At 67.3% G+C, this 57,671-nt stretch carries 46 protein-coding genes and 1 tRNA gene (1 of these 47 running past the window's edge); 16 read left to right on the forward strand and 31 right to left on the reverse strand.

Features of this window, described 5'->3' with window-relative positions; all coding sequences use genetic code 11:
• The 6 genes from QU663_RS08910 to QU663_RS08935 all read right to left on the reverse strand — a co-directional run.
• On the reverse strand, positions 1-528 hold the 5' end (the start) of the coding sequence (locus tag QU663_RS08910) for an ATP-binding protein (RefSeq protein WP_034480196.1). Its footprint begins 726 nt before the window's first position; the window shows 528 of its 1,254 coding nt (coding positions 1-528); it begins with the start codon at positions 526-528; its stop codon lies off the left edge, out of view.
• Positions 529-823: 295 nt separating this feature from the next.
• Complete coding sequence (gene panD, locus QU663_RS08915; protein ID WP_021610820.1) at positions 824-1,258, reverse strand: aspartate 1-decarboxylase; 435 nt, start codon at positions 1,256-1,258, stop codon at positions 824-826.
• Positions 1,255-2,208 (reverse strand): pantoate--beta-alanine ligase, encoded by a 954-nt coding sequence (panC, locus tag QU663_RS08920; RefSeq protein ID WP_021610821.1) that lies wholly within the window; start codon positions 2,206-2,208, stop codon positions 1,255-1,257. Before panC ends, panD begins: the two co-directional genes overlap by 4 nt.
• Before the next feature lie 107 nt (positions 2,209-2,315).
• Positions 2,316-3,203, reverse strand: a complete 888-nt coding sequence (locus tag QU663_RS08925) for a Rossmann-like and DUF2520 domain-containing protein (protein WP_304990556.1) — start codon at positions 3,201-3,203, stop codon at positions 2,316-2,318.
• Positions 3,204-3,228: 25 nt separating this feature from the next.
• Complete coding sequence (locus QU663_RS08930; protein WP_021612746.1) at positions 3,229-4,791, reverse strand: PH domain-containing protein; 1,563 nt, start codon at positions 4,789-4,791, stop codon at positions 3,229-3,231.
• Positions 4,788-5,288 carry a PH domain-containing protein gene (locus QU663_RS08935; protein ID WP_021612747.1) on the reverse strand — a complete coding sequence of 167 codons (501 nt, stop codon included), beginning with the start codon at positions 5,286-5,288 and terminating at the stop codon, positions 4,788-4,790. The genes QU663_RS08930 and QU663_RS08935 overlap by 4 nt, the downstream gene beginning before the upstream one ends.
• A gap of 129 nt (positions 5,289-5,417) precedes the next feature.
• On the opposite strand from QU663_RS08935, the gene QU663_RS08940 reads away from it, so the two are divergent.
• The 4 genes from QU663_RS08940 to QU663_RS08955 all read left to right on the forward strand — a co-directional run bounded on the left by QU663_RS08940 (position 5,418) and on the right by QU663_RS08955 (position 9,345).
• Positions 5,418-6,140, forward strand: a complete 723-nt coding sequence (locus QU663_RS08940) for a response regulator transcription factor (RefSeq protein ID WP_009055118.1) — start codon at positions 5,418-5,420, stop codon at positions 6,138-6,140.
• A 1-nt stretch (position 6,141) separates the two neighbouring features.
• The gene (locus QU663_RS08945; RefSeq protein WP_021612749.1) at positions 6,142-7,608 is read left to right on the forward strand and encodes a HAMP domain-containing sensor histidine kinase; all 1,467 of its coding nucleotides are present in this window, start codon (positions 6,142-6,144) and stop codon (positions 7,606-7,608) included.
• 174 nt (positions 7,609-7,782) lie between these two features.
• On the forward strand, positions 7,783-8,745 hold the full coding sequence (locus tag QU663_RS08950; RefSeq protein ID WP_021612750.1) for a hypothetical protein: 963 nt from the start codon (positions 7,783-7,785) through the stop codon (positions 8,743-8,745).
• A gap of 306 nt (positions 8,746-9,051) precedes the next feature.
• The gene (locus tag QU663_RS08955) at positions 9,052-9,345 is read left to right on the forward strand and encodes a WXG100 family type VII secretion target (protein WP_009054976.1); all 294 of its coding nucleotides are present in this window, start codon (positions 9,052-9,054) and stop codon (positions 9,343-9,345) included.
• 128 nt (positions 9,346-9,473) lie between these two features.
• Here the strand turns inward: QU663_RS08955 and groL are convergent, their stop codons facing one another.
• Both groL and QU663_RS08965 read right to left on the reverse strand, forming a co-directional pair.
• A complete protein-coding gene (gene groL, locus QU663_RS08960; RefSeq protein ID WP_021611844.1) occupies positions 9,474-11,102 on the reverse strand; it encodes a chaperonin GroEL in 1,629 nt (542 codons plus the stop codon).
• Between the two features lie 264 nt (positions 11,103-11,366).
• Positions 11,367-11,909 carry a LytR C-terminal domain-containing protein gene (locus QU663_RS08965; protein WP_021611843.1) on the reverse strand — a complete coding sequence of 181 codons (543 nt, stop codon included), beginning with the start codon at positions 11,907-11,909 and terminating at the stop codon, positions 11,367-11,369.
• A 134-nt stretch (positions 11,910-12,043) separates the two neighbouring features.
• On the opposite strand from QU663_RS08965, the gene QU663_RS08970 reads away from it, so the two are divergent.
• The gene (locus QU663_RS08970; RefSeq protein WP_021611841.1) at positions 12,044-12,748 is read left to right on the forward strand and encodes a uracil-DNA glycosylase; all 705 of its coding nucleotides are present in this window, start codon (positions 12,044-12,046) and stop codon (positions 12,746-12,748) included.
• 1,658 nt (positions 12,749-14,406) lie between these two features.
• Here QU663_RS08970 and QU663_RS08975 read toward each other — a convergent pair.
• The 3 genes from QU663_RS08975 to QU663_RS08985 form a co-directional block, all read right to left on the reverse strand.
• Positions 14,407-14,482 (reverse strand) — tRNA-Thr (locus QU663_RS08975).
• Between the two features lie 123 nt (positions 14,483-14,605).
• Positions 14,606-15,541, reverse strand: coding sequence for a DsbA family protein (locus QU663_RS08980; protein ID WP_021611081.1), 936 nt, complete (start codon positions 15,539-15,541; stop codon positions 14,606-14,608).
• 59 nt (positions 15,542-15,600) lie between these two features.
• The gene (locus QU663_RS08985; RefSeq protein ID WP_034480472.1) at positions 15,601-17,562 is read right to left on the reverse strand and encodes a serine/threonine-protein kinase; all 1,962 of its coding nucleotides are present in this window, start codon (positions 17,560-17,562) and stop codon (positions 15,601-15,603) included.
• Between the two features lie 272 nt (positions 17,563-17,834).
• Between QU663_RS08985 and QU663_RS08990 the strand changes: the two genes are divergently transcribed.
• The 3 genes from QU663_RS08990 to QU663_RS09000 all read left to right on the forward strand — a co-directional run bounded on the left by QU663_RS08990 (position 17,835) and on the right by QU663_RS09000 (position 21,183).
• Positions 17,835-18,965: an ABC transporter ATP-binding protein gene (locus QU663_RS08990; RefSeq protein WP_021611079.1), complete on the forward strand. Its 1,131-nt coding sequence runs from the start codon at positions 17,835-17,837 to the stop codon at positions 18,963-18,965.
• 171 nt (positions 18,966-19,136) lie between these two features.
• Positions 19,137-20,399, forward strand: coding sequence for a DUF4032 domain-containing protein (locus tag QU663_RS08995; RefSeq protein ID WP_021611078.1), 1,263 nt, complete (start codon positions 19,137-19,139; stop codon positions 20,397-20,399).
• Between the two features lie 40 nt (positions 20,400-20,439).
• The gene (locus tag QU663_RS09000; RefSeq protein WP_021611077.1) at positions 20,440-21,183 is read left to right on the forward strand and encodes a glycerophosphoryl diester phosphodiesterase; all 744 of its coding nucleotides are present in this window, start codon (positions 20,440-20,442) and stop codon (positions 21,181-21,183) included.
• A 99-nt stretch (positions 21,184-21,282) separates the two neighbouring features.
• Here the strand turns inward: QU663_RS09000 and QU663_RS09005 are convergent, their stop codons facing one another.
• Together QU663_RS09005 and QU663_RS09010 are read right to left on the reverse strand one after the other, a co-directional pair.
• On the reverse strand, positions 21,283-22,488 hold the full coding sequence (locus QU663_RS09005; RefSeq protein WP_021611076.1) for a hypothetical protein: 1,206 nt from the start codon (positions 22,486-22,488) through the stop codon (positions 21,283-21,285).
• A gap of 89 nt (positions 22,489-22,577) precedes the next feature.
• Positions 22,578-23,276: a hypothetical protein gene (locus tag QU663_RS09010; RefSeq protein WP_021611075.1), complete on the reverse strand. Its 699-nt coding sequence runs from the start codon at positions 23,274-23,276 to the stop codon at positions 22,578-22,580.
• A gap of 262 nt (positions 23,277-23,538) precedes the next feature.
• Here QU663_RS09010 and QU663_RS09015 point away from each other — a divergent pair, with 262 nt between their 5' ends.
• Both QU663_RS09015 and QU663_RS09020 read left to right on the forward strand, forming a co-directional pair.
• On the forward strand, positions 23,539-25,002 hold the full coding sequence (locus QU663_RS09015; RefSeq protein ID WP_021611074.1) for a flotillin family protein: 1,464 nt from the start codon (positions 23,539-23,541) through the stop codon (positions 25,000-25,002).
• Positions 25,003-25,568: 566 nt separating this feature from the next.
• Complete coding sequence (locus QU663_RS09020; RefSeq protein ID WP_034480469.1) at positions 25,569-25,961, forward strand: hypothetical protein; 393 nt, start codon at positions 25,569-25,571, stop codon at positions 25,959-25,961.
• Positions 25,962-26,522: 561 nt separating this feature from the next.
• Here QU663_RS09020 and fbaA read toward each other — a convergent pair.
• Positions 26,523-27,548, reverse strand: a complete 1,026-nt coding sequence (gene fbaA / locus QU663_RS09025; protein ID WP_034481312.1) for a class II fructose-bisphosphate aldolase — start codon at positions 27,546-27,548, stop codon at positions 26,523-26,525.
• A 225-nt stretch (positions 27,549-27,773) separates the two neighbouring features.
• Positions 27,774-28,517, reverse strand: a complete 744-nt coding sequence (locus QU663_RS09030) for a TrmH family RNA methyltransferase (protein WP_034481309.1) — start codon at positions 28,515-28,517, stop codon at positions 27,774-27,776.
• Between the two features lie 10 nt (positions 28,518-28,527).
• Between QU663_RS09030 and QU663_RS09035 the strand changes: the two genes are divergently transcribed.
• Both QU663_RS09035 and pyrE read left to right on the forward strand, forming a co-directional pair.
• A complete protein-coding gene (locus QU663_RS09035) occupies positions 28,528-29,337 on the forward strand; it encodes an HAD-IIA family hydrolase (RefSeq protein ID WP_370465163.1) in 810 nt (269 codons plus the stop codon).
• 23 nt (positions 29,338-29,360) lie between these two features.
• Positions 29,361-29,930 carry an orotate phosphoribosyltransferase gene (pyrE, locus tag QU663_RS09040; protein WP_021611859.1) on the forward strand — a complete coding sequence of 190 codons (570 nt, stop codon included), beginning with the start codon at positions 29,361-29,363 and terminating at the stop codon, positions 29,928-29,930.
• Between the two features lie 78 nt (positions 29,931-30,008).
• On the opposite strand, the gene QU663_RS09045 is transcribed toward pyrE, so the two are convergent.
• Positions 30,009-30,797, reverse strand: a complete 789-nt coding sequence (locus QU663_RS09045; protein ID WP_021611858.1) for an SDR family oxidoreductase — start codon at positions 30,795-30,797, stop codon at positions 30,009-30,011.
• An 88-nt stretch (positions 30,798-30,885) separates the two neighbouring features.
• Positions 30,886-33,849: a choice-of-anchor M domain-containing protein gene (locus QU663_RS09050; RefSeq protein WP_304990557.1), complete on the reverse strand. Its 2,964-nt coding sequence runs from the start codon at positions 33,847-33,849 to the stop codon at positions 30,886-30,888.
• 139 nt (positions 33,850-33,988) lie between these two features.
• On the opposite strand from QU663_RS09050, the gene QU663_RS09055 reads away from it, so the two are divergent.
• The gene (locus tag QU663_RS09055) at positions 33,989-34,804 is read left to right on the forward strand and encodes an exodeoxyribonuclease III (RefSeq protein ID WP_021612769.1); all 816 of its coding nucleotides are present in this window, start codon (positions 33,989-33,991) and stop codon (positions 34,802-34,804) included.
• Between the two features lie 78 nt (positions 34,805-34,882).
• Here the strand turns inward: QU663_RS09055 and QU663_RS09060 are convergent, their stop codons facing one another.
• The 13 genes from QU663_RS09060 to dnaK form a co-directional block, all read right to left on the reverse strand.
• Complete coding sequence (locus QU663_RS09060; protein WP_021612768.1) at positions 34,883-35,686, reverse strand: serine hydrolase; 804 nt, start codon at positions 35,684-35,686, stop codon at positions 34,883-34,885.
• Entirely contained in the window at positions 35,683-36,465 is a 783-nt protein-coding gene (locus QU663_RS09065) for a TetR/AcrR family transcriptional regulator (protein WP_034482383.1), read from the reverse strand. The genes QU663_RS09060 and QU663_RS09065 overlap by 4 nt, the downstream gene beginning before the upstream one ends.
• A 75-nt stretch (positions 36,466-36,540) precedes the next feature.
• On the reverse strand, positions 36,541-39,153 hold the full coding sequence (clpB, locus tag QU663_RS09070) for an ATP-dependent chaperone ClpB (RefSeq protein WP_021612766.1): 2,613 nt from the start codon (positions 39,151-39,153) through the stop codon (positions 36,541-36,543).
• A gap of 124 nt (positions 39,154-39,277) precedes the next feature.
• Entirely contained in the window at positions 39,278-39,940 is a 663-nt protein-coding gene (locus QU663_RS09075) for a YbjN domain-containing protein (protein ID WP_051267791.1), read from the reverse strand.
• A gap of 349 nt (positions 39,941-40,289) precedes the next feature.
• Complete coding sequence (locus QU663_RS09080) at positions 40,290-41,993, reverse strand: DUF418 domain-containing protein (protein WP_304990558.1); 1,704 nt, start codon at positions 41,991-41,993, stop codon at positions 40,290-40,292.
• A gap of 96 nt (positions 41,994-42,089) precedes the next feature.
• Positions 42,090-42,815: a hypothetical protein gene (locus tag QU663_RS09085; protein WP_021612379.1), complete on the reverse strand. Its 726-nt coding sequence runs from the start codon at positions 42,813-42,815 to the stop codon at positions 42,090-42,092.
• 200 nt (positions 42,816-43,015) lie between these two features.
• On the reverse strand, positions 43,016-43,669 hold the full coding sequence (locus tag QU663_RS09090; protein ID WP_084437438.1) for a hypothetical protein: 654 nt from the start codon (positions 43,667-43,669) through the stop codon (positions 43,016-43,018).
• Between the two features lie 151 nt (positions 43,670-43,820).
• The gene (locus tag QU663_RS09095) at positions 43,821-44,561 is read right to left on the reverse strand and encodes a type 1 glutamine amidotransferase (protein ID WP_034481842.1); all 741 of its coding nucleotides are present in this window, start codon (positions 44,559-44,561) and stop codon (positions 43,821-43,823) included.
• Complete coding sequence (locus QU663_RS09100) at positions 44,558-45,868, reverse strand: MurT ligase domain-containing protein (protein ID WP_198010230.1); 1,311 nt, start codon at positions 45,866-45,868, stop codon at positions 44,558-44,560. The genes QU663_RS09095 and QU663_RS09100 overlap by 4 nt, the downstream gene beginning before the upstream one ends.
• Before the next feature lie 2,778 nt (positions 45,869-48,646).
• The gene (locus QU663_RS09105; RefSeq protein ID WP_084437388.1) at positions 48,647-49,255 is read right to left on the reverse strand and encodes a heat shock protein transcriptional repressor HspR; all 609 of its coding nucleotides are present in this window, start codon (positions 49,253-49,255) and stop codon (positions 48,647-48,649) included.
• A 3-nt stretch (positions 49,256-49,258) separates the two neighbouring features.
• Positions 49,259-50,308, reverse strand: coding sequence for a DnaJ C-terminal domain-containing protein (locus QU663_RS09110; protein WP_021611239.1), 1,050 nt, complete (start codon positions 50,306-50,308; stop codon positions 49,259-49,261).
• 39 nt (positions 50,309-50,347) lie between these two features.
• The gene (locus QU663_RS09115; protein WP_021611238.1) at positions 50,348-51,004 is read right to left on the reverse strand and encodes a nucleotide exchange factor GrpE; all 657 of its coding nucleotides are present in this window, start codon (positions 51,002-51,004) and stop codon (positions 50,348-50,350) included.
• Entirely contained in the window at positions 51,001-52,836 is a 1,836-nt protein-coding gene (dnaK, locus tag QU663_RS09120; RefSeq protein WP_021611237.1) for a molecular chaperone DnaK, read from the reverse strand. Before dnaK ends, QU663_RS09115 begins: the two co-directional genes overlap by 4 nt.
• Positions 52,837-53,306: 470 nt before the next feature.
• Here dnaK and QU663_RS09125 point away from each other — a divergent pair, with 470 nt between their 5' ends.
• Positions 53,307-55,673 (forward strand): alpha-L-fucosidase, encoded by a 2,367-nt coding sequence (locus tag QU663_RS09125; RefSeq protein ID WP_304990559.1) that lies wholly within the window; start codon positions 53,307-53,309, stop codon positions 55,671-55,673.
• A gap of 79 nt (positions 55,674-55,752) precedes the next feature.
• The gene (locus tag QU663_RS09130) at positions 55,753-56,916 is read left to right on the forward strand and encodes a methyltransferase domain-containing protein (protein WP_021610714.1); all 1,164 of its coding nucleotides are present in this window, start codon (positions 55,753-55,755) and stop codon (positions 56,914-56,916) included.
• A gap of 52 nt (positions 56,917-56,968) precedes the next feature.
• On the opposite strand, the gene QU663_RS09135 is transcribed toward QU663_RS09130, so the two are convergent.
• Positions 56,969-57,097: a hypothetical protein gene (locus QU663_RS09135; protein WP_021610715.1), complete on the reverse strand. Its 129-nt coding sequence runs from the start codon at positions 57,095-57,097 to the stop codon at positions 56,969-56,971.
• Between the two features lie 105 nt (positions 57,098-57,202).
• On the opposite strand from QU663_RS09135, the gene QU663_RS09140 reads away from it, so the two are divergent.
• The gene (locus tag QU663_RS09140; protein WP_021610716.1) at positions 57,203-57,658 is read left to right on the forward strand and encodes a GNAT family N-acetyltransferase; all 456 of its coding nucleotides are present in this window, start codon (positions 57,203-57,205) and stop codon (positions 57,656-57,658) included.
• Positions 57,659-57,671: the final 13 nt, after the last annotated feature.

Below are 57,671 nucleotides of genomic sequence, written 5' to 3' on the forward strand. Positions count from 1 at the left end.
AAGGTCTGCGGGCCACCCTCCATGCACAAGGGCAGAGAGCATTGTGGGAACATCCATCGGCGAGGTGAGAGCAGGGGTTGGCAGATCACCGTCAAAGAGTCCCTCGAGCGAGACGGTTCCAACTCCTAGCCCACGCTCTTCGAGAGTCATAGGGCGCATCCGCAGACGCACGAATCTATGTGCACCAGAGTGTCGCATCGCATCCTGAGCGGGAACCGATGACCCGGTGAAGATGAACTGCCCCTTCGTACCACGCCGATCGATCTCATGCCTGGCCGTATTCCATAGCTCGGGCGCCAGCTGCCACTCATCAACGAGGCGCGGAGTCTCGCCCTCGAGCAGCAAACGCGGGTCCACCTGGAGCGCAGCTGCAACACTAGGCGAGCCACCATCGAGGATCACGACCGATGCGGCGTGGTGGCGCCCCGTCTGTGTCTTGCCGGACGCGCGGACACCATCGATCAGCACACCACCCGAGGTTCGCAATGCAGATTCGACGCTGCGATCAAGAATGCGCGGACGGTACATTTTCCCTCTCTTTCAAGTAAAAAGTAGCACATTTAGCTAATGTAGCGCATGTTTTGGACGACAATTAGCGCATGTTTTGGACGCATTTCAGCGCGCGTTTCGGACGGAAAATTGCACCCGTTACGCCTGCCTCGGCTCTGGCGTCACCTCTTCACGGCAGCTGGACCCCACTGGTGGCAACGCAGGCAGGGCACCCACACTGCCACCACGGGGTTAACGCGCGCATGAAAGGGCCCGAGATACGCGAAGCGCCCACTGTCACCAGTGGGTGCTTCCCCGTGCTGTCACGCGTTGCTTAAACGCCGGAGCTCTTCAAGCCGAGCTCGCGGGCACGCGCGGAGTCCTCTGGCACGGAGCCCGCGTGGTTGCCGGCGCTGACGATGCGGTTGGAGCCATCGACGAAAACGACGGACGGCTTGACCTGACGCACGAGGGACTCGGGCACCTGGGCATAGGCCATGATGATAACCAGGTCGCCGACACTCACCTTGTGGGCGGCGGCGCCGTTGAGCTGGATCGTGCCGCTGCCTCGCTCGCCGGCGATCGTGTAGGTCGAGAGGCGCTCGCCGTTGTTGACGTCGACGATGTCGACCTTCTGGCCGGGGACGATATTCGCGGCATCCAGCAGATCCTCGTCCACGGTGATCGAACCGACGTAGTGCAGGTCGGCGCCGGTGACGACGCCGCGGTGGATCTTGCCGATCGCCATCTCGCGCATCATTTCCATCATGCGAGCTCCCCCGAGCGCTCGGCGAAACGGCCGGCGGGACCGGAGGTGTCGCGCAGCGGCACCTCCATGTTGTCGATGAGGCGGGTCGTGCCCACCTTGGCGGCGACGAGGAGGCGCCCCTCGCGCGAGCCGTCGGACAGGATGGTGGGCGCGGCTGCGCCCTCGCCGACGGGCACAGACTCGGTGCCGGCGAGGATCTCGAAGGTCCCAGCGTCCACGAGAGCAATGTAGTCCAGGTCGATGCCGCCCTCGGCGTCGATGACCGCTCGGCACTGCGCCACGATGTCCGCGGGAGCGGCCCCGGCCTCGGCGACCTCGGCGCCGCGGCGAAGCGCGCGCGAGAGGGCACGGGCGCGGATGCGCTCGTCGTCGCTCAGGTACTGGTTGCGGCTGGACAGAGCGACGCCGTCCTCGGCGCGCACGATCGGCACGGCGTGGACGCGCACGGGGATGTCGAGCTGGGTAAAGACGGTGCGCAGGACGGCCAGCTGCTGGGCGTCCTTCTGGCCGTACAGGGCCACGTCGGGGCGCACGAGGTTGACGACCTTGGTGCACACGAGGGCGACGCCCGCGAAGTGCGTGGGGCGCGTCTTGCCCTCGAGGACGCGCGCGATGGGACCCGGGTCGATGGTGACGGTCGCGGGCGTGGGGTACACATCCTGGGGCGCGGGCGCCCACACGAGGTCCGCGCCGACCGTCTCGAGGGCATCCATGTCCGCATCCAGGGTGCGCGGGTATGCGTCGTAGTCCTCGCCGGGCGCGAATTGCGTGGGGTTGACGAAGATTGTGACGATCACGTGGTCGGCGAGCTGCCGGGCTTCGCGCACGAGCTGCAGGTGCCCGTTGTGCAGGGCGCCCATGGTCATGACGAGCGCCTTCGTGCCGGGCAGCTTCGCCAGCGCCTCGGCCAGCTGGGCGCGCGTGTGGGTCAGGATGGGACGGTGGGTCATGTTTCTATTCTTGCAAATGTTGATCCCCGGGCGCGAAAGAGAGTCGCTATCCTCACGCCTCGCTCTGTGGGGGACGAGGTCTGGGCGCGGCCGGCGGATGCCCGGGGTCAGGCGCCGGGGTCGAGGAGGGCGGCCTCGACGGCGGTCGCGGCTCGCTCGTCGAGGAGCCGGGCCTCGCGCAGGAGCCGTGTGAGGGCGCGTGTCATGTCCGCGTAGGTGTCGCGCTCCCCCGCGAGTTCCTCGCGCGAGCCGAGGCAGCGGGCGTGGGCCGCGATGGTGCCCGCGTCCCCGCGGGCGGCGGGTCCGGAGATGCCCGCGACGCCCTCGGTGAGAGCCCGGTCGAGGGCGGCCTCAAGGAGGGGGCGCACGTACAGGGCGGGGTTGTCGATGCCGGCCGCGGCGAGGATGCGCGTCGTCTGGACGGTGATGCCGGCGATGAAGTTGGCGCCGTGGGCGAGGCCCGCGTGGTAAAGGGGGCGGTCGTCCTCGGCGACGACGACGGGTTCGCCACCCATTTCGACGACGAGAGCCTGGGCGATCGGCAGGAAGGGCACCGCCGCCGTCACCGCGAAGGGGGTACCCACGAGGCGTGCCACGTCGACGCTGGTCCCCGTGAAGGTCATCGCCGGGTGGATCGCCAGAGGGATCGCTCCGGCGGCCGAGGCCGGTGCCAGCAGCCCGACGCCCGAGGCACCCGACAGGTGGATGACGATGTGGCCACTCTGCCAGGCGCCGAGGTCGGCGAGGCCGGATGCGAGGGGGCCGATCTGGTCGTCGGGCACGGCCAGGATGACGACCTCGGAGCGTCGGGCAACCTCCTCGGGGGACGCCAGGGGCACCCCGGGCAGCATCGCGTCGGCCCGCTCGCGCGAGGCATCCGACGAGGCGGAGACGGCGACGATCTGGTGCCCGACGGCGCGCAGGGCGGAGCCGATGACGGGGCCGACGTGGCCCATGCCGATGATGCCGATACCGAGGCGTCCGGGGGTGCTCATGGTGTCATTGTCGCCGATCCGCGCCTCACTCGCCGCGCGCCGTCGCGCGCGAGGTCGCCTCGACGACCTCGGTGACGCGCGAGAGCCAGCGTTCGGGGGCCTCGGCCTCGCGGCGCACCTTCGAGGCCTCGGACAGGTCGGCCCACAGCTCCAGGGAACGGCCCGCCTCGACGTGCTCGGCCATCGACGCGACCGGGCCGGGGACCAGCTCCGCGCGCACCGAGGCGACGCTTCGCCACCGCTGGATGGGCCCCTGACGCACGGACACCGACTGGATGCGCGTGAGCGGGATGATGGAGAATCGCAGGTTAAAGAACCCGTCACGGATCGCGAATACAGCATCGGTCAGGGCGAAGGCGCGGCGCTTGTACACCAGAGGATCCAGGATCCTCGCGCTGCGCGGGATCGGTGTCATCCAGCGGTCCTCGCCCGTGCCCGCGCGAAGGGACTCGATGAAGCCCTCGGGATCGTCCACCCCGAGGTCGGGGATCGCGATCGCGATGGCGCGCAGGAGATCGGCTCGGTGACCCACGGGCAAGAGCACGTCGGATGCGACGTCCACGGCCATGCCCTTATTCTTCTCATCCTTGGTGGTCGAGGCGTTACCCGCCTGCGTGATTTCCACGCGGTACCAGCCGAAAATACGCCAGATCAGCGGCTGAGTGACCTGGAGGGCGTGAATGCGCCCCGGAGGAATCGTCACCTGGCGGCGGGCCGTCAGGCCCCGGCTGATGCGCACGCCGTCGGCCGCGATGGACGCCGTGAAACCGAACTCTCGATCGAAACGCGCCCAGACGCCCGCCAAGAGGCTGAACGCGCCCAACAGGATGCCCAGGAAGCTCATCCGCGAGGTGACGCCGACGACCCCGACCAGGAAGCCGTTAAGGCCGAGGAGGAAGACACCGAAGAACAGGGCCACGGCGTTGTCAAAGGTCGCCAGCATGGAGGCCAAGAGTTTCACGAAGCCGACCTTGAAAACCGGACGCTCCGGGGCTTCCAGCGGGGACGCACCACTGCGGTACCCCACGGTCGCGGCCACGGAGTCGGCGCGAGGATCCACGGCCTCGTCGATCGCGCCCGAGGCAAGGGCGAGCAGGAGCGAACGCAACTCTTCGAGGCGGCGGCTCGCGAGCAGGCCCAGCTTGATGCTCGAATCCGCACCGCCGGCGACCTCAATGTCGAGGTACCCCAGGCCGACGATGCGACCGAGGAGCGAGTGGGAGACGTTCACCGTCTGGATGCGCGACAGGCGCGCGTGGCGCTGGGTGCGCTTGAGGATACCGGCGCGATACCACACGGCGGTCGAGGTCACCGCATAGCGCGTCATCTTCCACGACAGGTAGCAGTAGACGACGGAGAGAGCCAGGACCGCCACGACGACAGCAGTGAGGCCCAGCAGGACACGGACGCTCCCGAACAGGGCGGGATCCTCGCCCGACAGCCACGCCGCAATGACCGACGCGTTCGCCAGGATCACACCGCCGATGATGCCCGTCACCGATCCCACGACGCGGGGAAGGTAGGTCAGCGGGTGAAGCGGCTTCCATTCCTCGGGGGCGACCCCGTCAGCGGACAGGTCCTTACTCATAGGCCCATCAGCTCCGCAGAACCACGCTCGGCCAGAACGTCGCGCAAGCCCACCGCGTCGGCAACCGGCACGCCGCTAAGACTCGCGTCGGTCTTCGCGCTCGCGGTCGAGAGCTTGATCGTGGCGATACCCATGAAGCGCAGGACGGGCCCCTGCTTGATGTCGACGTACTGGATGCGGCCGTAGGGGACCAGGGTGAGGGAGCGGTTGATGACGCCACGGCGGATCACGAAATCCGTCTCCGCCAGGGCGTAGCGCAGGGCTCGCACCTGGGCGGGGATCAGCCACAGGCAGAGCAGGGCGATGAGGGCTGGGACGAGCATGAGCCACCACAGTGCGGGGATGCCGACGATGAGGACGAGGGCCGAGATCGCACCACACAGGGCGCCGCACAGGGCGAAGGCGTTGCCGAGGCGCAGGGCGGCGAGCCTGGGGGACACGTGCTGGAATTCGATGCCTGCGGGAGACAGGACATCCGTTGTGTTTCGAGGGGACATGTTTCAATTCTTACATAATAATTCCGCGCGCTTTCTTGTTGATCGGATGAGGGCGCCCGATTCGCGCGAGGGACAGACGCCGACATCATCGCGCGATTCACACCGACCTCCCAGGAAACATTCAGACTCATGGGCGACACTGACACCATGAGCACCACCGGAACAGAGGCGAAACTGCTCGTCGTCGACGACGAGCCCAACATCCGCGACCTCCTCGCCTCCTCTCTGCGCTTCGCCGGCTTCGACGTCGTCACCGCCGAGGACGGAAGCGGCGCATTTCACGAAGCCCAGGCCTCGCGCCCCGACCTGATCGTCCTCGACGTCATGCTCCCCGATATGGACGGCTTCACCGTCACGCGCCGCCTGCGCGACGCCGGCATCACCACCCCCGTCCTCTTCCTCACCGCGCGCGACGACATGCGCGACAAGATCCAGGGCCTCACCGTCGGCGGCGACGACTACGTCACCAAACCCTTCGGCCTCGAAGAGGTCGTCGCGCGCATCCGCGCCATCCTGCGCCGCACGATGGGCGCCGAGGAGGATGACGCCTTCCTGCGCGTCGGAGACCTGGTCATCGACGAAGACGCACACGAAGTCACGCGCGCAGGCGTCCCCATCGACCTGTCCCCCACCGAGTTCAAGCTCCTGCGCTACCTCGTCATCAACGCCGGGCGCGTCGTGTCCAAGATGCAGATCCTCGACCACGTGTGGGAATACGACTGGGACGGCGAGGTCGCCATCGTCGAGTCCTACATCTCCTACCTGCGCCGCAAGCTCGCGGTCGAGGGCGCGTCCGGGGAGCTCATCCACACCAAGCGAGGCGTGGGCTACATCCTGCGTGCCGAGGAGTAACGTGCACCCCAGCCTGGCTCAACGCGTCGAGGCCTGGTGGGACGCCAAACCCCTGTCCTCGCAGCTCGTCACGCTCATCACCTTCCTGCTCGCCGTCGGCCTCTCGCTGTCCGGCACGGTCATGATCGGCCTCCTCCAGCGCCACCTGACCTCGCAGATCGACGACCAGCTGATCGCCACCGCGCACACACTCCAGATCTCCGCCTCCACCGCGACCTTCTCCGCCGACGGCCAGGGCGCCATCCCCACCCTCTATTACATTCAGATCCGTGACACCAGCGGAAACGACCGCTACTTCTACTCCGAGGACACGCTCAAGGCCTCGGGCACACCCAACCTGCCCGAGCTCGTCGACACCTCCTCCGCTCCCATCTCATCGTTCCGCACGCTGCCCATCACCGTCTCCTCCTCGAAGATGGGCCTCGGATGGCGCGCCCTCGTCGTCCCCGTCTATGACCAGGACTCCGGCTTCTTCTCCGGGTACATGACGATCGCCCTGCCCCTATCCGACGTCCAGCACACCCTGCGCACCACGGCCTCGTACTTCGCGGTCGCCGGCTCAATCATCGTCCTCGTCGGTGGATGGGCGGGCCGCATCCTCGTGCGCCGCGCCCTCCTGCCGCTGCGCTCCATCGAATCCACCGCCGGCAAGATCGCCGCCGGAGACCTCACCAAGCGCGTCACCCCCCACCCGCCGACCACCGAGGTCGGCTCCCTGGCCCTCTCCCTCAACTCGATGCTCACCCAGGTCGAACAGTCCTTCGAGGCCCGCCAGACCTCGGAGCGCAAAATCAAGCGCTTCGTCTCCGACGCCTCCCACGAGCTGCGCACCCCCCTGGCGGCTATCTCCGGATACTGCGAGCTCTACTCCATGGGCGGCGTGCCCGCCGAACGCATCGACGAGGTCATGGGCCGCATCGGCTCCGAGTCGGCGCGTATGGCCAACCTCGTCGAGGACCTCCTCACCCTCGCCCGCCTCGACGAGGGCCGCCCCCTCGACATCACCGACATCGACCTGGTCAAACTCGCCGACAACGCCGTCTTCGACCTGCAGGCCCTCGACCCCACGCGCACCGTCGGGCTCATCGGCATCAACGGGCGCACGCCCCCGATGACCCTCATCGTCCCCGGCGACCGCGACCGTCTCTCCCAGGTCTTCACCAACCTGATCGGCAACATCGTGCGCTACACCCCCCAGGGTTCCCCCGTCGAGATCGCGCTCGGACGCAGCGGCGACACCGCCATCATCGAACTGCGCGACCACGGTCCCGGCATCGACGAAACCGACCGCGGCCGCGTCTTCGAGCGCTTCTACCGGGCCGACTCGTCACGCAATCGCAAGTCCGGCGGCTCCGGCCTGGGCCTGGCCATCGTCTCCGGCATCCTCGCGGCGCACCGCGGCAACGCCTCGCTCACCAAAACGAAGGGGGGCGGGTTGACCGTGCGCATCGAGCTCCCGACAGCGTGAAAGACGTAACGAAGAGGCCCGCACATGGGTATTTTTCCCTGTATTTCAAACATTTCGGGCCGGACAGTTCCCAGCAAACCATAGGAACTTTCCCCGATTTTTGACCAAAGGATGTGACCTCGGGGAAAAAGCGCACTAGCATGGCTGAGTATCCCTCAACAAGGAGAGTGGCCCATGGGTGCACAAGCACCTCAGTGGCTGCTGGCGTCGTTCGTCGACGCCATGCAGCAGATCGGCGCAACCGCGACCGACACAGACCTCGAACATGAGGGCGCGGACCTCATGCAGCGGTGGAGCGCGCCCAACCGACACTTGCACAACCTGCGTCGTCTCATGAACACGCTGACCTACATCGACGAGATCGCCTCCTCCGCGCACGACCCCGACATCCTGCGCGTCGCCGCCTGGTACCACGGCGCGTTCCTCAACAAGGCTCTCGAGATTAAGCTCGGCGGCTTCCAGGCGAACTTCGCGGCCACCCGCTGCATCGACCACGCGCATAACCGCCTCACCAACCTCGGCGTTCCCGAAGAGGTCGTCGCCCGCATCGATGAGCTCATCGCCTTCCTGACGCGCCACCGCGCCCCGCGCACCGACTTCGACGCGCAGGTGCTCGTCGACGCCGACCTGGCGTGCCTGTCGTGCAGCCCGCAGGATTACAAGAAGCTGCGGTACTCACTGCGCGCCGAGCTCAGCGAGCTCGACGACCTGCAGTTCACCAAGGCCCGGATGGCACTCGTCAAGAAGCTGCTCAGCTACGAGACGATCTACCAGTCCCCGCTCGGCTCCGCCTGGGAGGACACCGCCCGCGCGAACCTCGAGGTCGAACTGACGCGCTTGGAGCGAGACAAGATCAAGCTGTGCGAGGCCACCCACACCGAGGACACGGACGACGCCGACGATGCGGACGACGCCGACGAGGTCGTAGAGGACTCCACTACCACGACCGGCACCCTGATCATCAAGCGCCGTTCGATCAAGAAGCGCGTACCCGTCGCAACCCCCGACAACGAAGCCACGTCGTCCGGCGTCCTTCCCCGCAAGATCGAGGAGCCCAGCGGTTCCGACGAGCACGAGGAGGCCACCTCCTCCCTCGAGTCCGCGGTCGAGTCGCTCGACCTGCCCAACGCCGACTGAGCCCATTTCACGCGCCACACGGCCCGGCGCGCCACACGGCGCGCCGGGCCGTGCATATCCACAGGGAGCCGCCCGCCCGATCGCTGTCCGCGCCCCAAGCCTCGCTCGGTGCGACCTCTCGAAACCACGCCGCCGCGGGCACCGTGCCCCTCCACGGGCACCGCGCCCCTCCACGCGGGCTATCCACAGGCACTTATTGGCGCGGGCAGTTATCCACAGGGCGTTGTTTCCGCCTCGATTATGCGTTGTCACGCGCGTAGCGTCGAGGGTGACGGGCCCACCCGGGGCCCACAAAGGAGTGACATCATGACCGCTTACGCCGTTGACGCCGAACAGGTATCCGCAGCATCCGCACAGGCCTGCGCGACCGCCTCCACGATTCGCACCGAAGTCGACACGCTCATGTCCCAGCTGCTCGCCCTTCAGGACTCGTGGACGGGCGGAGCACAGGCCAACTTCCAGGCCACGATCACCCAGTGGCAGGGCATCCAGGCACAGACCCACGACGCGCTGGACTCCATCTCCACGCAGCTACAGGCTGCGGCGACCACCTACGCGGACGCCGAGGCGCACTCGTCGGCCCTGTTCGCAGGCGCTTAGACATGCACCTGAGGCGAGACGCGTCATCCCGCCCCCGGTGCAGTGCGCGTCGTCCGCCAGACACGCGCCTGGGGGCGGGACCCTCACGGGCCCCGCCCCCAGGCGGATCAGCATTAACGCCGAGCGGCTCAGTACATGCCGCCCATACCGGCGCCAGCCTCGTCGCCACCGGCAGCCGGCGGCTCGGGCTTGTCGGCGACGACGGCCTCGGTCGTCAGGAACATGCCCGCGATCGACGCGGCGTTCTGCAGCGCGGAACGGGTGACCTTGACCGGGTCGGAGATGCCGGCGGCCATGAGGTCGGTGTACTCGCCGGTCGCAGCGTTCAAGCCGTGGCCGGGCTCCATGTTGGCGACGCGGTCGGCGACCACGCCGCCCTCGACGCCCGCGTTCTCAGCAATCTGCTTGAGGGGGGCGGAGACGGACAGGCGCACGATGTTGACGCCGGTCGCCTCGTCGCCGGTGAGGGAGTCGAGCTTGGGCAGCGCCACGGCGGCGGCCTGGATCAGGGCGACGCCGCCGCCGGCGACCAGGCCCTCCTCGGAGGCCGCGCGAGCGTTACGAACGGCGTCCTCGATGCGGTGCTTGCGCTCCTTGAGCTCGACCTCGGTGGCCGCGCCGGACTTGATGACGGCGACGCCGCCAGCCAGCTTGGCGAGGCGCTCCTGCAGCTTCTCGCGGTCGTAGTCGGAGTCGGTGTTCTCGATCTCCTGGCGGATCTGGCGCACGCGGGCGTCCAGCATGTCCTTGTCGCCGGCTCCCTCGACGATGGTGGTCTCGTCCTTGGAGACGACGATCTTGCGGGCGCGGCCCAGCAGCTCGAGGTCAGCGTTCTCGAGGGAGAGGCCGACGGTCTCGGAGATGACCTGGCCGCCCGTCAGGATGGCCATGTCCTGCAGCATCGCCTTGCGGCGCTCGCCGAAGCCGGGGGCCTTGACGGCGACAGACTTGAAGGTGCCGCGGATCTTGTTGACGACCAGCGTGGCGAGGGCTTCGCCCTCGACGTCCTCGGCGATGATCGCCAGGGGCTTGCCGGTCTGCATGACCTTCTCCAGGACGGGAACGATGTCCTTGACGTTGGAGATCTTGGAGTCCATGAGGAGGACGTAAGCGTCCTCGAGGACGGCTTCCTGGCGCTCCTGGTCGGTCACAAAGTAGGCCGACAGGTAGCCCTTGTCGAAGCGCATGCCCTCGGTGGTCTCCAGGGTGGTGTCGAAGGAGTTGGTCTCCTCGACGGTGACGACGCCCTCGGCGCCGACCTTGTCGAAGGCCTCGGCGATGAGCTTGCCGATGGCGGGGTCGTTGGCAGAGATGGAGGCCGTGGCAGCGATCTGCTCGGTGGTCTCGACGGGCTTGGCGTCGGCGTGCAGCTGGGCGACGATGGCCTCGACGGCCTGGTCGATGCCGCGCTTGAGGGCGATCGGGTTGGATCCGGCGGCGACGTTGCGCAGGCCCTCGTGGACCAGGGCCTGGGCCAGAACGGTCGCGGTGGTGGTGCCGTCACCCGCGACGTCATCGGTCTTCTTGGCGACCTCCTTGACGAGCTCGGCGCCGATGCGCTCGAAGGGATCGTCGAGGTCGATTTCCTTGGCGACGGACACGCCGTCCTTGGTGATCGTGGGGGCGCCCCACTTCTTGTCGAGCACGACGTTGCGGCCCTTGGGGCCGAGCGTCACCTTGACGGTGTCGGCCAGCAGGTTCAGGCCGTTCTCCATGCCGCGACGGGCATCCTCATCAAACTTGATGATCTTGCTCATTGGGAATATATCCTTCCGCGATGCGGATCGGGTCCGGTGCCCGCGACGGACGACCGCGCTTGGTGGGCGGCCTCACCGGACCTGTGGTCTTGTCACTCTCCATGTCGGAGTGCCAAGTACGATTCTGGCACTCACCAGCATCGAGTGCAAGGCGAGGTAGGGGACGTGAGCCCGATGCGCTCAGGGCGTAACGCGCGCGACCCAGATATGCGCGAGCCGCCGGAACCCACGCGGGGCCGGGCGGCTCGCAGAACTCGCGCGCGCTTAGCGCAGGACGACGACGATGTCCGGGTTTCCCAGGCCGTTCTCCTGGCGGACGTTGTCGATACCGAGCTTGGACGCGATGTCCTTCGCGGTCCCTTCCATGCTGGGGTCCTCGTAGTACACGGTCGAGGTCTGCGTCGCCCAGCCGTCGGCGTTGGCCGCGGAGGTTCCGGCGTAGCCCGCCTGGTTGAGGATCGCCGCCTGCTGGCTGGCGTAGCCCTGGGTGCCGGTGCCGTTGAGGACCTGGATGACGGCGCCATGATCGGGCGCGGAGGATGCCGCGGACGAGGAGGGGCTCGGCGAGGGGGTGGCTTCGGTGCCGCTCTCGGCGGGCGCGGCGCTGGAGGGCGCGGCGCTGGGGGCGGGGGTCGTGCCACTGGTCGTCGTGATGGGCGCGGGGGTGGGGTTGACGGTGGTGGTCTGCTGGCGCGACAGGGCAGTGGCTGCTGCCCAGCCGAGCGCGGGAACGATCACGAGGATGGCCAGGAAGGGCCACACGTTCTTCCACTTGGACGGCTTGGGGCGGTGCATGCCGACGGGCATGTCTTCACCGGCGCGGTCAAATTCATCCCTGGGGTACTGAGAGCTCACACGTTCAGACTATCGGAAAAGACCGGCAGGGGCTCGTGTGGCACGCGGGATGTGTGGGGTGGCATGCGCGGCATTAGGCTGGTGTCATGAGCGATTACAATCCGCGTCCGCTGTCCGAGCTGATCGATCCGGGATGGGCCGCGGCTCTGGCGCCGGTCGAGGGCCGCGTCCACGAGTTGGGCGCGATGCTGGCCGCCGAGGTGGACGAGGGGTGCGGCTACCTGCCCGCGGGGACGGACGTGCTGCGCGCATTCACCTACCCCTTCGATTCGGCGAAGGTACTGATCGTGGGACAGGACCCGTACCCGACGCCAGGTCACGCGATGGGCCTGTCGTTTTCGGTTCGTCCGGGGGTCGAGATCCCTAAGTCCCTGGTCAACATTTTTCGGGAGCTCGGCGAGGACGTGGGCTGCCCACCCCCGTCGTCGGGCGATTTGACGCCATGGAGCGAGCAGGGAGTGTGCCTGCTCAACCGCGTGTTGACCGTGCGCCCGGGAGCCCCCGCCTCGCACAGGGGGCGCGGCTGGGAGGAGGTCACGCAGTGCGCGATCGACGCGCTGGTGGCTCGTCGGCGCGCGGACGGATCGCGCGCGCCCCTCGTCGCGATCCTGTGGGGCAAGGACGCGCAGTCGTTGGCCCCTCGCCTCGGGGACACGCCGATTATCGCGTCGCCGCATCCCTCGCCCCTGTCCGCGTATCGAGGTTTTTTTGGGTCGCGACCGTTCTCGCGCGCGAACCGGTTGCTCGAGGAGCAGGGGGCGTCGGGCGTCGACTGGTCGCTGGGGCGCTGAGAGGGAAACGAGGCGACAAGGCCGGGCATGGCCGCGAGGGCGGCGTCCGCGCCGCGGTGAGAAGTGCCGCGAGGAGGGGCTCGGCGGATACTTCTCTCTCTCCAATTAGACACACCACGACGGTTAGGGTGCCACGAGTTCACCCGCCATACGGGTCACGGCGGGATATATCGGGCCGAAGAAGCACGTTGTACGACACAACGTGTTGGTCAGGGCTCGGTCCCTGGCATCGTCGAGGGGGCGTCATCGGGCAAGCGCGCTCGCGCCGCCGCGCCTCCGACAGGATGCGCCCATCGAGGGATGACACCTGATCGATAAGATTCCACCTGATCAGGAAGATTCCATCCGATCAGAAGGGGTTGAATCTTCCCAATCAAGTGGATCGCTTCATCGGCGACAAGCGTCGTCGCGGAACTCGCCGACCAGGCCCCGCGCCAGCGAGGCCCTCCAAGGTTCGTCGCGACCGGCACCTCCCTGTCCGCCACGACCAAGTCCGTCACCCCCGCGCCAGCGAGGCTCTCCAAGGTTCGTCGCGACACCAGCCGTCGACACCGTCCCCGACGCCCAACAGGGCCTGGCCGGGCAGTCCTGCACCAGCGATGGAGCATACACCAGGGGTAATGGAGGGGGTTTTGCACCATTAGAAGCCTCCCCTCGGCGTGTCGCCGGCGTGTCGCGCCTCTATTGGTGCAATTCCCCCCCGTTTGGTGGCGCCCTCGACGTGGGCCAAGCTCGACCGTGCACCTCTCACAGCGCAATTCCCCCCATTTGGTGGCGGTCCGCGCGTGGCTTTGGTTGGTGTGGCGCCCAAAGTGCAGACCACCTCGGCGAAAAATGCTGAAAATCGGGTGTTGTGGGCGAGGTGGTCTGCGATGTGGGCACAACGGCGCCTGGCCTCGCGTGCTGCTCGCGCGCGAACCCCCGAACATGCACAGTAACCCGTCAATGCGCAGCTAAACCCTATTGGTGGCATGGTGGGCAGGGCGCCCAGGCCACCACCCATCGGGTTAACGTGCACATGAAGGGACCCAGGCCGCCACCGGCCGGGCCCAAGCCGCCACCTCACGGGTGAGCATGCGAGTGAAAAGACTCACGCGCGCACGATGCGTTCACACAAACACAAGAGGGCCCCACAGCTCGCAGGCGTCCCGACGCTCTCTCTATTCCCAGGGAGACGACAGAGGCGCGACCCCGAAGGATCGCGCCTCTCGTTACGGACGGTGGCCGCGCCATCGGCGCTGACAAGTCGACCATCCAGCAACACGTTTTGTCCAACCTCCACGTTGGCTCCCAACCAACTAAAACACCAACTTTCCCGCACCAAAAAGCCCAAAAGTCACGCTACCAGCAACACGTAGTGTCCTATAACCCGAAGAAGACGGCCGGGCCGCGCGCGGCCAAGCGCCGCCCCGAAGAACGACTATTGGGCCATGATGAGTTCCTTCGTTGCCGCGCGATCTTTGATTTGCCCCAGGGGCGCGCCAAACTGGATGAATCTAGCGCCAGCAGACCCCATCAACCCGCAAAGTACCCGCGCAGCCGCTACCAACCAACAGGTACGAATAAGCCGGGCACCCACTTTCCCGCAATAACAGGGGAAAACAGGCCACCCGGCCAGTGCCAGCCACACAACGGCCCTACCCGTGTGAACTAACCATTGGAGCCGGCTATCGGACTCGAACCGATGACCTGCTGTTTACAAGACAGCTGCTCTACCAACTGAGCTAAGCCGGCGGCGGACACTAGTGTGCCACAGGTTGGGGGCCCGGCGCGCGGGAGGAAGAGTGACACACCACGCCCCAGGTCAGTGGTGGGGCGGGCCCGCCACGCGAACCCGCCCCACCACCGTCTCGACGATCAGTTCGAGCTGGTGGTCGTCCCCTCGCTCTGCGACTGGCCGTCACCGCTCTGGGAGGGCTCGGTGGCGGCGGGCGCCGAGGTGGGATCGACCAGCGGGGTCGCGGAGTCGGAGAATCCGAAAAGCTCCTTAATGGTGGAACGCATGGACTCGGGGTCGTTGGTGAGCGTCACCAGGGTGGAGTGGTCCTTGACCAGCTCGGGGGTACCGAGCTTGTTGGGCTCACGCCCGTCGACGGACGCGTTCTTCCAGGCGTTGGAGGAGGCCTCGAGGTAGGGCTCGACGGCGTTGACCGGGAAGGTGGCGATGACGTCTGCGGGGACGCCGACCTCGGTGGCGATCTGCTTGACCTGCTTCCAGGACGCATCGAGGTTCTGGACGACCGTGCCATTGCCCGCCTGGAACTGGGAGCGGAAGTAGGCCAGGAGCGCGTGGTGGAACTCGACCCACTTGTCGGGGGCCTTCTGGGCGACGACCAGGGAGGCACCGGTCGCAGGCTTGAGGTAGTTCATGTTCACGGTAATAACGGGCTGCAGCTCAAGGTTGTAATGCCCTTCGGATGCCCAGGTCGTCAGATCCTCGCCCAGGACGGCATCGAGGTCGGCACACGCGTGGCAGGAATAGTCGAAGTACTCGGTGAGCGTGGGCAGATTCGGGTCGGCCTGGGAGGACACGCCGTTGCCGTTGACGACGATCGGGCGCCCATCCGCGAAGACTCCGAGGACCTCGGAGGCGTCGACGTTGCGGGCGGCGTTGATCTGGGACTGCTGCTTCCAGATCACGCCGCCGACGGCGCCGACGACGGCCAGGACGATCGCGGCGACGACGGAGATGACGATGATGCGGGTGCGACGGTCGGCGCGCTCTTGCGCCAGGCGCATCTGCGCGGCCTTCGCGCGCACGGGATCGACGTCGGGCTTCTTCTTCTGAGCCATGACCTTACCTTCCAGAATTAGTTGAATGTTGCAATAGTAGCGAGCGCAAACGCATTCGCCTAGTGCGACAGGCCACCCGTGATGGCGTACCAGGAGCCAATCAGGAACCCCACACAGCCTACCGCGAGGAGGGCTCGCCCCCAGAGCGGACGCACGACACTCCGCAGGGAGGTGGCGATTCCGACGCGCAGGTCGGCCGCGAAAGGCATGAGCCAGGCCGCCAGCAGCGTGAACGTCGCGAGCCCCCACACGATGGCCGCCCCCGTCGGATCGCTCGACCAATAGTCCTCGTGCGAGGGACTGGCCGAGCTGGCAGCATCGAAGGGCCAGCTCCACAGGATCACGCCCTGGTGGGAATAGGAGACGAGGACCCAGACCAGGTAGGGAATAAGCCCACCAATGACGAGCGCGAGGGAGCTGGTCAGCACGGATCGCACGAGCAGGATCGGGGACATGGCGATGACGGCCGCCCCGTCGCTAGATTTGGGCCCACGCAGGATACGGCGCCGCTCAACCCACCTGGTCATGGCGCCGACGAGGCCGAAGGCTGTCAGCGCGATGCCGACGATCATCGAGCCGGTGACGCCAAGCATGAACGGGAGGGCTGCGAGCGCGGCGAGCAGGGCGGCGCCGGAGAACCATGCCCCCTTGCTCCACGACGAGGCCGTGGCCCCCTGCCCCGAGGGGAAAGAGCCCGGCTCGCCAGCACCGGGAGCCCACGCGGGGCCAGAGGCCAGGGGCGCCCCGGGCATCTGGCGACCGCCGCCGGGAGCATACCCGCCGCGGGGGTCAAGGTATCCCCCTTGAGGGCCGGGATAGCCCCCTTGGGGAGCGAGATAGCCGCCCTGGGGGGCAGGGGGCGAGGGGCGGTCATACGGGGGAATGACCTCGGTCGGGTCCGCGTCATCGACCGCCTGCCAGGTGTCGGTCGCGTCGTCGTGCCAGGCGACCTCGCTGGGGTCGTCGTCCCACTCCTCCTCGTCCCACGCGACGGAGGCCGTGTCGACCTGTTCGGTGTGGTCGTTGGCGGCGGTGAATTCCGAGGCGTCGCGGCGCGGATGCTCGGGGTATGTGACAGCTCGGGCGCCGGTGGCACCGGGGCGCACGCCGGCCTCGTCCCACTGGGGAGGGGCGGCGATTTCCTGCGGGTCGGAGTTGATGGACTGGGTGCGCACGCCCGTGTCAAGGAGCTGAGCCCAGTTGACGGTCACGTAGTCGAGTTCGCCGGGAGCCCAGCCGACGGCGCTCATGAGATCGGCGACGATCAGGGAGGGCGAGGGACGATCGTCGGGGTCGGGGGCCAGTCCCCCCGCGAGCGCGTCGGCGACCATCGGGTGCAGCCCGGCCAGGTCGGGATCACCCTCGATGACGCGCAGCATGGTGGCGGTCACGTCCCCCTTGCCGAAGGGCGGGCGTCCGGTCGCGCACGACAGGAGCGTCGCACACCAGGCCCACCAGTCGGATTCTTTGGTGGCGTGGCCACCCTGAAGGAGCTCGGGCGCGGTGTATCCGGCCGTGCCGGAGACGAGGCCGGTGCGCGTCAGGTGCTGGTCCTCCACGGCCATCGCGATGCCGAAGTCGATAAGGACGGGCCCGCGCGGAGAACAGATGATGTTGGAGGGCTTGATGTCGCGGTGGATGATGTCGGCGTGATGAACGGCCGCGATCGTCGAGGCCAGGTGGTAGGACATGGCGGCGACACCGCGCAGCGGGATCGGGCCGGACACGAGGATCTCCGCGAGGGTGGGCCCATCCACGTATTCGGAGACAACGAAGGGCTGGCTCGCCTCCGTCTCCGCGTCGACGATGTGGGCGACGAAGGGGGAACGCACCGAGTTCACGGTGCGGGTCTCTCGCTCGAGGCGGGCGCGCGATTCCTCGGAGGCCGCCATCGCGGGATGCATGGCTTTGAGGGCGACGCGCGTGCCGCCCCCATCTTCGGCGAGCCACACCGTGCCCGCGCCGCCCGTTCCGAGTCGGCGGATGAGCCTGTAGCCGCCCAGTTCCTCGCCTTCTTCCACGCCACCAGAGTAGCGGCACCCTCCCTCATCTGTGTCCACCCGCGCGGGCAACCCCGGCCTCGTGAAGGAAAACGAGGCGAGCGCCACACCCACTCGTCCCCCTCCCGATCCACGATCCGACACGGACTGTACATGCACGGTCGACCGTGGTAATTTCTGCTCTAGTCGCGCGCGCGGAACGATCCGCGTTCGCACTCCGTGGGCGAAGACGCTCCACGGTCGCCCCACAACGGATCGTCCGGCACGTACCTGCCGGTGGGAAGGAATTGAACATGGCAACCGTTACCTTCGATCACGCGACTCGCGTCTACCCGGGCTCCGACAAGCCCGCCGTCGACCAGCTGTGCCTCGACATCGCCGACGGCGAGTTCCTCGTCCTGGTCGGCCCCTCCGGCTGCGGCAAGTCCACCTCCCTGCGCATGCTCGCGGGCCTGGAGGACGTCAACGGTGGTCGCATCCTCATCGGCGATAAGGACGTCACCAACGTTCCCCCGAAGAACCGCGACATCGCGATGGTCTTCCAGAACTACGCCCTCTACCCGCACATGTCGGTGCGCGAGAACATGGGCTTCGCCCTGAAGATCGCGGGCGTGCCGAAGGAGAAGATCAACAAGCGCGTCGAAGAGGCGGCCCGGATCCTCGACCTGGAGCCCTACCTGGACCGCAAGCCCAAGGCTCTGTCCGGCGGTCAGCGTCAGCGCGTCGCCATGGGCCGCGCGATCGTCCGTAAGCCCCAGGTCTTCCTCATGGACGAGCCGCTGTCCAACCTGGACGCCAAGCTGCGCGTCCAGACCCGCACCCAGATCGCATCCCTGCAGCGCGAGCTCGGCGTCACCACCGTGTACGTCACGCACGACCAGACCGAGGCCCTGACGATGGGCGACCGCATTGCGGTCCTCGCCGGCGGCCTCCTCCAGCAGGTCGGAACCCCGCAGGAGATGTACGAGCGTCCCGCCAACGAGTTCGTCGCCGGCTTCATCGGCTCCCCCGCCATGAACCTGGGCACCTTCACGGTGGACGGCGAGTGGGCGAAGATCGGCCCGGCCCGCGTACGCCTGTCGGCCGCCACCCGCGACGCGCTGGTCCCCGAGGACGGCGGAATGATCAAGATCGGCTTCCGCCCGGAGGGCCTGGACGTCGTTGACGCGTCCGTCGAAGACACCATCCCCGTCGAGGTCGACTTCGTCGAGGAGCTCGGCTCGGACGCCTACGTGTACGGCCACCTGGTCGGCGACGAGAAGGGCGAGGGCCTGGGCTCCGGCGCCGAAGGCACCTCCAAGCAGCTGATCGTGCGTGTTCCCCCGCGCACCGCCCCCGGCCGCGGCGGCGTCCTGTACGTGCGCATCCGCGAGGGCCAGCAGCACAACTTCTCGGCCTCCACGGGCGTTCGCCTGCCCGAGTGACGCGCGCCTAGCGCTCACCCCCTAGCAGCCCCGGCCTCGTTCGTTCATCTCCCGAACGAGGCCGGGGCTCGTTCGTGGGCGCGCCGACGCACGCACGTGTTGTACGCCGCGAAGCGCGCCTGACCTACTGTCGGGCTATGCGAGAGCCGCGAGAGATGAGAGAATGAGGGTATGGCTTTGGACATTACGGCGGCCGCGGCCGAGCCCGCGCTCCTTGACCTCCCTTGGGACATTCCTCTGGAGGAGTGGCCGTCGTCGCTGCTCGCCGCCCTACCGCGCGGTATTTCCCGCCACGTCGTGCGCTTCGTGAACCTGTCGGGACGCGTCCTGGCGGTCAAGGAGATCGGCGAGACGGTGGCCCACCACGAGTACGACATGCTGCGCGACCTCTCGCGCCTGGACGCACCCTCGGTCGTCCCGGTCGCGGTCATCACGGGCCGCGTCGGAGCGGACGGCGAAGAGCTCAACGCGGTGCTCATCACCGAGCACCTACAGTTCTCCCTCCCCTACCGCGCGCTCTTCTCCCTGTCGATGCGCGAAGACACGGCGACCCGCCTCATCGACGCGCTCGCACTGCTGCTCGTGCGCCTGCACCTCATCGGCTTCTACTGGGGCGACGTCTCCCTGTCGAACACGCTGTTCCGCCGCGACGCCGGCGAGTTCGCCGCCTACCTCGTGGACGCCGAAACAGGAGAGCTGCACCCCGATCTGACCCCCGGCCAGCGCGAATACGACGTGGACTTGGCCCGCACAAACATCATCGGCGAGCTCATGGACCTCCAGGCCGGCGGCTACTTCCCGCTGGAATCCGACCCCATCGACGTGGGCGACCGCATCCGCACCCAGTATGACCTCCTATGGACCGAAGTCACCGCGGAGGAGTCCCTGCCCAACCAACAGCGCCAATACCTCGTCAGTGAGCGCATCCGGCGCCTCAACGAGCTTGGCTTCGACGTCGCCGAGCTGCGCATGGCCTCGGACGACACCGGCGAGCACCTCGTCATTCAGCCGAAGGTGGTCGACGCGGGACACCACAACCGCAAGTTCATGCGCCTGACGGGCATGGACGTCGGCGAGCATCAGGCCCGCCGCCTCCTCGGCGACATCGACGCGTGGCGCGCCACCCACGACATGCAGGACGTTCCCCTGGAGGAGGCCGCCCACGACTGGCTCACCGACGTCTTCGCCCCCATCGTCCGCGCGATTCCCCGCGAGCTGGCGGGCAAACTGGAGCCCGCGCAGCTGTACCACGAGTACCTCGAGCACCGCTGGTACATGGCCCAGCAGGCCGGCCACGACATCCCGCGCGAGGAGGCCCTCGCCTCCTACATCACCAACATCCTGCAGTCGAAGCGCGACGAGGCCGTCCTGCTCGAACCCGCTTCGGAGCGTTCCTCCACGTTCAGCGCGGCATCGCACCCCGACCTATGGTGAAGGGGTACCGATACTCGCCCCTCGCACGCTAGGAGCACCTATGTCTGAATTTCCCCGCATCTTCGCCCACAGGGGCGCATCCTCGCTGGCTCCGGAGAACACGATCGCCGCGTTTTCTAAGGCCATGGAGGTCGGCGCGCGCTGGTTCGAGTTCGACGTGGACATCACGGGCGACGGCTCCCTGATCGTCATCCACGACGACACCCTGGATCGCACGACGACGGGTTCGGGTTCCTACTATCAGCTGGGTTTCTCCGATATTCGTCGCCTGGACGCGGGCCGCTGGTTCTCTGACACGTACCGCTTCGAGCGCATTCCAGAGGCCACCGACGTGCTCGCCTTCGCGCACGCTCAGCAGATGGGCGCAAACCTGGAGATCAAGCCGTGCGCGGGCGGCGACCGCCTGCGCGAACGCCTCATCGAGACCCTGGCCGTCACGCTCGCCGGGGACAAGGTCCCCTCGCGCCTCCTCGTGTCCTCCTTCGACCACGACCTGCTGCGTGCCTTCCACGAGGCCTGCCCGTCGGTTGCGCTCGGCTGGCTCATCGAGCGCGCGTCCGAGGAGTGGCGTGAGGGCGCTGCCACCCTCGGCGCCGCGGCGATCCACCCTGGCGTTGAGGGTCTCACCGAGTCCGATGCGCACGCCATGCGCGACGCCGGCTTCGAGGTCAACGTGTGGACCGTCAACGACGTGGAGCAGGCCCGCGAGCTGGCCTCGTGGGGCGTCACGGGCATCTTCACGGATCGCCCGCAGGATTTCCCTGCCGAGGCCCTGGCGCGCTAAAGGCGGCTGGGCGCGGCCGCGCTCGCCCACCGGAAACGAAACGACGGCCGGGGACGCGTGAGCGTCCCCGGCCGTTTCCCGTCGTGGGGCGTTGGCTCGTTACGCCTCGCCCGCGCGGCGCGCGAAACGCTTGGACACGTGCTTGGCCAGCGAGAGCTCCGCGATGGAGTCGACCACCATGAGGCCGCCGACGATGCCCGCGACACGCATCCAGCCCGAGCGCGGAGGGGTCGCGCGCACGGCGGCGACGAGCATGCCGACACCGACGATGGCCTCGGCGGCGACGGCCGCATGGATGATCCAGGGGCGTTCGACGGCGACGGACTCGTAGGAGTTCCACAGGGGCTTGACCACCGACTGCGGCTGCCCCATCATGATGTCGACGCTGCGGCCAATCGCGTTGGAGATGCCGCGCGCGAGGTGCACGGTGACGCCCTCGACGTCCTCAATATCCGTGGTCCCCAGGAGGAAGCCGGCGATGGAGCCGGGCAGCCCGAGTGCGCGCACGACCTTCCACACGGATTCTTCGCCCGTGGTCGCGACGGAGGCCCACAGGGCGTCCGCGTCGGCGCCGGGCACGGCCTGGGCGATGGCCTGCAGGTCGAGGCGGTCGCCGACCAGGTCGATGACCTCGCCGGGCAGGTTCAGTGCCTTGTCGTGGCCGCCGGGGACGATCGCGGCGTCCATGCCCCAGTTGTGGGACACGATGTGCTCCAGGTGGTCGTCGGTCACCAGGAACACCTGGAATTCGCCGTCCGTGACGGACAGGGTGACGAGGGGCAGGTCGCCGAAGTTCCAGCCTTCCTTCTCGGCGGGCAGCTCCGCGAGGAGCGCGCGGTGGTCGTCGGCGAGCTCCAGGTCGCCCAGATCCACGCCCTCCAGGGCCGCCAGGAGCGGCACCGACGAGGCGGGGGTGCGTCCGATCTCGACGATGCGGGTCGGAGTCGGCTCCGCGGTCGCCGAGGCCTCCTCATCAGAGGGCCACACGGTGCCCAGCGGCGAGTCGCCCTCGGGCAGGTGGTCGGCCGTCGCGTTACCGATGCGTACCTCGGCATCGAACAGAATAGCGAGCTCGTCGGCCAGCTCGGCGGGGGTGGGACCCGGGACGACCTCAGTGGAGCCCGCGGGGACGGTAGCAACGCGGTCGTCTGCGACCGCGACGTTGAGGCCGAGCAGCTGCGGCGTAGAGGGGAACCATTCGAGCTGGGCGAGGATCGCACGCTCCTTCAGCTCCCCGGCAACCACGCCGGGATCCAGCTCGTGGCCGATAATCATGCCTTCACTGCGGGTCCAATCCTGGGCCATGTCACTACCTTCCTGTCCGTGGTGACGTCGTCTCACCACTCTATGATTCCATTGTGTCGCGTGGGTCGCTTTTTCGCTCGCCCGAGCGGTCAGCGATGAGACTTTTGTTGCTCCGTGCCGCCCCATTCGACGACCGTGAAGCCGCTGCGCGTCGGTGACGGCGCGAGGGTCTGCGGTTGGACGACGGTGTTCGCATCGGCCTCGCGAATCGTCATGAACACCCTGATGAACGTGTCCGGCGTGACCCTCGCCCCGGCCTCGTCCGTGAAGCTGTAGGAGGCGTGCTGCGTATACGCGCTCGCGTCGAAGGAGACGAACGTGTAGTCGTAGGCGCGGATGCGCGGCGCCCAGTACGTGATGAAGTCAGCGGACTCCCGGTCGCTGAGGCCGAGCAGCGCCAGCTTCTCTTCCAGGAAGGGCACCGCGTCCTCGCGCGCGACGACGAATCCCTGCTGCGGCGGTTCCTGCCTCACCGGCCCATCCCAGAACAAGTACGGGTAGGTGCGCCCGCTCGCGTCGGTCAGCGTCCCATCGGGTGAGGCCGTCACCGTCCACGAGGCCTGGGTCCCTCGATCGGTCGCGCGTTGGTCGTCCGGGGCCGGGTACACGGTGTCGAGACTGCCCTCCAGATCGAGCGTCACCGTCAGTTGCTGCTCCTCCTGCGGATACAGATACAGGACCGGTTTCTCCGACACTCCACGCTCCCTCTCGTACACCAGGAGGAAAGCAGTGGCGAAAGCAAGAACAGCAACGACAATGCAGCTGAGGATGATGAGGGCTTTTTTCATGAGGTTTCCGTCTCTCTCAGGATGCCCCTCGTTGGGCGATCAACGCTGCGGACCATTGCGCAGGTACTCCATGATACGGCCCGCAATCCCTTCGTTTCAAGGGCGCACAGCCCGCTGCGCAACGATGTCCACGCCAGCAGTGCCTCTGGTGTCTGGACAAACAACAACCTGGTTGAGACCCGCAACATAGCCTGCTATCCTGACCGGTTATGCGGCTACTCGGATACAAGGGGGCCGCATCCCTCTCCTGAAAGCAGCTATCATGCCTCTCCTCAGTATCGCAGCCATCGCCGTCGCTGCATTTGTCTTGATCGTCCTGTTCCTGTGGGCAAGCTTCGTGTCCGCTTCCCCGGGCGAAGTCAAGGTCATTTCCGGCCCGCGCGGCCAGCGCGTGCTCCACGGTAAGACGGGTTGGAAGGTCCCCTTGCTGGAGCGCGTGGACACGATGACCGCCTCGATGATTTCCGTGGACGCCCAGACCACGGATTTCGTCCCCACGAACGACTACATCAACGTGCGCGTCGACGCGGCCGTCAAGGTCCGTATCGCGACCGAAGACCAGACGCTGTTCCGCGCGGCGACTCGTAACTTCCTCTACAAGACGACCTCCGAAATCTCCGAGGAGGTGCGCGACACCCTGGAGGGCCACCTGCGCGCCATCATCGGCCAGATGCGACTGACCGACATCATCACCGACCGCGCGGCCTTCTCCGAGCGCGTTCAGGAGAACGCGAAGCAGGACCTGGAGGAGATGGGCCTCGAGATCGTCGCGTTCAACATCCAGAACGTCACCGACCAGAACGGCGTCATCGACAACCTCGGTATCGACAACACCGAGCAGATCCGCAAGACCGCGGCCATCGCCAAGGCGAACGCGCAGAAGGAGGTCGCGCAGGCGACCGCCGTCGCTCAGAAGGAAGCCAACGACGCGCAGGTCGCCTCCCAGCTGGAGATCGCCCAGAAGCAGACGGACCTCGCCAAGCGCCAGGCCGCCCTGAAGGTCGAGGCCGACACTGAGAAGGCGAAGGCAGACGCCGCCTACGAGATTCAGTCGCAGATTCAGCGCCGCGACATCGAGCGCGAGACCGCGCAGGCCGACATCGTCAAGCAGGAGCAGCAGGCGGTCATCAAGGAGAAGGAAGTCGTCGTCACCAAGCAGGCCCTGCAGGCCGAGGTGAACGCGAAGGCCGACGCCGACCGCTACGCCGCCGAGAAGAAGGCCGACGCGGCCCTGTACGCGCGTCAGCGCCAGGCCGAGGCCGAGGCCTTCGAGCGCACGAAGAAGGCCGAGGCCGACAAGCAGGCCATGCTCGCCGAGGCGCAGGGTATCGAGGCTCGAGGCCGCGCCGAGGCCTCCGCGATCGGCGCGAAGCTGACTGCCGAGGCCGAGGGCCTCGAAAAGAAGGCCGAGGCCATGACGAAGATGAACCAGGCGGCCGTGCTGGAGATGTACTTCCGTGCGCTGCCCGAGGTGGCGCGCGCCGTGGCCGAGCCACTGTCCAAGGTCGACACCATCACCATGTACGGCGAGGGCAACAACGCCCAGATGGTCGGCGACATTACGAAGTCGATCAGCCAGATCAACGCGGGCCTCGGCGACTCGCTGGGCCTGGACCTGCAGCAGCTGTTCTCGGCTCTCGTGGGCGCCAAGCTCGTGTCCCCCACGATCTCCGAGGCAGTCGAGGAGGGCGTGCGCGACGCCATCCCGAACCCCCCGCAGCAGTGAGGCTCATGCTCGACGCGGGCGGCCACCCGTGCCGCGGGCGCGCGAAGCGCGACAGTGCGCGAGGAGCCCCCATGCGTGAGGCGGGCTCGTAATACGGGGCGGCTCGCGATACGGGCCGCTCGCGACACGGGCCGCTCGTGAAACGGGCCGCTCGTGATACGGGGCGCTCGCGATAGGGACCGCTTGTGATACGGGGCGGGATCCTACGGGATCCCGCCCCGTTGCTATGCCCAGCTTTCCCGCCGTCGGTGGCCCATCCCGCTATCGGCGCCCCACGGCACTGTTACACCCGCCTCCCCCACAAAAGTCGCACGTAATTTAATCCGGTCACTTTTTGAGACACCTAGAAAACGTTGCAATTCCAACGACGCTACTTCACATATTTAAGTAGTCGCTGGGGAATTACGTGCGACATTGGTGGGGAACCATCATGCCTCGTGTCCTGGTGTCCCCCGTTGCAGCCACCACGAGAACCTAGCCTCCGCAAAACGCCACCGAAACGTTCCACGCGACGCCGTCAAGTTGTACGCTTAAGTATGGAACGGTTAGCAAAAGGATCCCTCCTCGTGAGGGTTGGCGCTGCCCTGAGCACCCTCGTCGTTCTCGGCGTATCAGGACTGGCGTACCTATTGGTCGCCGACGTGTACGACACGTATCCGCAGCTCGCGTATCGCGCTATTTTTTCAGTCCTCGGCGTGCTCATACCCCTCCCGTTCGCTTTCTTCTTCGGGTTGGTCGCGCTGCGCATCCACACGCTGTCACTACACCGGCTGACGACATGCGCAGCGAGATGCATGTGGGGCTTCTTCGGTCTCTTCCTGCTCACCTGGTTGCTTGAGGGACTCCTCATCGGAGAGGCACCCGGCCCCTTCATGTACGTGTGTGTCGGCACTCTCATCCTGTCGGCAACGATCGCACACCTCCTCACGCTCGGCGCACGCGCCGCGAAATCCTCATAGGGCCAGGGCAGGCAACGCACAGACAGCAAGCCCGACCGATTGGAGGCCGCCGCGGGGCCTGCGGGGCCTGGCCGCGGTGCCGGTGGGCGGTGGTGGCGCTGCACCCGTTACGTGGCGCTGCACCCGTTACGTGGCGCTGCACCCGATCAGAAGGGGTGTAATGCCTACGGTTCGGGTGCACTGCCCACACCAACAAGCCCAACCGCGGATACGCACACCTCCCCATGGGCAGGCATTGCACCACTGGGCGTGTGCGCACGTTGTTGAGGGTTTGTTTATGCGGCTGTGGTCCAGGCCGCTCATCGTTGCTGGGACTGGCGTAGTGTCGCAGGGACCAGAGGAGGGCCAGGCCGCGGTGCCGGCGGGCGGCGGCGGGGCCTGGCCGGGCTTCGAGATCGACCACTCCGAGCCGCAGGCTCGCGTGTGGCGATCTCGCGGGCGGGCCGCCGCCCACCGGCACAAACACTCAGCCACAAACGCATAGGCACAACGAAGCCGCCCGGCCCCACAGGGGCCGGGCGGCTCACGCTTCAGGCCGCTAGGCGGCTGTCAGCGATTGTTTCAGCGCATCTGGGTGCCGTCGGAGCCCAGGCGCTGGCAGGCCTCGACGACGCGGGCGGCCATGCCGGCCTCGGCCGACTTGCCCCACGTGCGCGGGTCGTACTGCTTCTTCACGCCGACCTCGCCGTCGATCTTGAGGACGCCGTCGTAGTTGCGCATCATGTGGTCGACGACCGGGCGGGTGAACGCGTACTGCGTGTCGGTGTCGACGTTCATCTTGATGACGCCGTTGGCGACAGCGGTGGCGATCTCCTCGGCGGTGGAGCCAGAGCCGCCATGCATGACCAGGTCGAAGGGACGGTGGTCGAGGCCGAAGTGCTCCGCGACCTCTTCCTGGATGGTGCCGAGCAGCTCGGGACGCAGCTTCACGTGGCCGGGCTTGTAGGCGCCGTGCACGTTACCGAAGGTCAGAGCGGTGATGTAGCGGCCGTTCTCACCCAGGCCCAGGGCCTCAACGGTCTTGATGCCGTCTGCGGTGGAGGTGTAGAGCTTCTCGTTGATCTCGCCAACGACGCCGTCTTCCTCGCCACCAACAGCGCCGACCTCGATCTCGAGGATGGTGTTGGCCTTGACGGACATGGCGAGCAGTTCCTTCGCGATCTCCAGGTTCTCGTCGAGCGGGATCGCGGAGCCGTCCCACATGTGGGACTGGAAGGTGGGGAGCTTGCCGTCGGCGACCTGGCCGGCCTCGATCTCGAGGAGGGGACGGACCCAGGAGTCGATGTTCTGCTTGGCGCAGTGGTCGGTGTGCAGAGCCACGGTGATGCCGTAGTTCTTGGCGACCTCGTAGGCGTAGGCGGCGAGGGCCAGAGAGCCGGTGACGCGGTTCTTGATGGTGGAGCCGGAGCCGTACTCGGCGCCACCGACGGACACCTGGATGATGCCGTCGGACTCTGCCTCGGCGAAGCCCTGGAGGGCGGCGGTGATGGTCTGGGACGAGGTCACGTTAATCGCGGGGTAGGCGAACTTGCCGTCCCGTGCGCGATTCAGCATCTCTGCGTAGACCTCAGGGGTTGCGATAGGCACTTGGAGCCTCCTAATCGAGTGACAGTTCTGTCGTGATCGATTGTCTCACATTTTGCACGTGCGGGAGGGGATGGAAGTCCCGTTCGGACAGGGTCTTTTCTTCCCACGGTCGCATGTGGTAGGCGTTTCGCAAGTCCGGGGTATTCGGCGCGTTTCCTCTCGGGTCTGAGCCGCGACGAGGCCTGGGCACTCGTCGCGGGTTGGGCGCCCTGTGCGGTGGCGGGTTCAGGTGCTGGAGGGGGCACTAAGGCGCGAGGCGTGCGCCCACATGACGATGGCGGCGGCATGACCGACGTTCATGGAGCGCGTCGACCCCCGTTGAGTGATCGCCACGATGACCTCGCAGGCGGCGAGCATCTCCTCGCTCAGGCCCGAGGCCTCGGAACCGAAGACCAGGCACGCGCGCCTGGGCAGCACCACACCCTCGAGCGCGACAGACCCCTCGACGTTATCGACGCCGACGAGGGCCAGTCCCTCGCGCGCACAGTGCTCGACGAGCTCGCTCACCTGGGCGCGATGATCCACCGGCAGGTAGCGGTCGGTGACCATGGCGCCGCGCCGATTCCAGCGCTTGCGCCCTACCACGTGCACGCGCCGAGCACCCAGCGCGTTCGCAGTGCGCACGATCGAGCCGATATTGAAGTCGTGATCCAGGTTCTCCACGGCGACCTCGAAGGGGAGGGCGTGCGCGGCAACGTCCGCGCGGATCGCCTCCATCGTCCAATAGCGGTACCGGTCTTCGACGTTGCGATGGTCCCCCATCCGCAGGAGCTCGGGGTCGTAGCGCTCCCCCACCGGCCAGGCGGCCTCGCCTCCGGGCCACGGCCCGACCCCCACCTGCCCGCGGGAGGAGGTCACGGCCTCGTCCGCCGACGCTGCGCCGACGGGGGCGTCCCGACGCGCGATGTCACACCCATTTTCGAAGTCGTTCACGAATCCCACCCTAGCGGGAACGTAGAATGGTGGCATGAATCCGCTGATGAACGAAGAAACAGCATTGAGCGAATTGCCGCCGGTGAGCGCGTGGCTCTCCGACATGGACGGCGTCCTGGTCAAGGAAAACCGCGCTCTGCCCGGCGCGAATGAATTCCTGGCAGCCCTGCGCGCCAACAACATCCCTTTCCTGGTCCTCACCAACAATTCGGTGTTCACCAACCGCGACCTGTCCGCGCGCCTGGCGAACTCGGGCCTGGACATCCCCGAAGAGAACATCTGGACCTCCGCGAACGCCACGGCCGCGTTCCTCCAGCAGCAGTCCCCCGGCTCGACCGCCTACGTCATCGGCGAGGCCGGCCTGACCACCGCGATCCACGCCGCCGGGTATGTCATGACGGAAACGGACCCGGAGTTCGTGGTGCTCGGCGAGGTTCGCTACTACGATTTTCACGCCCTGACCCACGCGATTCGCCTCATTGAGGGCGGCGCGAAGTTCATCGCGACGAACCCCGACGTCTCGGGCCCCTCCGACGAGGGAACCCTGCCCGCGTGCGGCGCGATCGCCGCGATGATCACGGCGGCCACCGGCAAGCAGCCCTACTTCGTGGGCAAGCCGAACCCGGTCATGATCCGCGCTGGCCTGAACAAGATCGGCGCCCACTCGGAGCGGGCCGCGATGGTCGGCGACCGCATGGATACCGACGTGCGCGCCGGCGTCGAGGCGGGCCTGCGCACGCACCTGGTCCTGTCGGGCTCCACGGCCCGCGAGGACGTCTGCAACTACCCGTTCCGCCCCTTCGGTATCCACGAGGGCATCGGCGATCTCGTTGAGCTCGTCGAGGCGGCCCACTGACCCCCACACGGAAAGGCATCCCCATGACCAACGATTCCCACAAGGCGCGCCTGGCGGCGCTCGTCCAGGAGCTGTCCGTCATCCACGAGAAGGTCACCCTGGCCTCGGGGCGCGAGTCCGACTTCTACGTCGACATGCGCCGCTCGACGCTGCACCACGAGGCGGCTCCCCTCATTGGCCACGTCATGCTGGATCTCCTGGAGGAGTCCGGCTTCTCGGTCGGCGAGGAGTACGTGGCCGTGGGCGGCCTGACGATGGGCGCGGACCCGGTGGCCACCGCGATGCTGCACGCCGCCGCCTCGCGAGGCCTGGACCTGGACGCCTTCGTCGTGCGTAAGGCGGCGAAGGATCACGGCATGAAGCGCCGCATCGAGGGCCCGGACGTCGTGGGCAAGAACGTCGTCGTCCTGGAGGACACGTCCACGACCGGCGGTTCCCCGCTGGAGGCGGCGCTCGCCCTGCGCGACGCCGGCGCGAACGTGGTGGCCGTCGCTGTGATCGTCGACCGCGCGACGGGCGCGAAGGAGCGCATCGAGGCCGAGGGCTTCCCGTACTTCTACGCGCTGGGCCTGGAGGATATCGGCCTGGCCTGATTGTCGACTCCGCATTGACGAGGCCGGGGCTGGGTTCTGCGCGAACCTGGCCCCGGCCTCGTTTGTGCTTGTGCGCCCTCACATGTGGGGGACGGCGCGCATGGCGCGCGCGGTCACCCAGCGTGGGGCGATCTTCATGGCGCCCATGGCGACCTTGTAGGGGATGGTGGGTGTGACCTGGACGCGGCCCGCGCGCACGGCGTCGAGGGCCTCCGTGACGACCTGCTCGGGGCTGGCCATGAGCCAGGAGGGCGTGGCGCGCATGTCGACGCCGGCGCGCTCGAAGAAGGGCGTGTCGACGGGGCCGGGGCACACGACGGTGGCGGTGATGCCGGAGCCTGTCAGCTCGGCGGCGAGGCCTTCGGTGAAGGCGACGACCCAGGCCTTGTGGGCGGAGTAGGTGCCCGCGCCGGTGCGCGAGGCGACGGAGCCGACGTTGAGGATGGCGCCGCGCCCGCGCGATCGCATCGAGATCCCCGCGTGGTGGGCGAGGGTCATGACGGCTCGGACCATGACGTTCAGGCCGTTCATTTCGTTGTCGAGGCTGTTGTCCAGGAACGCGGTCCCCAGCCCGAATCCGGCGTTGTTGACGAGGAGGTCAACGGGTGCCAGGTCCGGCTTGTCGCGGTCGGCGGGGCCTCCCACGTCGAGGCGGGCGGCGACGCGCGCACACCCCTCGTCGGTCGACAGGTCGGCGGCGATGACCTCGGCGCGCACGCCGGCGACGTTTGCGAGCGAGTCTGCGAAGGCGCGCAGGGCGTCCTCGCGGCGCGCAACGAGGACCAGGTCGTGGCCCGCGGCGGCCAGCTGCCAACAGAATTCTTCACCAATGCCGGAGGTCGCTCCGGTGACCAGCGCTGTTCCCATGGAGGAAGTGTAGCGCCGCGTGGTCCGGGCAGCACGAAGCCGGGGCGCTCTCACGCGGTGTCTCGCGAGTGCGCCCCGGCTCATCGTGTCAACGGGTTCGAATCAGGAATCCGGCTCCGCCTCCGGCGAGCGCGGCCGGGATGATGAGGAGAAGCAGCCAGTAGGGGCTCCATCCTCCCGATCGGCTGGACTCGGCCGATGTGGCGACTGGCAGCGCCGCGGCAGCCGCGTCGTTCGAGCCGTAGGTGGTGGCCTCGGGTGCGGCGCTCTGGGGGGTCTCACCGCTTTGGGCGCCGCTGCCCGCAGCCGCAGAGGGGCTGGGCGTGGCCGCCGGCGCGGCCTTGGGGGCGCTCACCGTGGTACCTGCCGACGACGCTGCCGGCGCGGAGCCGGAGCCGGACGTCGTCGCGGTCCCTCCCGCCGAGCGGAGGGCGCCGCCGCCCGTCGTACCCGACGCGCCCGTGGGGGCGATCCTGCTCAGGGCCTTGCCCTGTGGGGCGCTCGGTGCGGGTGCAGGGTTAGCGCTCGGTGCGGGTGCAGGGTTAGCGCTCGGCGCGGGTGCGGGGTTAGCGCTCGGTGCGGGTGCAGGGTTAGCGCTCGGCGCGGGTGCAGGCGCCGGATCAACCGTCGGAACGGGCGCCGGGGTGGGCTCGGGGTCGGGCCCGGGCGAGGGGGTCGGCACAGGCTCGTCGCCCGGCGCGGGCACCGGGTTAGCGCTCGGCGCGGGCGCCGGATCAGTGCTCGGCGCGGGTGCAGGCACCGGGTCAACCGTCGGAACGGGCGCCGGGGTGGGCTCGGGGTCGGGCGTGGGGGCGGGCCCGGGCGAGGGGGTCGGCACTGGCTCGTCGCCCGGGGCGGGCGCGGGCTGCTCGTGGTGTCCGCCGCGCACGATCACTGTGAAGCCCTGCGGCTCGGCCAGGACGCGCTCGCCGCTGCGGGCGCCCACCTCGATGCGGTAGGTGCCGGGCGCGGAAAACACCCAGTTGCCATGCATATGAGTGGACTCGGTCGTGTGGACGACGCCGTCACCCTTGGTGGAGTCGAAGTGGACCTTCGCGCCTGCACCAAAGGTGCCGCCCTGGAAGAAGGCGACGCGCGCGCCGACGGGGGCCTGCGCGAGGTGCAGGGTCAGGTCGGCGCCCTCGGGCAGGGCCGCGTAGTCGATGCCCTCGGTGGACAGGCCGGGCCACACGATGTCGCTGTTCTGCGTCTCGGGTAGCACGTAGGTGGCCGCACCCACCGGCCCGAGCACGTCGTAGCTCGCGTCCGACAGGGAGGCCGGGCGCACGAAGCGCGCGTTGGGGGCGACCGCCAGGGTGGTCGATTCAAGGGTACGCAGCACGGAGGTTCGCGCGGCCGTCAGGGAGTCGTCCTTGACGGCGAGCCCGTAGGTGGTTCCGTTCTCACCGGCCGCCTGGGTCAGGCGCACGTCCAGGTGGCCTCGCGCGATCTCGACGGGGTCGGAGAGCAGGGACGAGGCCGGGGCCGGGGCTTCCCCGTTCCCGTGACCGGGCGAGGGGCTGGGGTCTGGAGTGGGCGTGGGCGCCGGTTCAGGATCCTCGGGGGCGGCGACTCCGTCGCGCAGGTTGAGCGTGGCGGTGAGGCCGACGTGCTCTCCGACGGTGACATCGGAGGCGTCGGCGACGGTCATGATGGCGTCGGACAGCGGGTGGGGGCGCAGGGTGATGCGCACGTACATGGGGTCGGACTGGCACACGCCGAGGTCCTGCGGCTTCGTATCCACGCCGCCCGCTCCGAGTGTGCCCTCCATGGAGCACCAGGGGCTGAAGTCGTACTTGGACTCGAGGAATTCGATCTTGTAGGTGGCGCGCAGAGTCGGGTCTGCCGCGCGCACGGTGGCCGTGTACTGGTCGGTCGTACCGGGAACGAGGTCGTAGGAGACGTCGACGCGGCGCGAGGCCACGGGCAGGCGGTCGGGGTTCCACACGGGCGCGGGATCCGGGTTGGAGGGGCCGAGGATCGTGTCGCCTCCGCCAACCGTCACTGGCTCGGTGTCCTTTTGAGAGTACTGGGCGGGTTGGGAGATCCAGCGGGCGGAGGTGGAGTCGCCGGGGATGTAGATCGCCTGGACAGCCGCCGCGTCCGCGCCGAGCAGCTCGGAGACGGTGACGCGACCGCCCTCAACCACGGCCTCGGTCAGGAAGTAGCCGTTGACGGTGATCCATGCGCGCCCGCTATCGGTGGCGACGCCCGTGTCGAGCGTGATGTCAGTGAGGTAGTTGTCGCCGGGGTGTTCACGCTCAGCGTGGTGGGACAGGGTGAGCATGGGTGTGGCGGCGTTGCCGTCGGTGCGCTCGGCTCGTGCCGCGTTGTAGGACGAGACGATGTCCTTGATGGTGCCGTCGGCGGGGTTCGCGCCGCCGACCTGCCAGACCAGCGGGGTGATCGGTGAGGAGTAGATAGCGGTGCCGTCGGCGCTGCGAGCGGTCATCTTGTAGTTCGCGACGTAGCGACCCGGCTGCGTGAAGGTCGTGTACAGGTGGGTGTGACGTGGGTTGTAGACGCTGCGGTAGGCGGTGTCATGGCTGGAGAGGAAGCGGTTGACGCTGTCTCCGTTGTCGATGAACATCTCCATGCGGCCCGGGCCGTCAACGCTGATGAGGTCGAGGGTGTAGGTCTCGCCCTCGAACTTGTCAGTGTCGCCGATCTCGCCGGCGCCGAGGCCAGCCCAGATGGGCGTGTTGCCGGGGCCGGGGTTCTGGGGCGCGGCGTTCAGGACGGTGCCCTCGGCACCCAGGAACGCCAGGTCGGGGCGCTTGGCCGGGATGACGAGCTGCGACTTGGCCTCGTCCTTTTCGCCGGTGCCGGTCCATGCCTTCGGGATCCACAGGGCGGTCTTCTCCATCGGCATGTTGATGGTGTTGAGCGAGAAGCTGTTGGTGTCGTCGTGCCAGACGGGGATGGGTGCATCGACGTGCTGGCCGGTAACGATCCATTCCTTGTCCTGGTCGGGTCCGGCCCACGCAGCGGCGGGGGTCAGGGCCAGGAAGAGAGCGAGCGCCGCTGTACTGATGCGTCGCAGGTATGACATTCGGGTGCCTTTTCTAGCTATGTTGCAGGTGAGAATCATTATCACTCTAAATAAAGCCTCGCACAACTCACACCCATCGCGCATGTTTCACGCGTGTTTCACGCAGCCACTCCCCCGACCCGCCGATAGGCTCAAACCCATGAGATTCGCGACCTGGAACGTCAACTCCATCCGCACGCGCGTCGACCGCGTCATCGCCTTTCTTGAGCGCTCAGGCACAGACGTGCTGGCCATGCAGGAAATTAAGTGCCGCCCCGACCAGTTCCCCATCGAAGCCTTCGAGCAGGCCGGCTACCACGTCGCCATCCACGGCCTCAACCAGTGGAACGGCGTCGCCGTGGCCTCGCGCCTGCCGATCCTGGAGATTCAGGATCACTTCCCCACCCAGCCCGCCTTCGGCGAGCCCCCGGTCGTCGAGGCGCGCGCGCTCGGCGTCACCATCGACACGACCGACACCTTCCCCTCCCAGGACGGGCAGGCCTCGTCGGTGACGATCTGGAGCCTGTACGTGCCCAACGGGCGCGAGCTCACCCACGCGCACTACGCCTACAAGCTCCAGTGGCTCGCCAACCTCGCCGAACAAGGGCGCGGTTGGCTCAAGGACCCCACAGCCCGCATCGCCCTGGTCGGCGACTGGAACGTCGCGCCCCTGGACGAGGACGTGTGGGACATGAGCGTCTTCGAGGGCTCCACCCACGTCTCGGCCCCCGAGCGCGAGGCCTTCGCCGCCTTCGCCGCGGACGGATGGGTCGAGGTCACGCGAGACCGCGTCACGAACTACACCTACTGGGACTACCAGAAGCTGCGCTTCCCGAAGAACCAGGGGATGCGCATCGACTTCGTCTACTGCTCGCCCGCGCTGGCGGCGCGCGTGAGCGGCGCGCAGATCGACCGCGACGAGCGCAAGGGCAAGGGCGCCTCCGACCACGTGCCCGTCATCGTCAACGTCGACTGAGAGAAGCGACCAGGCCGGGACACGGTCGCCAACAGGAACCGAGGCCCGGGTGCGCGCCCAGGCCTCGTTCCCTCGCGCTCAGGCTCGCTCGCGCGCGAGGCGCAACAGCTTCGAGTTGAGGGCCGACCAGTTGTCGCGATGCCACGCCCCGAAAGGCTCCGCGCCGACGAAGGCAGCGGCGGCCCGAAGGTCGCGGTCCGCCCACACGAAGGAACCGGACTGGCCGAAGTGCCCGATGGTACGAGGGGAGGCATCGGGGGCGGTCCAGTGCGGCGACTTCTCGCCGCGAATCTCCACGCCGAGGCCCCACGGGCAGGGGGTGAAGCGCCCGTAGCCGGGCGTAACTCCGGCGAGCGCAGGAAACTGCGACAGTGCGGCGAGGGCTGCCAGCGGCGCGCTCACCAGCGTCGGGCGCGCGAGCTCGGCGCCGAAGAGGCTCACGTCTGTCGCCGACGCGACACCCGCGTACGCGGGGCTGCCCGGAATATCAGCCGACACCATGCCGAGGGGCTCGAAGACGCTGCGCCGCACCCACTGCGCGACGTCCATGCCGGTCGCCCCGGCCAGGACCTCGCCCAGGACGTCGAAGCCCTGGTTGGAATAGATGCGGCGCTTGCCCGGCGCCGCGACGGGGCGTCGCCCCTCGAAGGGCAGTCCCGAGGCATGGGCGAGCAGGTGACGAACCGTCGACCCCTCGGGGCCCGCCGGATCATCCAGGCCCACGAGCCCCCGATCGACGGCGACGAGCGCAGACCACGCGACGATCGCCTTGGTCACCGAGGCGAGCGGAAAGACGCGATCGACGTCGCCGTGCGAATAGACAACGTCGCCCCCGACACGAAGGACGAGGGCGACATCGAAGGACGGCAGGGGGCCGATCACGCGGTGGCCTCCGGGGCGGGCGCAGCTTCCGCGGCCGCCGTGGTCTTTTCGCTGATCTTGCGCAGCGTGCGCGCGTAGACTTCGGCAACCTCCTCGGGAACCGAGGCCCCGAGCTGGAGGACGTAGTGGGCGGGCAGGTGCAGGAGCTGCACACACACGGCCAGGAAGTCCGCGACGAACTCGCGAGCGTCGATGGGCTCGTCGTTGTAACGAGCCGACACGACGGAGCCGTACCAGTAACGAATCAGAATCTTCGCCAGCGTGCGAGGCGTGGTGCCGATGTCGGCACCCTCCTCGTCGACGAAGTTCTGAATCATGACGGTCAGAGCTTCCTCCATCTGCTGCGTGCGGTACTTGTAGTGCGCGTGAGCGGGGTGCGCCTCCGAGGAGGACTCAGCCCACAGGACGCAGTCCAGAGCGATGGCCGCGTCGGCGCCGGGCTTCATAGCGAAGCGCATCTCGCCGACCGCCCAATCGACGAAGGACCCAGCGGTGATGCCGCCCTCGTCGAAGCCGCCCTCCGCCTCGTCATTAATGGTGACGTCGAAGAGCGCGTTCATCTCTTCGTGACGCTGGATCGCGCTGCGCAGGATCGCTTCCTTGGAGGGGAAGTGATAGACGACGGCGGGGTGCGAAATACCGACTCGACGGCCGAGGTCGCGCAGAGAGAAGCCGTTGTAGCCTCGCTCGGCAATGAGAACCATCGCTGCCGAGAGGATGGATTCACGCGTCGCCTGTCCTACGGAATAGGCTCCACGGGCCTTCCTCTGGGTTGTCATATCATCTCCTGCTGTTGCGGACGTCACATACCGCTAGTCCGAAATACACACTGGTATTCAGTGTAGCGCGAAATCTCAGGGTTTATCAACATTCATGACAAGCCCGTCGAACGATCCATTAATGTCAACTGTCACATTCTGACCGTCCTGCACGTCGCCACCAAGCAGCAACACAGCCAGCCGATCGCCGATTTCGCGCTGAATCAAGCGGCGAAGCGGACGCGCGCCAAAAGCGGGATCGTAGCCCGTTCGGGCTAGCCAACCGCGAGCAGGTTCACTCACTGTCAAGTTAATCCTTCGATCACGCAGCCGCGCCTGGAGCGATGCAACCAGAAGGTCAACGATCTCGCCAAGATTTTCGCGGGACAAAGCGTCAAACATGACAGTCTCATCCAACCTATTGAGGAATTCAGGCCGGAAACTCGCACGCACGACAGACATCACGGCTTCCTTCTTACCCTCTGCTGTCAAATCGGGATCCGACAGGAACTGGGATCCCAGGTTCGACGTGAGGATCAGGATCGTATTCCGGAAGTCAACCGTGCGCCCCTGCCCGTCGGTGAGACGCCCGTCATCGAGAACCTGGAGAAGAATGTCGAAAATCTCAGGGTCAGCTTTCTCCACTTCGTCCAGGAGGACCACGGAATACGGCCGACGACGCACAGCCTCGGTCAGCTGTCCGCCCTGCTCATAGCCGACATACCCCGGAGGGGCACCCACCAAGCGGGCGACCGAGTGCTTCTCGGAGTACTCGGACATGTCGATACGCACCATGGCACGCTCGTCATCGAAGAGGAACTCCGCGAGTGACTTAGCCAGCTCGGTCTTACCCACGCCGGTGGGCCCCAGGAACAGGAAGGAACCAGTTGGGCGATTCGGATCCGACAGCCCCGCGCGGGAACGCCGAACGGCGTCCGACACGGCGCGCACGGCGTCCTTCTGCCCGATCAGGCGCTTGCCCAGCTCGGCCTCCATGTGGAGGAGCTTGTCCGTCTCGGTTTGCAAGAGTTTACCCGTGGGAATTCCCGTCCACGCCTCGATGACCTCGGCAATCTCGGCCGGACCAACCTTCTCCGCGATCATGGGCTCTTCGTCACTGCGAGCATCCTGGGCCTCCGCCTGCGCTTCCGCCTCGGCGATCTGGCGCTCGACGGCGGGAATCTCGCCGTTCTGCAGCCGACCGGCCTCCTCCCAGCGCCCCTCGCGCACGGCGAGTTCGAGCTGAGTGCGCAGCGTGTCGAGCTGGACACGCAGGTCACCCACGCGGTTATGGCCGGCCTTCTCGGCCTCCCAGCGCGCGGTGAGGGCGCGCAGCTGCTCCTCACGGTCCGCCAGGTCTGCTCGCAGCTTACTCAGGCGATCCTGGGTCGCCTCGTCGAGGCTCTCCGGGTCGGACTCGGTCAGGTAGGACTCCTCCATGCGCAGGCGGTCCACGCTGCGGCGCAGCTCGTCGATTTCCACCGGGGAGGAGTCGAGCTCCATACGCAGACGCGAGGCGGCCTCGTCGATCAGGTCGATCGCCTTGTCCGGCAGCTGACGCCCCGTGATGTAGCGATTCGACAGGGTCGCGGCGGCCACGAGCGCACCGTCCGAGATCGTCACCTTGTGGTGGGCCTCGTACTTCGGAGCGATGCCGCGCAGGATCGCGACCGTGTCCTCGACGGAGGGCTCACCGACGAAGACCTGCTGGAAGCGGCGCTCGAGCGCCGGATCCTTCTCGATGTTCTCGCGGTACTCGTCGAGCGTGGTGGCACCCACCATGCGCAGCTCACCACGGGCGAGCATGGGCTTGAGCATGTTGCCCGCGTCCATCGCACCCTCGGAGCCGCCGCCCGCACCGACAACCGTGTGCAGCTCGTCGATGAAGGTAATGATCTGCCCGTCCGAGCGAGCGATCTCAGCGAGGACGGCCTTCAGGCGCTCTTCGAACTCGCCGCGATACTTGGCTCCCGCGACCATCGAGGAGACGTCCAGCGAGATCAGGCGCTTGTCGCGCAGGGACTCGGGGACGTCACCGGCGACGATGCGCTGGGCCAGGCCTTCGACGACGGCAGTCTTGCCGACGCCGGGCTCGCCGATGAGGACCGGGTTATTCTTCGTGCGCCGGGACAGGACCTGGACGACGCGGCGGATCTCGTTGTCGCGTCCAATGACAGGGTCGAGCTTTCCTTCGCGTGCGACCTCGGTCAGGTCGCGGCCGTACTTCGACAGGGCCTCGAAAGAGCCTTCGGGGTCCGCCGAGGTGATCGGCTCGGGTCGCAGTTGGGCCAGGGCGGCGCTCAGCGCGTCGGCCGTGGCCCCTCCCTGAGTCAGGATGCGCCCCGCCTCAGTATCCGAGGCGGCCAGCGCGATGAGCAGGTGCTCAGTCGAGACGTACTGGTCGCCCGACTGCTCCGCGAGGCGGTCGGCCTCCTGGACGGCGGCGAGCAGTGCTCGCGAGGCCTGGGCGGAGCCGGCGGACGCACCCTGGGTGCTCGGCAGGGCCACGAGGGCGTTGCGGGTGCGCGCGCCGATCGCGCGTGCGTCCGCGCCCACGGCCTCGAGCAGGGACAGGGCGATGCCTTCGCGCTGCTCGATGAGGGCCTGCAGCAGGTGGATGGGTTCGACCTGCGGGTTTCCAGCCGCCGAGGCGGACTGGAGCGCGGAAGCGACGGCTTCCTGCGCCTTCGTTGTCATCTCACGTGCCATGAGATCGTTCCTCCAAATGGTTCATACGTGTCGCGCCGACCGTTCTCGGCGCCTCTGGTGAACACAACGAATCCAAAGTTGAGTCTATTCCACTCAACTTAAAATTTATGAACGAGGCCGCAGCTCAGTCCTCGGGAAGCCAGGCGGGACCGCCGAAGCCGCGCTGATGTCCATCCGCCGGACCAGAACTATCCGAATCCTCAACCCCGTAGCGCTCCTCGAGCGCACGGAACAGCTGGAGCGTCGTCGCCAACGCGCACATGACCTGCTGCACCAGCTGCGCATCCGTCGCACCGTACTCGTAGTCGCCATTCACCTCGGCGACGACACGATCACCCTCAAGCTGCTCCGCCACGTAGGCCTTGGGCCACAAGAACTCCCCGTGCCACGCCTGCAGGAAGTCGCGCAGGTCATCCCCGTACTCAAGAGGAACGAGCTGCTTCATGAACGCGACGATCGAAAGCACCTCGCGAGAATCGCCGAGGAAGCGGAAGCAGAACAGATGCCCCTCCCACAGCCCGCACAGGTCTCCATCGTTATCGATACGCCAAGCCCAGCCCTCAGAATCGAAGAGGAGCCCCAGTCGCTCCTGCGTGATAGGCCGGACCATATCGAAACGATTGGCCTCAAACTCCGAGTTACCCGTGGCGATTCCTTCCGCCGACGTTGCGCTACTACCTTTCCATTGTCCCATATCAGAGCGGATATCGTCCGCCGATTCGGCGCGGCGCGACGCTTCCTCGCCGTCGGTTCCGCCGTCGGCATCCGCCCGCCATAGCCAGCTCATGATGCTTCCCCTACTCATATCCATCGTTCATGACGCGCCACTGCGTCGATACTTCGGGGGCGTGAGCGCGTCGGCCGCTCCCGTGTCTGCTGGATCTGCACACACCCATCGGCCTCCTTCCTCGCTCACCACGTCGTGTCATCAGCGTGTGTATCACTACACCCTCACAGTAGCGCAGAATCCGCGAAATACCAATGGCCACGGGGCCTCGCAGGCCCCGCGGCCACGGCGCGCACACGCTCCGAGCAACCATCGTCGCAGCTCACCCGGGGGGGAGATTGACGCAACAGAAATATCTGTCTACTGCATCACATTTGCGCACTGCTCTTGCACGACGTGTCACTTTGGGCTAAATAGCACCTCCTTGGGCGTCGCCCAAGCTCGCCTGCGGCGCCGCTTCGTCCGCCGACGCATCCGGCTGAGCGGAGGCAGGCGGCATCCACTTCGCCCCGGGATCGCAGGGAGCCGAGGGCGCCCCCATGGCGTTCGGGGCACCGGGCGCAAACGGGGCACCGGGCGCAAACGGGGCGCCGGGAGCGCTCAGCGCGACCCCAACGGTCGGAGCAAACGGCGCACCGGGCGCGCCCATGGCATTCGGGGCGCCGGGCGCAAACGGGGCACCGGGCATCCCCGGACCCGCGGGAGGCATCGGCCCCCACGGGCCCATGGGCGCCACGGGCAGCGCCGGAAGCGGCAGCGCCGACGCGGTGCGCGCCACCAGCCAGCGCAGCACGCGCTCTGCGGGACCACGCGTGGCACCCATGACATCCGAGACGACGCATCCGATCCCGATGACCGCCCACACGCCGAGCGCGATCAGCCCGGCAACGGCGACACCCACCGACCTCACACCGACCAAGCCAAGCGTCAGGAAGACGGCCGCGAAGACCAGCGTCTGCGAGAGGTAGGCGGTCATGGAGCGTCGGCCAATCGCACTCAGGAACGAGCGAACGGCCCCCAGTTCCTGTCTCGGGGCCTCGCCCACCTGCGCCGTGGCCTCGCCCACCTGCGCCGGGGCCTCGCCCACCTGTGCCGGGGCCTCGCCCACCTGTGCCACGGCCTCGCGCGGACCTCCCCCCACGAGGGCCAGCAGCGCCAGCCATCCGCAGGCGCCCGCGACGCCCGTCGCATGGTAGAGAACGAAGGTCCCCCCGACGGACCACACCTGCGCCCAGTCCAGCTGTCCCATCGCGTAGGGCAGAGCACCGAGCGCCCCGACGAGGAGCCCCACACCGGCGATCACGCACAGGGCGCCCCGGTGCCCCCTCGGATCCTGCAGCGCCCCCCAGCGCGCGACGCCCACGCCGATCATGACGCAGGGAACAACGAGGGACGTCAGTGGCGTCAGGAGGGTGGAGACGATCCACGAGCCGAACGACGTGAGAGGGTAGGTGGCCCTCAAGACTGACGGGCCGTGATACTCGAGGTTCATCAGGCCTGCACCCGCGGCCTCCGCCATCGCGCCGAGGGACAGGAGGCTGAGCGCCGCGACGCACACGCCAACCACGACTCGTGGCCACGAGCGCCGCATGACGATCAGCTCCGCGCACATCACCGCGACCAGGCCGTAAGCACCAATAATGTCGCCCGAAAAAACGAGGCTATGGACGGCACCGATCACGATCATCCACCAGCCGCGGCGGCGGATCAGGCGCGAGGCCGCGCGGCGAGCGCGAGCTTCCACGGCCTCGTTGAAGATGTGCCACTGCATGGGAGTCCACCCGGCGCTCAGCTCGCGGGGCAGGGGATCGAGCGCGGCGCGGCGCTCACGCTCGATCGTGCGCCGGGCCATGATCACCATGCCGAAGCCGAAGAGGATCGAAAAGAGGGGGTATGCGCGGCGATCGACGAGCATGGCGCGCACGAGGAACCACCACTGGTCGGCGCTCGTCATCGCGTCGAGCGCCGCAAAACCGGCCCTGGGGTGCTCCGGGAAATAGCTCACCCAGAAGGGCACGTTCGCGAGGGCGATGAGGGCGAGCATGAAGCCTCGCGCGACGTCGGGCGCCGGGAAGCGCACCTGGCGCTCTCCGGTGAAGGACAGGGTGGACACTCGGTTTCCTTTCACTGCGCACACGTGCCCTCTCGGGCACACGGAGGGGGCGAGGCCGGGGAACCTCCCAGGACTCGCCCCCTGTCGATGCGTCGGTCAGCGGATCGCCGCCATCATGGCCTGCTGGGTTATGAGGCGCTGCTTCTTGCCGGCACGCACGATGAGGACGATGCCGACAATCACCGCGACGAGGCCTAGGACGCCGACGATAGTGGCCCACACGAATGACATGATGAAGGCCATCATCATGTCGTCGACTTTCATGGGGAAGGCCATCAGTTCCGCGTGCGCCGGCATGCCCTCGCACGACAGCTCATAGCGCCCCGCGGGCACCATATCCGTGCTGAACATGCTTCGGTCCGTCGCGCTGTAAGCCCTCAGCTGGTACTCGGCGCCGGTCGAGTCCTTGAAGGAACAGGACGAAGCCTCACCGCCGCTGATCATCACCGAGTACGGACCGGTTTTCTCCACCGTGACGGAACCTCCATTGTGCAGGTTTGTACCCTCGGAGAACTTCTCAAACGAGCCCCCCACCCCGTTGGCCAGCGTCACGAACATAACGGCCGGGGCGACGAAAGACATGACAATGATGCCGACGACGAGCGTGATCACGCCGGGGACTCGGCTCGGCATCTTCGGGAGCTGGACGGCGACGGGGCCGCCCCCATACCCGGCGCCCTGGTAGCCCGGCGAGGCGGCACCCGGATAGCCCGCAGGTGCGGCACCCGGGTAGTCCGTGGTGGGGTCAGAAGCGTTTTCACCGTACTGCGGCCAGGGCGTGTTCTGATCGCCCGAGGCTCCATAGGGATTCGGATTCGACATGGACGTATGCCTTCCTCGTGGAATGTTGTTCCAGCATAGCAACGCAGCACGCGTCGTGAACAGCGCGCCCGCGTCAGCGACACGCATTGATGACTCTCGCCGGTCCCCATGTCCTCCTTCGGGCCGCAGCGCGGGCGGACGCCAAAGGGGACGAGGCCCGGCAGACTTTCCCCGGCCTCGTCCCCTTCTCGACAGGCGGCTCAGCGCGCTGCTCTCATCGTGGCTTCGCGCATAATGAGGCGACGCTTGCCGTTCACCTTGACCAGGAGGACGATGCCGACGATCAGGACGATCACGCCGACAACACCGACGATGCTTCCCCACAGGAACGGCATCGTAAAGGTATCCCTCACGACCTCGGGAGTCGTGTTGTATGCGGTGATGTTATCGGTGCTGGGGATAGCCGTGCAGTACAGCCGGTAGGACCCCTCGGGAACGTCAGACGCCATGTACACGCCCTCATCGCGTTCATAGGGCACGAGCTCGTAGCTCACGTTGGCACCGATGAGCGAGCAGGAAGGATTCTTGTCCGCGTCGCCCCTCACCATGAAGTGGCCGTCAGCGGTCACGGTGACGACGCTGTCATTGGCGGTGGTGCCACCCTTGATCGACCCGCCTTCAGTACCGGCAAGAGCGGCGAACATCATGGCAAACGTAACGATCGGCGCAATGACGACCATCAGTACGACGCCGAGGACGAGCGTGGTGACGGCGCGGCCGCGACCGGGCAGCGTCGGCGCGGCCACCGGCGCGGGAGCACCGTAGCCCTGCGGGGCTGGACCACCCGCGTAGGGAGCGCCGTTCGGGGGCACCGCATGGGGCTCGCCCGAGGGACCGTGGGAGGGAGTTGACATGCCTATTCCTTTCCGTTGAGATAAGCGGCTCAACACACTATACATGTGCAATCAAACACCGTGCGCTCAAGCAGCTCGTCGCCGCCCCCACGGGGATCGGCGACGAACCAAAGGGCCGGGGCAGTGTTTCGGCCGCCGGCTCAGGGAAGGGTTAGGACAGCTGGACGCCCGCCAGTCGCTCGGCGCGCAGCTCGGCGACGCCGGGCACCTCGAGGGGTTCCAGCGCGGCGCCGGTGGCGCGCTCCAGCAGCAGGTCCGCCAGTTCGGGATTGCGGGCCAGAGCGGGCCCGTGCATATAGGTGGCGATGATAGAACCCTGGACCGCGCCGTCGTAGGCAACACGATCCGGCTCACGGCCCTGCGGCGTGCCGTTGCCGACGCCCGCGACGACGCGGCCGAGGGGGGCCGCATCGGGCCCCAAGACGGTGCCGCCGCCGTGATTCTCGAAGCCAGTGAGGGGCTGGGTGAGGCCGTCAAGGAGAGGAACGGTCACGAGCTCGCCGATGGCGCGGTGCCCCTGCGGCTCGGTCGTAATGTCGAGGACGCCCATGCCGGGAACGCGCAAGCCGCGCGCATCCTCGTACCAGTGGCCCAGGACCTGCAGGGAGGCGCAGATCGCCAGGAGGGGGCGGCCCGCATCGAGGGCCCGAGACAGGCCCGAGGTGCCGCGGAACTTGTCGGCCGCCAGCGCCTGCGCGGTGTCCTCTCCCCCACCCAGCGTGTAGATGTCGAGGCTGTCGGGGATGTCCTCGGTCAGCCCGACGTGGACGACCTCGGCCTCGATGCCGCGCCTGCGGGCTCGCTCAGCCAGAATCAGGGCGTTGCCCGTGTCGCCGTAGGTGCCGAGCACCTCGGGCATGAGGACACCAATTCGCAGGGTGGAAGCGCTCACCGCTTGCCTTCCTTTCGGTCGAGCACGATCTTGAAGTCGCGCATTGCCGTGTAGTTGAGGAGTACCTCGACGCGGCCGGGCTCGCACAGGGCCAGGGCGTCCATGGGCAGAGCGACGAGGTCGCAGTGGACCCCCTCGTATTCGAGGCGCACGGCCAGGTCGGCGCCGCGCTCACCGCAGGCGATGACGCGCCTGCCGGGCCGGTTGACGCCGGAGAAGTCCACGTCCCACAGCCACGAGAGATCCTGTCCGTCGGGGATCTGGCCGTTGACACCGATGACGACCTGGTCGACGCGGGGGTCGACCATCGTCATGGCTTCCTGCCAGCCTGCGGGGTTCTTCGCGAGCATGAGGCGCGCCTTGCGCCCATTCACGTCGTGGACGGAGTAGCGGCCCGCGACTTCGGTGACGGAGCTGACGGCTGCCGCGGCTGCTGCCGGGTCGATTCCCATGGCGACCGCGGCGGCGACGGCCTGGGCGGCGTTGCCGAGGTTGGCGCGTCCGGGGAGCTTCAAGTCAAGGGGGACCGCCACGTCGCCGGGCCCATGCAGGAGGGCGCGCGGCCCCTCGGGGGCCAGTTCGACGTCGCTCAGCCACCAGTGGGGGGTGGGGCGGCTGACGAGGTCGGGAAGCTCCTCCCCGTCGAAGGCAGGGATCAGGTGCCAGTCCTCGCCGCTACGAACGACGCGGCCGCCGCGGGGGTAGGCGGCGGAGTCGCCGCCCCATCCGGCGCCGGCGGCGACCCACACGACGCGGGGGTTGTCCGCGGCAGCGGAGACGATGAGGGGGTCGTCGCAGTTGGCGACCACGACAGCGTTCGGGTGCGCGGCGGCGCCCGCGCGCAGGCGCTTTTCGACCGTGCCGATCTCGCCGACGCGGTCGAGCTGGTCGCGCGAGAGGTTGAGGTAGACGAAGACGTCGGGGGCGACGTCCGCAGCGACCGCTGGCACGTGCATTTCGTCGACTTCGAGGGCGGCGCGCGAGGCCCCCTTGCCCTGCATGAGGGCGGCGATGACGCCGGAGGTCATGTTGTCGCCGTTGATGTTGGAGGCGACGGGTCCGGCGCTCTCGAGGGCGGCGCGGACCATGCGCGTCGTCGTGGACTTGCCATTCGTTCCGGTGACGATGACGGAGGAGTAGGGGGCAGCCAGCTCGGCGAGGAACTTCGGGGAGATGCGCAGGGCGACCTCCCCGCCAATCATGCCTCCGGATCCACGCCCGAGGGCCCGGGAGGCGAAGCGGGCGGCGGCGCCGGCCGCGTTGGCCACGCGCGAGCGGACCGAGAGGTGATGCGATGATGTCGTCATGCATCCAGGTTAGCGCCTGCGGGGGCACGCTCGCGCCGTCGGGGCCCGTGCTACACGCCCCGTGGGACGAGGCCGGGGCACGGCTGGGCGGAGCTGGCGAGTGCGCGACACGCCGAATGGCACCTGGCCTGCACAAATAGTGCCGCATTGCATATCGACGTTATCCACGCCATGTCACTGTGAGCGCATCGATATGTCCCACCGGTTAATACACGCCCTGCCCGAGACGACCCATGGGGCGGGCAGAGTCGAAATTCTGCACATTTCCAAGGAAAAAATCTCCCCGACAACAAACGCGCAGGTCAGAGACTATTTGGGGAAAAATGTTGCGGATGAGACGCACGCAGTTTTCGGACTGCGTGCACATTTGTGCGAAGTGGCGGCGACACCGATTATCGACTACCGAAACCCGCCGTGACCTGGTAAAACTGTTCTCAGCAGGCGAGAGCCTGTCGCCTGTTCCAGGCTTCGATCGCGGATCCTGTGTGCCCCCGGATCCACGATCGAATTACGCTGCGGGACTCATCCCTCGGGTGGGTCCCGCAGCTCCTTGTTACCTCACTGTTGAGGCGCCACCACAGTAGCCACTATCACCGTCGCTGCCGCTGCGCGACGTTGTCCTTGCCTACGGAACCGCTGCCACTGCCAGCGTATCCGGGTAACTCCCTCCCACGTCCGTCTCCCACGCCACCTCCATCTCTGCGCGTCATCCTCCCTTGCCCGCCTCCGTCTGCGTTCGTCCCGCGGCCGCGCCAGTGTCCGTGCGCGGGCCCGCGAATTCGAACCTGGGCCCCCTAATTCGCACGTGGGCCCGCTCATCCGCGCCTGGGCCCGCTAATGCGAGCGTGGGTCCGCTAACTCGCACGTAGGCCCGCTAATACGAGCGTGGGCAGCCCCGCCCAGACACGGAATAGCGGGTTGACGTGCGAAATAGCCGGTTAGCGCACGCAATAGCGGGTTCGCGTGCGAGCGACACACCAGGCCGGGCACCGTTTTGCCCAAAACGTAGACCACCTCGCCCACGACACCCCATTGTCGGCGTTTGTCGCCGAGGTGGTCTGCGGTTTGGGCGCCACGCCGCCCCGAACCGCGACCTCACCGCCACCAAACGGGGGGAATTGCACCAATAGAGGCGCGACACGCCGGCGACACGCCGACGGGATGCTTCTAATGCTGCAAAACCCCCATCGCCAAAGATGCGACGCTCTCCGAAAGGGTCAGAGAGCGCGGACGGGCCCGGGCGCGACCTGCTTTCCAATGACACCGCCACCAAACGGGGGGGGGAATTGCACCAATAGAGCCACGACACGCCGGCGGGAGGCTTCTAATGGTGCAAAACCCCCATCGCCAAAGATGCGATCGAAGACCCTGTATCCAACGCCAGACTCGCCACATCACGACGATACTCCGGTGTCAAACGACGACGAGTTCCCATTAACAGGCACCTCACTTTCCGCAGGCACTCACACCCGCTTAACGAAGTGTCAACAACACAAGCCAAACCCCAGCTCGCATGTGGATAGGTAACGCGCATGTGGATAGCTTAATAACCTATCCGGATGCTCATAACCTATCCGGATGTTCATAACCTATCCGGATGTCGATAATCTATCCGCGTGCGGTGTGGGCGCCTGTTGGCAGGTGCAAGCGAGCGCCGGTCGGGCGTCGCCGACGGGGCCTTGCTGCACGGGCGCGGGTAGGGCAGCGCCGATAAACGTCGGTGGAGACGTCGTCGGCAATGGCGGGGGCATCACGGTCGGACAGCTCCGCGACAGCACATGTTGCCGATGGGGCAATCCGCCCAATCAGGAAGATTCAACGCCTTGTGATCGCGTGAAATCCTCCCTAACGGGTTGAAAGCTTCCAATCAGTTGCAATTTTCTCGACCGGGCTGAATCTTCTCAACCAGGTTGCCCCAGTCAACAACGCCGCAGGCCACCAACCGGAACGACCGCAACAACGCCGAAAAGTCACCCTCTCAGCAACACGATTTATCCATCCTCATAGTTGGTCCCATCCACCTAAAACGGCTCTTCACATTGTGGGGTGTGGGGGTGGTGGTCGAAGCGTGCCGGGGGTCGTGGACAGTGTCGTGGGACGACGACCGAACACAGGAGTTCACCTTGGGCGCCTCATCAACCAAAACTCGCATGCAATTCGGGTACCCGAACTTTCTGCAGCGCCCGAAAACGTTGCAATTCCAACGGTGCGATTTCAATGTTTGAAATACGTGTGGGGGAATTGCATGCGACATTTCTGAGGAACCACAACATGAGACGCCACAAAGGCACCACGAAGTGCCCCAAGCAGAAGACAACGCAAGCCCAGAAGACCCCCACAACCCCGACAGCCGCCACAACCGCCACAAGCACGGGGGCACTGCACCCGTTATGTGGCGGTGCACCCGTTATGTGGCGCTGCACCCGAACAGAAGAGGTGCATTGCCTACGGATCGGGTGCAGTGCCCCAACATACAAGAACAAACGCGGAACTGGCACACCGAACCACTCACCGCCGCACCCCTCCATGCGCAGCTGGGCCCTACTGGTGGCAGGACGGGCACGCCGCCCACGCCACCACCTGCACCCCGGCCCACTCCGACACCTCCCACACCCTTACATGCGAAGAGCCCCTAAAACACTGACTTTCCCGCACCAACACGCCGAAAAGTCACCGCTCCAGCAACACGTAGTGTCCTATAACCAACAGCGCCGCCCCGACGCGGGCGCGTCGGGGCGGCGGTGCAGCACTCAGGACAGCGACAGAGCGCCGAGACTCTCACCGGGAGATGATCGTCCCCTCGATAACGGCGCGAGCGCTCGCGCGCCCAGCAGGCCCGGGCAGCGCGGAGTGCCCAGCAGGCCCGGGCAACGCGGAGCGCCCAGCAGGTCCAGGCAGCGCGGAGCGCACGGGCGGCTCGGCGGTGGACATCGCCGCGATGGCGGCCATGGGGTCCCACACGGTGAGGGAGCCACCGGAGCGGGCGGCGGGCTGGGAGGAGCGGTCCCACGGGCGCTGGCCACGCCTCATCGGCATGACCTGACCGTCCGCGGACGCCGCGAACACGCGGTTGCGGCGAGCCTCTGCGGCTGCGACCGCCCCACGCAGGGCGTCACGCTCCTCTTCCAGGGCCTCGACGCGGCGCTCGAGCTCGAGAATACGTCGGATGCCCGCCAGGTTGATGCCCTCCTCCTGGCTCATCCGCTGCACGTCGCGCAGGCGCTGCACGTCACGCTTCGTGTAGCGGCGCCCCCGCCCTTTGGTGCGGGCGGGGATCACCAGGCCGAGGCGGTCGTACTGGCGCAGCGTCTGCGGGTGCATGCCCGCCAGCTCGGCCGCGACCGAAATGACGAACGTCACCGCATCGTCTGTTTCAGTCGGTGCCACGGCTTACTCCTCCGCAGCCTCGGCCAGCCAGGCGCGCACGTCGAGGTCACCCTCGGCCTTCGCCATCTCCTCCGCGAGCTTCTTGAGGTCGCGGCTCGGCTTCTCAGGCACCTGGATGGAAACGCGGGCAATCAGGTCACCCGTCGCCTTGGAGGTCTTCACGCCCCCGCCGCGCACGCGGATTTCCGCGCCCGAGGAGGAGCCCGCGGGCACCTTCACGGTGGCCGTGTTGCCGTCGATCGTCGGGATGTCGACGACGGCACCGAGGATGGCCTCGGACACGGTCACGGGCAGATCCATGACCAGGTCGTTACCCTCCCGCGAGTACACGGGGTGCGGCTTGACGGTCACGGCGACCTCGAGGTCGCCGGTGGGACCGCCGTGCGTACCGGGCTTGCCGTGCCCCTTGACGCGGACCTTCTGGCCGTCCTTGATGCCCGCGGGGATGCGGACCTTGATCGGAGAACCACCGACCTTGATGGTCAGGGTCGCGCCGTTGAGGGCCTGGCGGAAAGAAATTGACAGCTTCGCGCGCACGGTGCCGCCCTTTTCGGGCGTCGGCGCGCTACGCGGGGCGTGACCGCCACCGAAGGACGAGCCGTAGGGGTCGCCACCGAATCGCGCGCTCGCGCCACCGCCACCGCCGAAGAGGCCGGAGAGGATGTCCTCGAAGCCAGCCCCGCCGCCGGGCATGCCGGAAGTCTGGAAGCGCACGTTTGGACCGCCGCCACCGAAGCCGCCGCCGCCACCGAAGGCCCCGAAGAGATCCTCGAAGCCGCCTGTGCCGCCCGAACCGGCGGAGAATCGAGCCCCGCCGCCGGCCATCGCGCGGATCGCGTCGTAGCGCTTGCGATCCTCGTCGTTGGACAGGACCGCGTATGCCTCACCGATTTCCTTGAAGTTGGCTTCGGCTGCCTTGTCGCCCGGGTTCTGATCCGGGTGCCACTTGCGAGCCAGCTTACGGTAGGCCTTCGTGATGGCCTTCTTGTCCGCCGTCTTGTCGACTCCGAGGACCTTGTAGAAGTCCTTGGAGAACCAGTCCTGTTCACTCACGCGCGTGTCACCTCTCTTTCAGTTGCGAGCGTGTCGATGTTATTCAGGGTTGTTCACCAGCACCTTCGCGGCGCGCACGACGCGGTCTGCGCGGCGGTAGCCGCTCGCGAGGACCTGCCCGATGACGGGGTGGTCGACGTCGGCGCTGGTTGTCGCCATGAGGGCGTCGTGCAGGGTGGGGTCGAAGTCGTCGCCCTCGGCGCCGTAGCGCTCCAGCTCGAAACGCGTCTTGAGCGTCTCCTCAAGCTTGGTGGCGATCGACGCGAAGGGCCCGTCCTCCAGGTCGCCGTGCGCGCGGGCGGCGGCGATGTCGTCGAGGACGCTGATGAGCGACTCGATGACCTCGTCCTGACCGGCGGTCTTGTGGCCGGGGATGGCCTCCTTGGAGCGGCGCACGTAGTTGGCGTACTCCTGGCCCTGGTTGTACAGCTCCGCGTTGGCGCGGGCCAGCTGGTCTTCGACGGCCGCGATGCGCTCGAGGGCGTTGGCGAGGTCGGAGTCCTCGATCTGCTCTTCGAAGGCGCTCATGTCGTCGGTCGCGTCCTCGGACGAGGCCTGGGCTGCGTCATCCGCGCCGGGCGCGGTCTCGTTATTCTCGGCCGCCTGGCCGGCCGGGGCCGACTCGGTGGAGTCGGCCCCGGCGACGTTGGCGTCTTCGTTGGGCGCCGAGAAACCGTTGGTTTCTTCGGTGCTCACTTGTTGTCCTCGTCAACGATCTCGGCGTCCACGACGTCGTCCTGCGCGGGCGCGGACTGGGCTGCGGCCTCGTCGGCCTGCTGCTTGGCGTAGATCTCCTGGCCGATCTTCATGCCGGACTCGGACAGGGCGGCCATCGTGGTCTTCACGGCCTCGATGTCGTCACCCTTGAGGGCTTCCTTGACGGCGTCGACGTCCTTCTGGACGGCCGCGCGGGTCTCCTCGGAGATCTTGTCGGCCTCGTCCTTGAGCAGCTTTTCCGTCGAGTAGACGGCCTGCTCAGCCTGGTTGCGGGTGTCGGCGTCCTCGCGGCGCTTCTTGTCCTCGGCGGCGTGCTCTTCGGCCTCGCGCACCATGCGGTCGATATCCTCCTTGGGCAGGGAGGAACCGCCGGTGATCGTCACGGACTGCTCCTTGCCGGTGCCGCGGTCCTTCGCGGAGACGTGGACGATGCCGTTCGCGTCGATGTCGAAGGTGACCTCGATCTGCGGCACGCCGCGCGGGGCGGGGGCGATGCCGGACAGCTCGAAGGTGCCGAGCAGCTTGTTGTCGCGGGCGAACTCGCGCTCGCCCTGGTAGACCTGGATGAGCACGGAGGGCTGGCCGTCCTCGGCGGTGGAGAAGATCTCCGAGGCCTTGGTCGGGATGGCCGTGTTGCGGTCGATGAGCTTGGTCATGACGCCACCCTTGGTCTCGATGCCGAGCGATAGGGGGGTCACGTCGATGAGCAGGACGTCCTTGCGGTCACCCTGGATGACGCCGGCCTGCAGGGCGGCGCCCACGGCGACGACCTCATCGGGGTTGACGCCCTTGTTGGGCTCGCGGCCGCCGGTCAGCTCCTTGACGACCTCGGTGACGGCGGGCATACGGGTGGAGCCGCCGACGAGCACGACGTGGTCGATCTCGGAGACGGTCACGCCGGCCTCGGCCATGACATCGCGGAAGGGCTTCTTGGTGCGCTCGAGCAGGTCGGAGGTGAGCTCCTCGAACTTGGCGCGCGTCAGGGTCTCATCCAGGTGGATGGGGCCGTCAGCGGTCATGGACAGGTACTGCAGCGAGATGTTCGTGGAGGTCGCGGAGGACAGCTCCTTCTTCGCCTGCTCAGCAGCTTCCTTCAGGCGCTGGAGAGCGACCGCGTCCTTGGACAGGTCGGCGCCGGTCTTGGCCTTGACCTGGTCGATCAGCCAGTTGACGATGCGCTGATCCCAGTCGTCGCCGCCCAGGTGGTTGTCGCCGGAGGTGGCGCGCACCTGGATGGTAGAGAAGCCATCGTCGTCCTTGCCCACCTCGAGGAGGGACACGTCGAAGGTGCCACCACCGAGGTCGAAGACCAGGATGAGCTCGTCTTCCTTGCCCTTTTCGAGGCCGTAGGCCAGGGCAGCGGCCGTGGGCTCGTTGACGATGCGCTCGACCTTGAGGCCGGCGATCTGTCCGGCGTCCTTCGTGGCCTGGCGCTGAGCGTCGTTGAAGTAGGCGGGGACGGTGATGACGGCCTCGGTGACGGGCTCACCCAGGTAGGCCTCGGCGTCAGCCTTCAGCTTCATGAGGATGCGCGCGGAGATTTCCTGCGCGGTGTACTTCTTGCCGTCGATCTCCGTGGTCCAGTCGGTGCCCATGTGGCGCTTGACGGAGGAGATGGTGCGGTCAACGTTGGTGACGGCCTGGCGCTTGGCGATCTCGCCAACCAGGACCTCACCGGTCTTGGAGAAGGCGACGACCGAGGGGGTCGTACGGGCGCCTTCAGCGTTGGGGATGATGGTGGGCTCGCCGCCTTCGAGGACGGCGATAGCGGAGTTGGTGGTGCCGAGGTCGATGCCGACTGCACGTGCCATGGTTGTTGTCCTTTCGTTCGCTAGGCCGTCTCCGCGTTCGGGGCGGCTCGCGTTGGTCTGTGTGGTTTCTGTGGTGCCGGGTGTTCCCGACACATCCTTGAGTCTGATGTACTCAACTTTAGGAGCCGGGGTTTTATTCCGCAACCCGTAGCCCTCAAACTTGAGTCTGATGTACTCAACTTTAGAGGCTTGGGTTTTATTCCCCGACGAAGCCCCTCGAGAGGTTGAGCCGCTCAAAACCTGAGTCTGATGTACTCAACCTTCTCGTCACGCTTTTATTCCATCCACGACCACGACGACGTTCAACCCGCCCCAGCATGACTAAAACCGACACATGAAATCGCTTAGTAAGTAACGCGAAAGCCTGGCGTAAGGAAACACAAAGGTCACTGGTGGCGTAGCACACCGCGACTCTGGCACACTAAAGGCACTCTCACCGTTCGAGAGCCACGTCAATCAATGGAGACTTGATGCGCATCACAAACCGACTGGCTGGCAGCCTCCTCGCCGGCCTCCTCACACTAGGAATGGCAGGTCCCGCCTTGGCAGACACGCCCGAAGCCGACGGCGCCCAGCCCGCCGCCCCCGCCCCCCAGGTAACCTACGACGCACGCTACGCGATCCCCGCGGCCGTACCCGCCTCCAGCGAGGCGAAGGTCGCGCAGTGGCAGGACATGAAGTACGCGATGTTCATCCACTGGGGCGTCTACTCCTCCTACGCCGGCTGGTACAAGGGCCAGAAGCAGGAAGTGGGCTACCCCGAACAGATCAAGGCGTGGGGCCACCAGCAGACCTGGGACTCCCGCATCCCGCTGCAAGGCATCCCCCGCGACGAATACCTGGCCACCGCCCAGACCTTCGAAGCCCCCAACTTCGACGCGACCGCGTGGTGCCAGCAGGCCAAGGACAGCGGCATGAAGATGCTGCTCATCACCTCCAAGCACCACGACGGCTTCGCCATGTGGGACACGGCAACGACCGACTACAACTTCACGAAGCAGTCACCCTCCCACCGCGACCCAATCCTCGAGCTGTCGCAGGCCTGCCAGAAGGTCGGCATCAAGTTCGGCCTCTACTTCTCCAACATCGACTGGGAGAAACAGCCCGAAAACCCGTGGACAAACGCCAACACCCTCGACGAAGAGGGCTACATGGAGTACATCCATGAGCAGCTCAAGGAACTCCTCGGCGGCAAGTACGGCGAGATCGCCGAGCTCTGGTACGACATGGGCAAGCCGAACCCCGCCCAGTCCGACCAGCTGCGCGCATGGGCCCACGAGCTCCAGCCCAACATCATGATCAACTCCCGCGTGGGCAACGACCGCGCAGACTTCGAGGTCGGCTGGGACAACGAGATGCAGTCCGAGCAGACCCAGGGCCCCTGGGAGTCGGCCGTCTCGATCTTCCACAAGACCTGGGGCTACGCGAACTGGGACGACGCCGCCCCCACCTTCAAGGACACCGGCTACCCGGACTACACCGAGGAAGAATGGGACCACATCCAGCCGGTCGACAACACGACGACGCTTCGTAAGGCCCCGGACGGCGCGAAGACGAAGACCACCGAGATCGTCGGCAACATGTTCTCGACCGTGGCCCTGGGCGGCCAGTTCCTCTTCAACGTCGGCCCCAAGTTCGACGGCTCCTACGACCCATGGGACGCCTCGGTCCTGGCGGGCATCGGCGACTGGAACCGCGCGCACCCCGGCATCCTGAACAACTCGCGCCCGACCCACTACCCCATCGAGACCTGGGGCAAGACCATGGTCGACGACTCCCACATCTACCTGGGCATCGAGAAGTGGCCGGCCGACGGCACGGTCACGCTGCGCGGCGCCGGCGCCAACGACATCTCCTCGGTGAAGCTCGACGGCTCCGACGCGCCCCTGACCTACAAGGTCACGGGCAACGACCTCGTCATCACGCTGCCCGCCCAGCCCGACGAGATCCTCCCCGTCGTCACGGTCACCACGAACGGCGCGCCCACCTACGTGCCCACCGGCCTGACCACCATCGGCACCGAGGCGACCACGATCCCCGCCACCAGCCTCGAAAAGTTCAAGGCCCCCACCCCCAAGACCGGTGAGACGAGCTTCATCGCCTCCATCACCTCCGGCGACCAGGTCGCCTCGGGCGTGACCGTCTCCTTCGAGACGCAGGGCTTCACCGACGCCTACGCGAAGTACAAGGTCACCGTCGCCGGCCAGGTCAAGGGCGGCCTAACCGTCGCGGACCTCAACGCCGGCGTCGGCCCCTTCGCGATCGGCCCGAACCAGACCGCGCGCGTGACCCTCGAGTACGACAACCCGGATTACGTCCTCAAGGGCTTCGGCAAGGACGCGACCGTCACCTCGGTCACCGTCAAGGCCGCGACCCTCTCGACGCCCGCCGTCACCGTCGAGCCCTCGACCGTCGAGGCAGGCAAGACCGTCACCGTGACGGGCACGGGCTTCGCCCCCGAGTCCGCAGTGACGCTCACGCTGCACTCCGAACCCGTCGAGGTCGGCACCGCGACCACGGACCCGAGCGGTGCTTTCACCGCCACCGTGACGGTTCCGGCCACCACCGACGCCGGGGCGCACACGCTCGTCGCCTCCACCGCCACTCCCCTCGCCGAGGCCTCGGCCGCCCTGACGGTCACCGCGCCCCCCGCGCCGGCCCCGTCCGACGACTCGGGCGCCCAGCCCTCCGCGGCCCCCTCCCCCGCCCCCGAGCAGGGCGGCAAGGGCGGCCTGGCCCGCACGGGTTCTCACGGGCTGCTCGCCGGGGCGTTCGCCCTGGTCGCAGCCGGCGCAGGCACCGCCTTCATTCGCCGCTCTCGCCGAGCCAAGGCATAGCCGCCGCGTGTGCTGAACCACCGCAGACGGGGGCGGGGCGTAGCTGACGCTACGCCCCGCCCCCACTTACACTTAAAAGATGCGCTGCGACCACTATGACGCCGGAACCTGCCGGTCCTGCTCCCTCCTCCCCCAGCCCTACGAGCGCCAGCTCGCGGGCAAGGAAGAGGCCGTCGCGGCCGCCCTGGCCACCGTCCCAGGAGCCGGTGATATCACCTGGCTGGCCCCAGCCTCGTCCCCCGACAGGGGCTTCCGCACGAGCGCGAAGCTCGTCGTCGGAGGCACCCGGCGCCGCCCCACACTCGGAATCCTCGGGCCCGACCGGCGCGGCGTCGACCTGCCCGGCTGCCCCATCCAGCACCCGGCGATCAACCGCGCAACGCCCGGCCTCAAGCGCTTCATCCGCTCCCTGAGCCTCACCCCCTACGACGTTCCCACCAAGCGCGGGGAGCTCAAGAACATCCTCATCACCGTGGGCGAGGGCGAGCAGCTCATGATCCGCTTCGTGCTGCGCACCCGCGAGCGCGTCTCCGACATCCGCGCCGCGCTGCCGCTGCTGGGCGACCTCGTGCCGGCCGCCCACGTCGTCACCGCGAACATTCACCCCACGCACGAGGCCATCGTGGAGGGGCCCGACGAGATCATCCTGACGCGCGCCCGCACGCTGCCGCTGTCCGTCGAGGGGCTCGAGCTGGGGCCGCGTTCCTTCGCGCAGACCAACGCGCACGTCGCCTCCGCCCTGTACGAGCAGGCCGCGCTATGGGCCTCACGCCCCTTCGCCGATGGGCGCCTTCCGAGCAGCCTGTGGGACCTGTACTGCGGCGTCGGAGGCTTCGCGCTCGCCTGCGCGCGCGCCGGATTCCCGCGCGTCACCGGCGTCGAGGTGTCCTCCGGTGCGATCTCCTCGGCGATCAGCGCCGCACGCCACGCGGGCCTGTCGCGGTCGGCTGCGTCCTTTATCGCGGACGACGCGACCTCGTGGGCGCGCGCCCAGTCCGCAGCGGACGTGCCCGACGTGATCGTCGTGAACCCGCCGCGCCGAGGCATCGGAGGCGACCTGGCCGCCTACCTGAACGAGTGCGGCGCGCCGCGCGTCATCTACTCCTCGTGCAACCCCGCGTCGCTCGCCAAGGACCTGGCGGCCATGCCCACGCTGCGCCCCGTCGAGGGGCGCCTCTTCGACATGTTCCCGCACACGACCCACGCCGAGGTCGCCCTCCTCCTGGAGCGCGCGTCAGCGTAGGTAGCTCCGATCGGAAGGCCCGCCCCGGCCTCGTTCCTCGTCAAGTGCCGCCTCACGACAGGCGAGCGGATCGACTCGCGCCCAGCGCGGCCTCGTTCCTCGTCAAGTGCCGCCTCACGACAGGCGAGCGGATCGACTCGCGCCCGGCGCGGTTACTCCACGCGCCTCCTGTCTGATCCATCTTTACTCCTCGACGGGGAGCACCGTCCACCCGTTCCACGAGCCGCCCGAGCGCCCGGGCTCACCGCCCCGTACAGTTACAATTGGACCTCACGTTAGGAGAATTATGACCATCGAACTGATCACCGCCCCCACCCCCGAGCTCCACGAGGCCATGGCGCGCCTCCTCCCCCAGCTGTCCCGCTCCGCCAAGCCCATGAGCGAGGCGGACGTTGAGCGCTTCCTCGCCCAGGGCAGCGTCCACCTCTTCGTGTTCCGCCCCGACGCGGCCGATGATGAGGGCAATCACCCGATCCTCGGCATGCTGTCGCTGGCCACCTTCGAGATTCCGACGGGCGTGCGCGCGTGGGTCGAGGACGTCGTCATCGACGAGGCCGCCCGCGGCCAGGGCGCCGGCCAATCCCTCGTGGTCGCCGCGATCGAGCACGCGAAGAAGGTCGGCGCGCGCACCGTCGACCTGACGTCGCGCCCCTCACGCGAGGCCGCGAACCGCCTCTACCAGCGCGCTGGCTTCCAGCTGCGCGAGACCAACGTGTACCGAGTGACCCTCGAGCAGAAGTAAGCACGCGCTGCTT

This window comes from Schaalia sp. HMT-172 (assembly GCF_030644365.1).
Classification (GTDB): domain Bacteria; phylum Actinomycetota; class Actinomycetes; order Actinomycetales; family Actinomycetaceae; genus Pauljensenia.

What these genes read in the sequence shown, in the direction of transcription:
- QU663_RS09015 (WP_021611074.1), top strand. Translation starts at nt 23,539, where the DNA reads ATGCCTCTCCTCAGTATCGCAGCCATCGCCGTCGCTGCATTTGTCTTG.
- QU663_RS08950 (WP_021612750.1), top strand. Translation starts at nt 7,783, where the DNA reads ATGGGTGCACAAGCACCTCAGTGGCTGCTGGCGTCGTTCGTCGACGCC.
- QU663_RS09030 (WP_034481309.1), bottom strand. Translation starts at nt 28,517, where the DNA reads ATGCCACCATTCTACGTTCCCGCTAGGGTGGGATTCGTGAACGACTTC.
- panD (WP_021610820.1), bottom strand. Translation starts at nt 1,258, where the DNA reads ATGATGGAAATGATGCGCGAGATGGCGATCGGCAAGATCCACCGCGGC.
- QU663_RS09065 (WP_034482383.1), bottom strand. Translation starts at nt 36,465, where the DNA reads ATGACAACCCAGAGGAAGGCCCGTGGAGCCTATTCCGTAGGACAGGCG.
- dnaK (WP_021611237.1), bottom strand. Translation starts at nt 52,836, where the DNA reads ATGGCACGTGCAGTCGGCATCGACCTCGGCACCACCAACTCCGCTATC.
- QU663_RS08970 (WP_021611841.1), top strand. Translation starts at nt 12,044, where the DNA reads ATGAGCGATTACAATCCGCGTCCGCTGTCCGAGCTGATCGATCCGGGA.
- QU663_RS09090 (WP_084437438.1), bottom strand. Translation starts at nt 43,669, where the DNA reads ATGTCAACTCCCTCCCACGGTCCCTCGGGCGAGCCCCATGCGGTGCCC.
- QU663_RS08955 (WP_009054976.1), top strand. Translation starts at nt 9,052, where the DNA reads ATGACCGCTTACGCCGTTGACGCCGAACAGGTATCCGCAGCATCCGCA.
- groL (WP_021611844.1), bottom strand. Translation starts at nt 11,102, where the DNA reads ATGAGCAAGATCATCAAGTTTGATGAGGATGCCCGTCGCGGCATGGAG.
- QU663_RS09000 (WP_021611077.1), top strand. Translation starts at nt 20,440, where the DNA reads ATGTCTGAATTTCCCCGCATCTTCGCCCACAGGGGCGCATCCTCGCTG.
- QU663_RS09075 (WP_051267791.1), bottom strand. Translation starts at nt 39,940, where the DNA reads ATGAGCTGGCTATGGCGGGCGGATGCCGACGGCGGAACCGACGGCGAG.
- QU663_RS09100 (WP_198010230.1), bottom strand. Translation starts at nt 45,868, where the DNA reads ATGACGACATCATCGCATCACCTCTCGGTCCGCTCGCGCGTGGCCAAC.
- QU663_RS09125 (WP_304990559.1), top strand. Translation starts at nt 53,307, where the DNA reads ATGCGCATCACAAACCGACTGGCTGGCAGCCTCCTCGCCGGCCTCCTC.
- QU663_RS09135 (WP_021610715.1), bottom strand. Translation starts at nt 57,097, where the DNA reads ATGGATCAGACAGGAGGCGCGTGGAGTAACCGCGCCGGGCGCGAGTCG.
- QU663_RS09045 (WP_021611858.1), bottom strand. Translation starts at nt 30,797, where the DNA reads ATGGGAACAGCGCTGGTCACCGGAGCGACCTCCGGCATTGGTGAAGAA.
- QU663_RS08995 (WP_021611078.1), top strand. Translation starts at nt 19,137, where the DNA reads ATGGCTTTGGACATTACGGCGGCCGCGGCCGAGCCCGCGCTCCTTGAC.
- QU663_RS08930 (WP_021612746.1), bottom strand. Translation starts at nt 4,791, where the DNA reads ATGAGTAAGGACCTGTCCGCTGACGGGGTCGCCCCCGAGGAATGGAAG.
- QU663_RS09050 (WP_304990557.1), bottom strand. Translation starts at nt 33,849, where the DNA reads ATGTCATACCTGCGACGCATCAGTACAGCGGCGCTCGCTCTCTTCCTG.
- QU663_RS08965 (WP_021611843.1), bottom strand. Translation starts at nt 11,909, where the DNA reads ATGCCCGTCGGCATGCACCGCCCCAAGCCGTCCAAGTGGAAGAACGTG.
- QU663_RS09130 (WP_021610714.1), top strand. Translation starts at nt 55,753, where the DNA reads ATGCGCTGCGACCACTATGACGCCGGAACCTGCCGGTCCTGCTCCCTC.
- QU663_RS08980 (WP_021611081.1), bottom strand. Translation starts at nt 15,541, where the DNA reads ATGGCTCAGAAGAAGAAGCCCGACGTCGATCCCGTGCGCGCGAAGGCC.
- clpB (WP_021612766.1), bottom strand. Translation starts at nt 39,153, where the DNA reads ATGGCACGTGAGATGACAACGAAGGCGCAGGAAGCCGTCGCTTCCGCG.
- QU663_RS09085 (WP_021612379.1), bottom strand. Translation starts at nt 42,815, where the DNA reads ATGTCGAATCCGAATCCCTATGGAGCCTCGGGCGATCAGAACACGCCC.
- QU663_RS08940 (WP_009055118.1), top strand. Translation starts at nt 5,418, where the DNA reads ATGGGCGACACTGACACCATGAGCACCACCGGAACAGAGGCGAAACTG.
- QU663_RS08925 (WP_304990556.1), bottom strand. Translation starts at nt 3,203, where the DNA reads ATGAGCACCCCCGGACGCCTCGGTATCGGCATCATCGGCATGGGCCAC.
- pyrE (WP_021611859.1), top strand. Translation starts at nt 29,361, where the DNA reads ATGACCAACGATTCCCACAAGGCGCGCCTGGCGGCGCTCGTCCAGGAG.
- QU663_RS09005 (WP_021611076.1), bottom strand. Translation starts at nt 22,488, where the DNA reads ATGGCCCAGGATTGGACCCGCAGTGAAGGCATGATTATCGGCCACGAG.
- QU663_RS08990 (WP_021611079.1), top strand. Translation starts at nt 17,835, where the DNA reads ATGGCAACCGTTACCTTCGATCACGCGACTCGCGTCTACCCGGGCTCC.
- panC (WP_021610821.1), bottom strand. Translation starts at nt 2,208, where the DNA reads ATGACCCACCGTCCCATCCTGACCCACACGCGCGCCCAGCTGGCCGAG.
- QU663_RS09035 (WP_370465163.1), top strand. Translation starts at nt 28,528, where the DNA reads ATGAACGAAGAAACAGCATTGAGCGAATTGCCGCCGGTGAGCGCGTGG.
- QU663_RS09010 (WP_021611075.1), bottom strand. Translation starts at nt 23,276, where the DNA reads ATGAAAAAAGCCCTCATCATCCTCAGCTGCATTGTCGTTGCTGTTCTT.
- QU663_RS09140 (WP_021610716.1), top strand. Translation starts at nt 57,203, where the DNA reads ATGACCATCGAACTGATCACCGCCCCCACCCCCGAGCTCCACGAGGCC.
- QU663_RS09055 (WP_021612769.1), top strand. Translation starts at nt 33,989, where the DNA reads ATGAGATTCGCGACCTGGAACGTCAACTCCATCCGCACGCGCGTCGAC.
- QU663_RS08935 (WP_021612747.1), bottom strand. Translation starts at nt 5,288, where the DNA reads ATGTCCCCTCGAAACACAACGGATGTCCTGTCTCCCGCAGGCATCGAA.